Origin of the sequence: Roseovarius litorisediminis (assembly GCF_900172295.1) — a bacterium.
In the GTDB taxonomy this organism is placed as follows: Bacteria; Pseudomonadota; Alphaproteobacteria; order Rhodobacterales; family Rhodobacteraceae; genus Roseovarius; species Roseovarius litorisediminis.
Map to the genome: position 1 here is coordinate 509,955 of NZ_FWFL01000002.1, position 57,671 is coordinate 567,625.

The 57,671-nt window shown below is 57.1% G+C and carries 48 protein-coding genes, 4 tRNA genes, 3 rRNA genes and 1 pseudogene (2 of these 56 cut by a window edge); 35 read left to right on the top strand and 21 right to left on the bottom strand.

The features are described from left to right. The 5 genes from PEL8287_RS05840 to PEL8287_RS05860 all read left to right on the top strand — a co-directional run. Positions 1-420, top strand: the final stretch of a protein-coding gene (locus PEL8287_RS05840) for a branched-chain amino acid ABC transporter permease (protein WP_085891402.1). Its footprint begins 570 nt before the window's first position; 420 of the gene's 990 nt are visible here — the last part of the coding sequence; its start codon lies beyond the left edge, outside the window; its stop codon occupies positions 418-420. Between the two features lie 29 nt (positions 421-449). Further along, entirely contained in the window at positions 450-704 is a 255-nt protein-coding gene (locus PEL8287_RS05845; RefSeq protein ID WP_085891509.1) for a hypothetical protein, read from the top strand. Further along, positions 705-1,781, top strand: a complete 1,077-nt coding sequence (locus PEL8287_RS05850) for a branched-chain amino acid ABC transporter permease (protein WP_085891403.1) — start codon at positions 705-707, stop codon at positions 1,779-1,781. Between the two features lie 77 nt (positions 1,782-1,858). Beyond that, on the top strand, positions 1,859-3,142 hold the full coding sequence (locus tag PEL8287_RS05855) for an ABC transporter substrate-binding protein (protein ID WP_085891404.1): 1,284 nt from the start codon (positions 1,859-1,861) through the stop codon (positions 3,140-3,142). Positions 3,143-3,269: 127 nt separating this feature from the next. Beyond that, positions 3,270-4,094: an ABC transporter ATP-binding protein gene (locus PEL8287_RS05860; protein ID WP_085891405.1), complete on the top strand. Its 825-nt coding sequence runs from the start codon at positions 3,270-3,272 to the stop codon at positions 4,092-4,094. A 4-nt stretch (positions 4,095-4,098) separates the two neighbouring features. On the opposite strand, the gene PEL8287_RS05865 is transcribed toward PEL8287_RS05860, so the two are convergent. Next, positions 4,099-4,947: a hypothetical protein gene (locus PEL8287_RS05865; RefSeq protein WP_085891406.1), complete on the bottom strand. Its 849-nt coding sequence runs from the start codon at positions 4,945-4,947 to the stop codon at positions 4,099-4,101. Between the two features lie 130 nt (positions 4,948-5,077). Between PEL8287_RS05865 and PEL8287_RS05870 the strand changes: the two genes are divergently transcribed. Both PEL8287_RS05870 and PEL8287_RS05875 read left to right on the top strand, forming a co-directional pair. After that, positions 5,078-6,298, top strand: coding sequence for a phenylacetate--CoA ligase family protein (locus PEL8287_RS05870; RefSeq protein ID WP_085891408.1), 1,221 nt, complete (start codon positions 5,078-5,080; stop codon positions 6,296-6,298). Between the two features lie 22 nt (positions 6,299-6,320). Continuing rightward, the gene (locus PEL8287_RS05875; RefSeq protein ID WP_085891409.1) at positions 6,321-7,961 is read left to right on the top strand and encodes a peptidoglycan-binding protein; all 1,641 of its coding nucleotides are present in this window, start codon (positions 6,321-6,323) and stop codon (positions 7,959-7,961) included. Positions 7,962-8,274: 313 nt separating this feature from the next. Here the strand turns inward: PEL8287_RS05875 and ykgO are convergent, their stop codons facing one another. Further along, on the bottom strand, positions 8,275-8,400 hold the full coding sequence (ykgO, locus tag PEL8287_RS05880; RefSeq protein WP_005850168.1) for a type B 50S ribosomal protein L36: 126 nt from the start codon (positions 8,398-8,400) through the stop codon (positions 8,275-8,277). Positions 8,401-8,478: 78 nt separating this feature from the next. Then, a tRNA-Val gene (locus tag PEL8287_RS05885) sits at positions 8,479-8,553 on the bottom strand. Between the two features lie 146 nt (positions 8,554-8,699). Here PEL8287_RS05885 and PEL8287_RS05890 point away from each other — a divergent pair. Then, positions 8,700-9,563 (top strand): N-formylglutamate amidohydrolase, encoded by an 864-nt coding sequence (locus PEL8287_RS05890; protein WP_085891410.1) that lies wholly within the window; start codon positions 8,700-8,702, stop codon positions 9,561-9,563. A gap of 47 nt (positions 9,564-9,610) precedes the next feature. On the opposite strand, the gene PEL8287_RS05895 is transcribed toward PEL8287_RS05890, so the two are convergent. Further along, positions 9,611-10,864 (bottom strand): DNA polymerase IV, encoded by a 1,254-nt coding sequence (locus PEL8287_RS05895; protein ID WP_085891411.1) that lies wholly within the window; start codon positions 10,862-10,864, stop codon positions 9,611-9,613. Positions 10,865-10,969: 105 nt separating this feature from the next. On the opposite strand from PEL8287_RS05895, the gene PEL8287_RS05900 reads away from it, so the two are divergent. Further along, the gene (locus PEL8287_RS05900; RefSeq protein ID WP_085891412.1) at positions 10,970-11,392 is read left to right on the top strand and encodes an NUDIX hydrolase; all 423 of its coding nucleotides are present in this window, start codon (positions 10,970-10,972) and stop codon (positions 11,390-11,392) included. A 7-nt stretch (positions 11,393-11,399) separates the two neighbouring features. Here the strand turns inward: PEL8287_RS05900 and pyrF are convergent, their stop codons facing one another. Beyond that, entirely contained in the window at positions 11,400-12,092 is a 693-nt protein-coding gene (gene pyrF, locus PEL8287_RS05905) for an orotidine-5'-phosphate decarboxylase (protein ID WP_085891413.1), read from the bottom strand. Between the two features lie 74 nt (positions 12,093-12,166). Beyond that, complete coding sequence (locus PEL8287_RS05910) at positions 12,167-12,457, bottom strand: hypothetical protein (protein WP_085891414.1); 291 nt, start codon at positions 12,455-12,457, stop codon at positions 12,167-12,169. 255 nt (positions 12,458-12,712) lie between these two features. Here PEL8287_RS05910 and clpB point away from each other — a divergent pair, with 255 nt between their 5' ends. Next, positions 12,713-15,331, top strand: coding sequence for an ATP-dependent chaperone ClpB (clpB, locus tag PEL8287_RS05915; RefSeq protein ID WP_085891416.1), 2,619 nt, complete (start codon positions 12,713-12,715; stop codon positions 15,329-15,331). Between the two features lie 158 nt (positions 15,332-15,489). Here clpB and PEL8287_RS05920 read toward each other — a convergent pair whose 3' ends face one another. The 12 genes from PEL8287_RS05920 to PEL8287_RS05980 all read right to left on the bottom strand — a co-directional run bounded on the left by PEL8287_RS05920 (position 15,490) and on the right by PEL8287_RS05980 (position 26,115). Then, positions 15,490-15,780: an SCP2 sterol-binding domain-containing protein gene (locus tag PEL8287_RS05920; protein WP_085891418.1), complete on the bottom strand. Its 291-nt coding sequence runs from the start codon at positions 15,778-15,780 to the stop codon at positions 15,490-15,492. 148 nt (positions 15,781-15,928) lie between these two features. Then, complete coding sequence (locus tag PEL8287_RS05925) at positions 15,929-16,372, bottom strand: molybdenum cofactor biosynthesis protein MoaE (RefSeq protein WP_085891419.1); 444 nt, start codon at positions 16,370-16,372, stop codon at positions 15,929-15,931. A gap of 3 nt (positions 16,373-16,375) precedes the next feature. Next, on the bottom strand, positions 16,376-16,621 hold the full coding sequence (gene moaD, locus PEL8287_RS05930) for a molybdopterin converting factor subunit 1 (protein WP_085891420.1): 246 nt from the start codon (positions 16,619-16,621) through the stop codon (positions 16,376-16,378). Then, positions 16,621-17,286, bottom strand: a complete 666-nt coding sequence (pgsA, locus tag PEL8287_RS05935) for a CDP-diacylglycerol--glycerol-3-phosphate 3-phosphatidyltransferase (protein ID WP_085891421.1) — start codon at positions 17,284-17,286, stop codon at positions 16,621-16,623. The genes moaD and pgsA overlap by 1 nt, the downstream gene beginning before the upstream one ends. Before the next feature lie 51 nt (positions 17,287-17,337). Continuing rightward, positions 17,338-18,099: an enoyl-CoA hydratase/isomerase family protein gene (locus PEL8287_RS05940; RefSeq protein WP_085891422.1), complete on the bottom strand. Its 762-nt coding sequence runs from the start codon at positions 18,097-18,099 to the stop codon at positions 17,338-17,340. Then, complete coding sequence (locus PEL8287_RS05945; RefSeq protein ID WP_085891423.1) at positions 18,096-19,397, bottom strand: phenylacetate--CoA ligase family protein; 1,302 nt, start codon at positions 19,395-19,397, stop codon at positions 18,096-18,098. Before PEL8287_RS05945 ends, PEL8287_RS05940 begins: the two co-directional genes overlap by 4 nt. 22 nt (positions 19,398-19,419) lie before the next feature. After that, positions 19,420-21,291: an excinuclease ABC subunit UvrC gene (gene uvrC, locus PEL8287_RS05950; protein ID WP_085891424.1), complete on the bottom strand. Its 1,872-nt coding sequence runs from the start codon at positions 21,289-21,291 to the stop codon at positions 19,420-19,422. 296 nt (positions 21,292-21,587) lie between these two features. After that, entirely contained in the window at positions 21,588-22,367 is a 780-nt protein-coding gene (locus PEL8287_RS05955; protein WP_085891425.1) for an SDR family oxidoreductase, read from the bottom strand. A 13-nt stretch (positions 22,368-22,380) separates the two neighbouring features. After that, positions 22,381-23,349 (bottom strand): calcium/sodium antiporter, encoded by a 969-nt coding sequence (locus tag PEL8287_RS05960; RefSeq protein ID WP_085891426.1) that lies wholly within the window; start codon positions 23,347-23,349, stop codon positions 22,381-22,383. Between the two features lie 168 nt (positions 23,350-23,517). Next, positions 23,518-24,315 carry a S49 family peptidase gene (locus PEL8287_RS05970; RefSeq protein WP_085891428.1) on the bottom strand — a complete coding sequence of 266 codons (798 nt, stop codon included), beginning with the start codon at positions 24,313-24,315 and terminating at the stop codon, positions 23,518-23,520. Between the two features lie 112 nt (positions 24,316-24,427). Beyond that, entirely contained in the window at positions 24,428-25,189 is a 762-nt protein-coding gene (locus PEL8287_RS05975) for an ABC transporter permease (RefSeq protein ID WP_085891429.1), read from the bottom strand. After that, a complete protein-coding gene (locus PEL8287_RS05980) occupies positions 25,186-26,115 on the bottom strand; it encodes an ABC transporter ATP-binding protein (protein ID WP_085891510.1) in 930 nt (309 codons plus the stop codon). Before PEL8287_RS05980 ends, PEL8287_RS05975 begins: the two co-directional genes overlap by 4 nt. A gap of 173 nt (positions 26,116-26,288) precedes the next feature. On the opposite strand from PEL8287_RS05980, the gene PEL8287_RS05985 reads away from it, so the two are divergent. The 9 genes from PEL8287_RS05985 (at position 26,289) to PEL8287_RS20255 (ending at position 36,639) form a co-directional block, all read left to right on the top strand. Then, on the top strand, positions 26,289-27,275 hold the full coding sequence (locus tag PEL8287_RS05985) for a DMT family transporter (RefSeq protein ID WP_085891430.1): 987 nt from the start codon (positions 26,289-26,291) through the stop codon (positions 27,273-27,275). 49 nt (positions 27,276-27,324) lie between these two features. Next, on the top strand, positions 27,325-28,416 hold the full coding sequence (locus PEL8287_RS05990) for a CaiB/BaiF CoA transferase family protein (RefSeq protein WP_085891432.1): 1,092 nt from the start codon (positions 27,325-27,327) through the stop codon (positions 28,414-28,416). 141 nt (positions 28,417-28,557) lie between these two features. Beyond that, entirely contained in the window at positions 28,558-29,034 is a 477-nt protein-coding gene (gene smpB, locus PEL8287_RS05995; protein ID WP_085891433.1) for an SsrA-binding protein SmpB, read from the top strand. Between the two features lie 90 nt (positions 29,035-29,124). Further along, positions 29,125-29,403, top strand: a complete 279-nt coding sequence (locus PEL8287_RS06000) for a hypothetical protein (protein ID WP_176228566.1) — start codon at positions 29,125-29,127, stop codon at positions 29,401-29,403. A gap of 90 nt (positions 29,404-29,493) precedes the next feature. Continuing rightward, complete coding sequence (sseA, locus tag PEL8287_RS06005) at positions 29,494-30,348, top strand: 3-mercaptopyruvate sulfurtransferase (protein ID WP_085891435.1); 855 nt, start codon at positions 29,494-29,496, stop codon at positions 30,346-30,348. Between the two features lie 3 nt (positions 30,349-30,351). Then, a complete protein-coding gene (locus tag PEL8287_RS06010) occupies positions 30,352-31,536 on the top strand; it encodes an amino acid aminotransferase (protein WP_085891436.1) in 1,185 nt (394 codons plus the stop codon). 320 nt (positions 31,537-31,856) lie between these two features. Continuing rightward, the gene (locus tag PEL8287_RS19715; RefSeq protein ID WP_139837707.1) at positions 31,857-33,878 is read left to right on the top strand and encodes a glycosyltransferase family 2 protein; all 2,022 of its coding nucleotides are present in this window, start codon (positions 31,857-31,859) and stop codon (positions 33,876-33,878) included. After that, entirely contained in the window at positions 33,875-34,810 is a 936-nt protein-coding gene (locus PEL8287_RS06020; RefSeq protein ID WP_085891437.1) for a hypothetical protein, read from the top strand. The genes PEL8287_RS19715 and PEL8287_RS06020 overlap by 4 nt, the downstream gene beginning before the upstream one ends. Positions 34,811-35,004: 194 nt before the next feature. Continuing rightward, positions 35,005-36,639 carry a hypothetical protein gene (locus tag PEL8287_RS20255; RefSeq protein WP_235862208.1) on the top strand — a complete coding sequence of 545 codons (1,635 nt, stop codon included), beginning with the start codon at positions 35,005-35,007 and terminating at the stop codon, positions 36,637-36,639. A gap of 10 nt (positions 36,640-36,649) precedes the next feature. On the opposite strand, the gene PEL8287_RS06035 is transcribed toward PEL8287_RS20255, so the two are convergent. After that, positions 36,650-38,230, bottom strand: a complete 1,581-nt coding sequence (locus PEL8287_RS06035; protein WP_085891438.1) for an adenine nucleotide alpha hydrolase family protein — start codon at positions 38,228-38,230, stop codon at positions 36,650-36,652. 192 nt (positions 38,231-38,422) lie between these two features. On the opposite strand from PEL8287_RS06035, the gene PEL8287_RS06040 reads away from it, so the two are divergent. The 12 genes from PEL8287_RS06040 (at position 38,423) to PEL8287_RS06095 (ending at position 49,893) form a co-directional block, all read left to right on the top strand. After that, positions 38,423-39,916, top strand: a complete 1,494-nt coding sequence (locus PEL8287_RS06040; RefSeq protein ID WP_085891439.1) for an FMN-binding glutamate synthase family protein — start codon at positions 38,423-38,425, stop codon at positions 39,914-39,916. Between the two features lie 78 nt (positions 39,917-39,994). Then, entirely contained in the window at positions 39,995-40,897 is a 903-nt protein-coding gene (gene msrP / locus PEL8287_RS06045) for a protein-methionine-sulfoxide reductase catalytic subunit MsrP (RefSeq protein WP_085891440.1), read from the top strand. Next, entirely contained in the window at positions 40,897-41,109 is a 213-nt protein-coding gene (locus PEL8287_RS06050; RefSeq protein ID WP_085891442.1) for a hypothetical protein, read from the top strand. Before msrP ends, PEL8287_RS06050 begins: the two co-directional genes overlap by 1 nt. Continuing rightward, complete coding sequence (locus PEL8287_RS20260; protein WP_085891444.1) at positions 41,106-41,318, top strand: GDCCVxC domain-containing (seleno)protein; 213 nt, start codon at positions 41,106-41,108, stop codon at positions 41,316-41,318. Before PEL8287_RS06050 ends, PEL8287_RS20260 begins: the two co-directional genes overlap by 4 nt. A gap of 1 nt (position 41,319) precedes the next feature. After that, complete coding sequence (msrQ, locus tag PEL8287_RS06060; protein ID WP_085891446.1) at positions 41,320-41,925, top strand: protein-methionine-sulfoxide reductase heme-binding subunit MsrQ; 606 nt, start codon at positions 41,320-41,322, stop codon at positions 41,923-41,925. 815 nt (positions 41,926-42,740) lie between these two features. Then, a 16S ribosomal RNA gene (locus PEL8287_RS06065) occupies positions 42,741-44,208 on the top strand. A 138-nt stretch (positions 44,209-44,346) separates the two neighbouring features. Then, a tRNA-Ile gene (locus tag PEL8287_RS06070) sits at positions 44,347-44,423 on the top strand. A gap of 31 nt (positions 44,424-44,454) precedes the next feature. Further along, positions 44,455-44,530: transfer RNA gene (locus PEL8287_RS06075), tRNA-Ala, on the top strand. A 381-nt stretch (positions 44,531-44,911) separates the two neighbouring features. Continuing rightward, a 23S ribosomal RNA gene (locus PEL8287_RS06080) occupies positions 44,912-48,353 on the top strand. An 88-nt stretch (positions 48,354-48,441) separates the two neighbouring features. Next, positions 48,442-48,556: ribosomal RNA gene (gene rrf, locus PEL8287_RS06085) — 5S ribosomal RNA — on the top strand. Together the 16S, 23S and 5S rRNA genes with 2 tRNA genes alongside form the textbook arrangement of a ribosomal RNA operon. 133 nt (positions 48,557-48,689) lie before the next feature. Beyond that, positions 48,690-49,670, top strand: coding sequence for an arginase family protein (locus PEL8287_RS06090; protein ID WP_085891447.1), 981 nt, complete (start codon positions 48,690-48,692; stop codon positions 49,668-49,670). A 146-nt stretch (positions 49,671-49,816) separates the two neighbouring features. Beyond that, a tRNA-Met gene (locus tag PEL8287_RS06095) sits at positions 49,817-49,893 on the top strand. Here PEL8287_RS06095 and PEL8287_RS06100 read toward each other — a convergent pair. After that, positions 49,850-51,490, bottom strand: a complete 1,641-nt coding sequence (locus PEL8287_RS06100) for a recombinase family protein (protein ID WP_085891514.1) — start codon at positions 51,488-51,490, stop codon at positions 49,850-49,852. The two genes, PEL8287_RS06095 and PEL8287_RS06100, sit on opposite strands and share 44 nt — an antisense overlap. Before the next feature lie 518 nt (positions 51,491-52,008). Between PEL8287_RS06100 and PEL8287_RS06110 the strand changes: the two genes are divergently transcribed. From PEL8287_RS06110 to PEL8287_RS06120, 3 genes and pseudogenes are all read left to right on the top strand, one after another. Further along, positions 52,009-53,409, top strand: coding sequence for a hypothetical protein (locus PEL8287_RS06110; protein WP_235862210.1), 1,401 nt, complete (start codon positions 52,009-52,011; stop codon positions 53,407-53,409). A gap of 615 nt (positions 53,410-54,024) precedes the next feature. Then, positions 54,025-54,984, top strand: a complete 960-nt coding sequence (locus PEL8287_RS06115) for a DUF808 domain-containing protein (protein WP_085891450.1) — start codon at positions 54,025-54,027, stop codon at positions 54,982-54,984. A gap of 243 nt (positions 54,985-55,227) precedes the next feature. After that, positions 55,228-55,431 (top strand): annotated as a pseudogene (locus PEL8287_RS06120) (site-specific integrase); the annotation flags it as partial. An 844-nt stretch (positions 55,432-56,275) separates the two neighbouring features. On the opposite strand, the gene PEL8287_RS06125 reads toward PEL8287_RS06120, so the two are convergent. Further along, a complete protein-coding gene (locus PEL8287_RS06125; protein WP_085891451.1) occupies positions 56,276-57,088 on the bottom strand; it encodes a class I SAM-dependent methyltransferase in 813 nt (270 codons plus the stop codon). Positions 57,089-57,431: 343 nt separating this feature from the next. On the opposite strand from PEL8287_RS06125, the gene PEL8287_RS06130 reads away from it, so the two are divergent. Next, on the top strand, positions 57,432-57,671 hold part of the coding region annotated (locus tag PEL8287_RS06130) for a transposase (protein ID WP_139837708.1) (this coding region is incomplete at its 3' end). 64 nt of the annotated region lie beyond the right edge of the window; 240 of 304 annotated nt are visible.

Consider the following 57,671-nt stretch of genomic DNA (forward strand, 5'->3'; position numbering starts at 1 on the left):
ATCTTTGCGCAATACTCAAAGCAGGGCCGGGCCATGCGTGCGGTGGCCGACGATCATCAGGCGGCGCTGTCGGTCGGCATTTCACTAAGCTTCATCTGGGTGATGGTGTGGTCACTGGCCGGTTTCGTGGCGCTGGTGGCGGGTATCGTGTGGGGCACGAAATCGGGTGTTCAGTTCTCGCTGTCGCTGATCGCGCTCAAGGCGCTGCCGGTGCTGATGCTGGGCGGCTTTACCTCGATCCCCGGCGCCATTGTGGGCGGGCTGATCATTGGGGTGGGCGAGAAGGTTTTCGAATTTGCCATCGGCGCGCCCTATCTGGGTGGTGCGACCGAGATCTGGTTTGCCTATGTCCTGGCGCTGGTCTTTTTGGTTTTCCGGCCGCAGGGATTGTTCGGGGAGAAGATCATTGAGCGGGTTTGACGAAACCATCCAGGCCAGAGGTTGATGATATGCAAAAGCTTATTGCCATCGTGAATGTTATTGCCTGGGCCGGGTTCTGGTCTTTTGGATATCTGGCGCTGTCGGCCAATGTCGAGAACACCGGTCAAATGGTCATAGCGATCATTCTGGCCGCATTAGGCGGCGGGGTGGGTATGCTCGCATATTTCTGGCTGGTGCGGCATTCGGAGAAAACGGGCTATGCCAAACGACCGAATCGCGCGGCAAAGCGCGCAGATGACGAAACTTACGGGAAGGTTCTTTAGATGTTCTATCGCGAAGCAGGTGACTTCAAGACGACCTATACAGAGGACAGTCAGACCTTTCCGATCAAGTTTGATCGTTACAGGTATTATGCAGTGCTGCTGTTTGCCTTTGCCGTGGTGCCGTTTATCATCAACGACTACTGGGTGAACGCGGTTTTCCTGCCGTTCCTGATTTATGCGATTGCGGCGATCGGGCTGAATATTCTGGTGGGCTATTGCGGGCAGGTATCGCTTGGCACCGGCGGGTTCATGGCTGTGGGGGCCTATGCGGTTTACAAGCTGATGACCACTTTTCCCGAGGTCAGCATTTTTCTCCATGTGATCCTTGCGGGCGGCATTACGGCAGGCGTGGGCGTTTTGTTTGGCCTGCCCAGCCTGCGCATCAAAGGGTTTTACCTGGCGGTGGCGACACTGGCAGCACAGTTCTTTCTGGTGTGGCTATTTAACCGGGTGCCGTGGTTTTACAACTATTCGGCATCGGGTCAGATTTCTGCACCCGAGCGGACAGTTTTTGGCGTGCCGGTGACCGGGGCCGAGACCGCACCCTGGGCGGCCTATCTGTTCTGCCTGGTCTTTCTTACGGCCAGCGCGTTCATTGCCCGTAACCTGACGCGGGGCATGGCAGGGCGGAAATGGATGGCGATCCGGGATATGGACATCGCCGCCGAGATTATCGGGGTGAACCCGCTTAAAGCCAAGCTGAGCGCCTTTGCGGTGTCCAGTTTCTTTGTCGGCATCTCCGGGGCGCTGTTCTTTGCGATCTATCTGGGTGCTGTCGAGGTAGGTGAAGCCTTTGGCATCAACAAATCATTCCTGGTGTTGTTCATGGTGATCATTGGCGGGCTGGGATCGATTTTTGGCAGCTTTGCCGGGGCGGCGTTTCTGGTGCTGCTGCCGGTGCTGCTGAAAAATACGCTGGTGGGTGGCCTTGGCTGGCCCACCGATCTGGCGGCGCATCTGGAATTCATCATCGTAGGTGCGATGATCATCATCTTCCTGATTGCCGAACCGCATGGGCTGGCGCAGCTGTGGCGCGTGGCCAAGGAAAAACTGAGACTTTGGCCATTCCCACATTAGGGGCATGGCTTTGGAGTGTGGCGGGGTGACCCCCGCCCTGCGTAACATTGGGAAAAACCAAGGGAGGTACTAAACCAATGAAATTGAAACTAGCAACTGCTGCACTAGCAGCTGTGATCGCTGCGGGGCCGGCGTTGGCGGACCTGACGTTCAGCGCGCTGAGCTACCGGACGGGCCCTTATGCGGCCAACGGTATCCCGTTTGCGGATGGCTATATTGATTACTTCACCCTGCTGAACGAGCGGGATGGCGGGATCAACGGCGAGAAGGTCAACATCGTTGAATGTGAAACCGGCTATAACACCGAAAAAGGCGTGGAATGCTACGAGTCGACCAAAGGCTCGGGCGCACTTGTCTACCAGCCGCTGTCGACCGGTATCACCTATCAGCTGATCCCCAAAGTGACATCGGACAACATCCCGCTGCACTCGATGGGTTACGGACGCACCTCGGCCAAGAACGGTGCGGTGTTCCGCAACATCTTCAACTATCCCGCCAACTACTGGGACGGGGCCAGCCACGCCGTCACGCATATTCTTGACCTCAACGGTGGCGATATCAGCGGCAAGAAAATCGCGCTGGTCTATCACAACTCTGCCTATGGCAAAGAGCCGATCCGCACACTGGAAGAGCTGGCCAAAAAGCACGGTTACGAGCTGACCCTGCTGCCGGTCGACCACCCCGGTCAGGAGCAGAAGTCGCAATGGCTCCAGATCCGTCGCGAAAAGCCCGACTATGTTCTGATGTGGGGCTGGGGCGTGATGAACCAGGTTGCCGTTCAGGAAGCTGCGAACATCCGTTTCCCGATGGAAAACTTCATCGGTATCTGGTGGTCTGGCTCTGAAAACGACGTGCTGCCCGCCGGTGCTGGTGCGGATGGCTATAAGGCGCTGACTTTCCACAACCTGGGCAATGACTACCCGGTTTATGCCGATCTGCAGAAATATGTTGTAGATGCGGGCAAAGCGGCCGGTGCCGGCGATCAGCTGGGCACAGCGCTGTATAACCGGGGCATGTATGCTGCGATGCTGGCGGCTGAAGCGGCCAAGACAGCGCAAGACATTCATGGCACCACGGCGATCACCCCGGCGATGATGCGCGATGGCATGGAAAACCTGGAAATGACCGAAGCAAAGATGGCCGCGCTTGGCCTGCCAAAGTTTGGTCCTGAGTTCAAGGTGAACTGCGAAAACCACGGTGGTAACGGCTATGGTGCCGTGGCGCAGTGGGATGCGACGACGGGTAAGTGGAGCCTGATCACCGACTACTTCCAGTCGGATCAGGAAATTCTGCAGCCGCTGATCGAAGAAGATTCGGCTGCCTATGCCGCCGAAAACGGCATCACGCCGGACTGCAAATGATCAACTGATCACACTCCCGGCTGCGGCAAAAGCGGTGGCCGGGAGATTTAAGTAATTTTTGCAAGATAAACCGGGGCGGCAAGCCCTGGACAGGACGGGTACGACCCGCTGCAATGGAGCTGACACCATGCTGGACGCCGCACAGACAGACGAAACCCTGTTGGAAGTCAACAACATCGAGGTGATCTACAACCACGTGATCCTTGTGCTGAAGGGTGTAAGTCTCAAGGTGCCCAAGGGGGGCATCACCGCCCTGTTAGGCGGTAACGGGGCAGGCAAGACCACAACGCTGAAAGCGGTGTCGAACCTGCTGCGGTCAGAACGTGGTGAGGTGACCAAAGGGTCAATCAGTTACCGCGGTGAGCGCGTACAGGACCTGATGCCGTCAGATCTTGTGAAAAAGGGTGTTATTCAGGTGATGGAAGGACGTCACTGTTTTGAGCACCTGACTGTCGAAGAAAACCTGCTGACCGGCGCCTATACACGCAAAGCATCGCGCGGGGAAATAGATGCCGAACTGAACAAGGTTTACGATTATTTTCCACGCCTGAAAGAGCGGCGCAAATCCCAGGCTGGCTATACCTCGGGCGGGGAGCAACAGATGGTGGCAATCGGCCGCGCGCTGATGAGCCGACCCGAGACGATTCTGCTGGATGAGCCAAGCATGGGATTGGCGCCACAGCTTGTGGAAGAGATTTTCAACATCGTTAAAGATCTGAACGAAAAAGAAGGCGCTACGTTCTTGCTGGCCGAACAGAATACCAACGTGGCGCTGCGGTTCGCGCATTACGGTTATATTCTGGAATCAGGCCGCGTTGTGATGGACGGCCCCGCAAAAGAACTGCGTGAGAACCCTGACGTCAAGGAATTCTACCTGGGCATGTCAGATGAGGGGCGCAAATCCTTCCGCGACGTACGCAGCTATCGCCGCCGTAAGCGGTGGTTGAGCTAAGGGGTCAGCCTTGCTTCAGCACAGCCCTCATTTCCTCAATCAGCTCAAGCGCCTCTTCGCGGCTGTTGCGGATGTTGGGGCGAAATCCCTGTGTTTCGGCGCGCATGCGAATGTCTGCCTCGGTTTCGGCACCCGCAGCATAGCGGACCGATCCCAGAGACGCCGCAATGTTCAGCCGCTTGCCGCGGTGGGCATATTGAACCCAGGCGCCGGGCAGGATCTGGCAACCATTCATGTTGACCAGAAAGAACCATTTGCGGTCGGTCTCGATGATGCGTTTTTCGATAAAGTCGTAAAAATCGTTCACGTCGCGGCTGTGGTGAAAAATGAAGTGGGAAAAATCCACATCCATGATCACCCTGTCTTCGTCAAAAGTAATTCGCCGGACGAAATCTGCCAGCACATAGTTGGGATCGTGGATCAACCGTTTGCGCCGGGTGCTGGGCAGCCCGCTGATACGTACGATAGCCGCGTCACGGTCGGAAAAGAGGTTGGGGTCAAACGCTTCGGTGTTTGCCGCGCGTTCGATCTGGCGACGCGTGACATCCGAAGCGTCGAAACGAACCGAGCCCATGGAATGCGCCTGGTTCAGGGCCTTGCCGCGCCGGGAATAGGCTGTCCAGGCAACCGGGTCGATGCGGGTGCCGTTCAGGTTGACCAGAAAGAACCATTTGTCTTCGCCGGTTTCCGCGATACGTGCCTCAAGCCGGTCGTACATGCGGTTCACCAGTTCCGTACTGTCAAAGTTAAAGTCCGAAAAATTGGCTTCCATTGCCTGAATGTCATCGTGAAAGGTGATCCGGCGATCAAGCTCTGTATCGCTGATAGCGGTCGCGCTGTGCGGGTCGGTCATGATCGTGTCCTTTCGGCAATCACTCAGGGGGCTAATCGGTATACGAAAGTATGCTGTGTGGTGCCCCAACTCTCTTTTCTATTCAACATGACAAGCTGCCGCGCCCCGATCGCTCGGCAAAGGATGGCCTATGTCCCAGTATTTTGATTATCTCGAAACCCGCAGTGCCGAACAGCGTGCGGACGCAATTGCCAGTGTTTTGCCGCAGCAGATTGCCCATGCGCAGGGCCTTGCAGGGTACGGAGAGGCACTGTCCGGAATTGAGTCGGGCCGCATTCGGTCGGTTGCTGATCTTGCCAGGCTGCCAGTGTTGCGCAAATCCGATTTGGGTAAAGCTCAGGCCGCAGGAGCGCCCTTTGGCGGGTTGACCACACGACCTGCCAGTGATTTTGCCCATGTTTTTCAATCGCCCGGCCCAATCTATGAACCCGGCGGTGATGCGCATGACTGGTGGCGGATGGGCCGTTTTCTGAATGCTTGCGGTATTGGCAAGGGTGATATCGTGCAGAATTGCTTTGGTTATCATCTGACACCTGCGGGCATGATTTTTGAAAATGGTGCACGTGCTGTCGGGGCTGCGGTTTTGCCTGCCGGAACCGGGCAGACCGAGCTTCAGGCGCGGGCTGCGGCAGATATCGGCGTGACCGCTTACGCCGGGACGCCCGACTATCTGAAGGTTATTCTGGACAAGGCCGAAACGATGGGGCTTTGCCTGCAGATAACCAAGGCAGCAGTGGGCGGCGGTGCGCTGTTTCCGTCACTACGGCAGGAATATGCCGACCGTGGTATCGCGTGTCTACAGTGCTATGCCACGGCTGATCTGGGCAATATTGCTTACGAATCCGCTGCGCAGGAAGGTCTGATCGTGGACGAGGGGGTGATCGTCGAGATTGTGACCCCCGGTACGGGTGATCCGGTGAAACCTGGTGAAGTTGGCGAAGTTGTTGTGACCACGCTGAACCCCGACTATCCGCTGATACGATTCGCCACTGGCGATTTAAGCGCTGTTATGGAGGGCATAAGCCCCTGTGGCCGCACGAATATTCGCATCAAGGGCTGGATGGGGCGCGCAGATCAGACGACGAAGATCAAAGGCATGTTCGTGCGTCCTGAACAGGTGGCGGCCCTGGTGGCCCGCCACGATGAGATTTCCCGCGCCCGCGTCATCGCCAGCCGTGAAGGGGAACAGGATTTGATGACGGTGCAGATCGAAGCAGACAGCGGCGATGCAGATTGCTTTGCCGGAACGGTGGCCGAGACGCTCAAACTAAAAGGCCGTATCCAGATTGTGGCCAAGGGCAGCCTTCCCAATGATGGCAAAGTGATAGAAGATCAGCGCAGTTACGATTGATATGTAAAGACCGGAGGGTGTCATGCGGGCCCTGAGTTTTGTACTGGGCATGTGGGCCGCCTTGGCCGCATGGGCAACTACAGCGCATTCTGAAGATGTGGCGCTGATTTACGGGCAGCATGGGCAAGCCATTTCGTTATTCAAGGCAGATGGCGCTGACGCCCAGGATTTCGCCGAACCGCTGAGGCAGGCCGGATTTCGCGTCATCGAACCAGGCGATAACAGTGCAGAAGGTATGCGTCTGGCGGCCCAATCCATTGAAGATGCGATTGCCGCTGAACCAGTGGATCGGCTGGTGATCGTGGTTCTGGCGCCAATGGCCAGCACCATGCGCGATAGCTGGGTGATGTCGAATCAGGCCGAAGGGGCCTCGGGGCTTACAATTGGCGCGGTTGGCGTGTCTCTGAACGCCTTGTCTGATCTGGCATCACGCGCGGGTGGCAGGGCGGTCATACTTGTTGCCTCTGACAAAAGGCCTGATGGGCTTGCCGCGGGCCTTGCGCCTGGCTTGGGCGGGTTTGACCGCACCGTTGGGGTGACTTATGCCACAGGCCCCTCGGCGGCATTGGCCGATCTTCTGGAAAACGACTTTCTGGCGCCTGCCAAAACCTTTGCCGACGTTGCCCGCTCCGTGCCCGAAGGCGTCGAGATGTCGGGTTTTTTGTCCGGACGTGTCGGACTGATGGATGACATTGCCCCAACCGCATCGCCAGAGGTGATTGAACAGGGATTTTGGCAAGCCGTTCAGATGATAGATACACTTGAGGCATATGACGCCTATCTGGATGCCTATGCACAAGGCCCGCATCGCGCCGCTGCGCTGGAGCGGATAAAATGGCTGCGTGATGAGCCGGAACGGCAGGCCCGTGATGCCGAAGCCGCCCTTAACCTGACCCGTGACGCGCGTCGTGGGATACAGCGTGATCTGTCTTTGCTGGGCTTTGATCCGCGTGGCATCGATGGTGTTTTCGGGCCGGGCAGCCGTGCTGCGATGGCAGCATGGCAGCGCAAGAACGGGCTTGAGGAAACCGGTTTTGTAACGGGCAATCAGTTGCTGCGCTTGCGTGAACAGGCCAATCTGCGGGCTGCCGAACTGGAGGAAGGGGCGCGACTGCTCCGAGAACAGGAAGAGCGTGCAGATCGGGCTTTTTGGCGTGACACAGGGCGAGAAGGCGATGAGGCCGGCCTGCGCGCCTATCTCAAGCGCTACCCGGACGGGCAATTTGCCGACGTTGCCCAGACCCGTCTGGCTGAGATCGAAGAGGCCCGCCGGGCCGAGACCGCCCGCGAAGAACGCGACGCCTGGGATGCCACGCGTGAACTCAACACCATCCCGGCTTATCAGCAATTCCTTCAGGCCTATCCGAACAGCGGCTTTGCCGATGCAGCCCGCGACAGGCTGTTTGAACTTGAAGAGGAAGGCAAGAACTCTGCCGCGTTCGAGCAAGCCCGCGCCGAGGAACGCAAATTCGCAGGAACGGGTGTGGCGCGTCTGCTGGTCGAGCAACGACTTGCGCAACTCGGCGCGAATCCCGGTGAAATTGACGGAAAATTTGACAAGCAGACTCGTCAGGCGGTTCGACGGTTTCAACGTAGCCGCAAGCTGCCGGTGACTGGATTTGTCTCAAAGGCAACCATGGTCCAGTTGCTGGGAGGCAAGTAAAGCTGCTTGCTGCTGAAACCGGTTCAGATCAAAAAGCGTCGCGCGTTCAATCTCAGATATCAGATAAAGACAAGGCGCGTGCTCTGCCCGGTTGGGGCGCAGCGCGCCGCAGATAGCCGCACTCAGGTTTTTGGCAGGACGTTTTAGTGGGGCAGTTCAAGGTTTGGACGGCGCCCGCTGATCAGATCGGCGATGGACCCGCCGGTCTTGGCTCCCCCGACAGGCGATAGGCTGATGCCCGAACGCTGCACAAAAGAAAACCCCGCCCAAAAAGGCGGGGTTGTGTTCGTCCACCAAACAGGTGGAAGTGCGCTCAGCCCTGACGGGCTTTGAAACGGCGTTGCGTCTTGTTGATGACGTAGACGCGGCCTTTGCGGCGCACGACACGGCAATCGCGGTGCCGGTTCTTGAGCGAACGGAGCGAATTACGAACCTTCATGGTCGTCTCCTCATTTGTCGCGGCGCGGGCCAGCGCCTGGGTTTGCGGACGTTCTGCAGTTGCAGAACAGTGAATTCATGGTGGGCGATACAAGGTTCGAACTTGTGACCCCTTCGATGTCAACGAAGTGCTCTACCACTGAGCTAATCGCCCATGAATGCCGACCCGTCCCCATGCCCCAACAAATTGGGGCGCGGAAATCCGCGCCGGTCTGCTGGTCTATAAAAGGAGTCGGTATAGGGATCAAGGGCTTTTAGAACGCCAATTTCAGTCTATTATGATCCTGAACAGGAGGGTCAATGCCCAAGGTAGCCTATCACCTGCTGCACCCCGAGCGGCGCACCACGTCAGTGGTCTTCGCCTCGCCCCACAGCGGGCGGGACTATTCGGGTTCGTTTCTGCGCCGAACCAACCTGAACGAGCATTCAATTCGCAGTTCGGAAGACGCATTCGTTGACCAGCTGTTCGACTCGGCCCCGAACGCTGGCGCCCCCTTTATAAAGGCAGGTGCACCACGGGCCTATGTCGATCTCAACCGCGGCGCGGATGAACTTGACCCAGCCCTGATTGAAGGTGTCAGTCGCGCGGGGCACAATCCCCGCGTGGCCTCGGGGCTGGGCGTTGTGCCACGGGTGGTGGCCAACGGGCAGGCAATTTATTCCGGCAAGATATCGATGAGCGAAGCCAACAGGCGAATCGATACCTATTGGCGCCCCTACCACGAGGCACTTCAGACCCAGCTGGACCAGGCGCACCTGATGTTCAGGCAGGCAATCCTGATCGACTGCCATTCGATGCCGCACGAGGCAATGGATTCGGTTGTGCGTAGTGGCGCCCGGCGGCCCGAAGTGGTGTTGGGCGATCGGTTCGGCGCCGCTGCTGATGAGGTAATTGTTGATCGGATTGAGGCGGCTTTTGATCGTGCAGGGTTGGTGGTGACGCGGAACACCCCCTTTGCCGGGGCCTATATAACTCAGCATTATGGCCGCCCGACACGTGGACGGCATGCGGTGCAGATTGAAATCGACCGGGCAATCTACATGAACGAGCATCTTATTCGCCCCAATGGCAATTTTCAGGCCTTCCGACGTCTGCTGATGACTGTGATTGCCGAGATTGCCGATATCGGCCGCCCGGTTGAAAAGTCACTTGCGGCGGAATAATCGCGTCGAGCATGGGGCGTGCGTGCCTGCCCTTGGCGGCTGATGCGCTAGCGCAATGCCCTGCCTTTCAAAATCGCCTCGGGGCCATATTTTGCCCGAATCTCATCGGTTGCTTTTTCGGCCCCGATCCGGCGACTGGCTTGGGGGTCCAACAGGTCACCCGAGCGATCTGCGTCTTTTTCGGGTATAAGATCTGACAGGCCGACGCCTATCAGCCTGTAGGCCGCCTGACCGGGCACCTGATCCATCAGACCTCGGGCCGTGCGATAGATTGTATCCGTCAGCTGGCTGGCATCACGCAGCGCCAGGCGCCGACTGATCAGCGAATGATCCGCTCGTTTCAGTTTCAGTGTCACGACCCGGCCAGCAATAGATCGGGCCTTGGCGCGGTCTGACACTTTTTCAGACAGCCGCCACAGATGGCCGTCCAGAATGTCCTGATCACGGGTATCCTCAAAGAAAGTGGTCTCGTTGGATATTGATTTTATGGGAGAGCTTGAGGAAATCCGGCGCTTGTCCTGCCCGCGCGCCAGATGCCAAAGCCGCTCACCCATGGCGCCAAAGCGAGCCACCAGATCGGGTTTTTCCCAACGCAACAGGTCTGAAAAAGTGCGAATGCCCGCCGCTTCAAGCGCGGTGCGGGTGGCTTGCCCCACCCCCCAGATAAGGCCCACGGGTTTGTTGCGCAGAAAATCACCCGTTTCGGCCTTTCCGATCACGGAAAAGCCGTGCGGCTTGTCCAGATCCGAGGCGACTTTTGCCAAAAACTTGTTATGTGACAAGCCGATAGAGCCGGTCAGCCCCAATTCGTCGCGCATGCGTTTGGTCAGTCTGGCCAGCATCACAGCAGGGGGCGCGCCGTGCAGGCGTTCGGTGCCGGTCAGGTCAATAAAGGCCTCGTCCAGAGACAGAGGTTCGATCGCGGGTGTCAGCTCTTCCATCATGGTGCGGATCTGGCGCGAGACCTGAACATAGGCGTCCATACGGGGCCTGATCACCACAGCATCGGGGCAAAGCTCAAGCGCCCTGAACATCGGCATGGCCGAGCGTACACCGCGAATTCTGGCAATATAACAAGCGGTTGAAACAACGCCGCGCCGTCCGCCACCGATAATCAATGGCTTGTCTTTAAGGTCAGGATTGTCGCGTTTCTCGACGCTGGCATAGAAGGCGTCGCAATCCATATGGGCGATCGACAGGCTAAAGAGTTCGTCATGCACCATCACCCGCGGGCTGCGACAGGTAGGGCAGCGCGGGCCGGACTCAAATTGACAAAGGCAATCGCGGCAGAGGGCGGGCATGGCAGAACTGTTGTAAGGTCTGTAAGGTTTGTACGTGGATTTTGTACAAGATACACGGCGCTTCGCACAGAGACCGTAAAAATGTACGCAATATCGGGAAACGCCATGACTGATTCCTCGGTAACAGCCTTTTCCGGCGCCAAGCTGGCGCTTTTTCTGGGGCCTGACCTAGTGGTGATCCGTCGCGACAACAGGCCCGACATTCCCTGGCCGGATTATCTGGATCTGCCTGGCGGTGGCAGAGAAGACGCCGAAACCCCCGAGGCCTGTGTGTTGCGCGAGGTTCACGAGGAATTGGGGCTGCCGTTGAATGTCAGTGACCTGAGCTGGCGACGGTTTTACACCGATGGCCGGACACCTGTCTGGTTTTTCGCGGCGCATCTGTCAGCGGCATGCCAGTACGATATTGTTTTCGGGGACGAAGGACAGGGCTGGTTGCTGATGCCTCCAGACAGGTTTGTCACTCATTCAGATGCCATTCCGCATTTTCGGGATCGCGTAAGGGACTACCTTAACCGGGCAGGTTGATGCCGCTTTAGCGAGGCAAGGCCGACAGGATCGCACGGGCCGACGCAACCGGATCGTCTGCGGCCCAGATCGGGCGGCCGACGACAATGTGGTCCGCACCATCAGCAATGGCTTGTTCGGGTGTCGCCACGCGTTTCTGATCGCCAAGCGCGGCACCGGTCGGGCGCACGCCGGGGGTGACAATAAGGCGGCCCGTGGCATTGGGCAGGGCGCGGATCATCGCCGCCTCTTGTGGTGAAGCGATCACGCCATCGGCGCCGGCGTCAAACGCGCGGGCGGCCCGTTCGGCCACCAGATCGGGGAGGTCGCCGGGTTTGATCAGCCCGGCATCCAGATCGGCACGGTCCAGCGATGTCAGAATGGTCACAGCCAGAATTTTTGTCTGGCGTCCTGCAGCGCCTTCTTTGGCAGCGCGTACCACATGCGGGTCGCCGTGCACGGTAAGGAAATCCAGATCAAAGCTGGCCAGCCCGCGCACGGCGTTTTCGACCGTTGCGCCGATATCAAACAGCTTCATGTCCAGAAATATGCGTTTGCCGTGTTCCTGTTTCAGTTCATTCGCCAACGCCAGCCCGCCACCGGTCAGCATCCCCAACCCGATTTTGTAAAACGACACCGCATCGCCCAGCTTTTCGGCAAGTTGCAGGCCTTCAAGGGCGTTGGGCAGGTCAAGGGCAACGATCAGGCGGTCATCGGACATGGGCGCGGTTCCTTTTGGCTGTTCCGCGCCCTTGTCGTGGCCCTTGACCCAAGCGTCAAGCCTGCTGTTTCAGTTCAGGCGGCGATACCGGCGCGCAGACGCTCGAACCAGGCCATCGGATCGGGCCTTGCGGCCGTCTGAACCGCCTTGCGCAGACGCAGGGCCGGATCGGGGCGTAGGTGGGTCTTGCGGGCCTTTTGGGTCAGGCTGCGGGCGATCATTTTGAAGTCGGCGTTCATAGGCGCCTTGATATGTGTGGGATATGCGTAGCTGCCGGTTTTGTCGCGTATTTCGACCAGGGCTTCGAACCCTTCAAGCTCGGGGTTGTAGCGGACGTCTGCGAGATACAGTTTTTCGATATACATGTGTTTTCGCCTTCTGCTCGGGCCTTATGGTGGCCTGTGGATAACTTTGTAGGTGGGATATGTTTCAGACGTTCCAAGGGGGTTCACAAAAATGTGCCAATTTGACGCAAATCATCGCGCGATGCCCGCGAATCCGTGAAGATGAGACTTGAACAGGTGTGGTGCAAATCCCATCTGCTCTGTTGAGGTTCCCGAACGTCGTATGCCTAACGCTGGGTACGCAAACGGGGTAACGCTTGTAAAAAGGAGAGAACGATGGACTTGAACAAGTTCACCGAGCGGTCGCGCGGTTTCATTCAGGCAGCACAGACGATCGCCATGCGGGAAAGCCACCAGAAGCTGGCGCCCGAGCATATTCTGAAAGCATTGATGGACGACAGCGAAGGGCTGGCCAGCAACCTGATCAAACGGGCTGGCGGCGCGCCGGAACGCGTGGTTCAGGCGCTTGATCTGGCGATGGCCAAGATTCCGCAGGTCAGCGGCGATGTTGGTCAGACCTATATGGATCAGCAGACCGGCAAAGTGCTGGACGAGGCCGAGAAACTGGCAACCAAGGCCAAGGACAGCTTTGTTCCGGTCGAGCGTATTCTGACGGCATTGGCGGTTGTCAAAAGTCCGGCAAAGGATGCGCTGGAGGCCGGTGCGGTGACGGCACAAAAGCTGAACGAAGCGATCAACGATATTCGTAAGGGTCGCACCGCAGATAGTGCGTCAGCCGAGGATACTTATGAAGCATTGGAAAAATATGCGCGTGATCTGACCAAGGCTGCCGAAGAGGGCAAGATCGACCCGATCATCGGTCGTGACGATGAAATTCGCCGCTCGATGCAAATCCTCAGCCGCCGGACCAAGAACAACCCGGTTCTGATTGGTGAACCGGGCGTCGGTAAAACCGCGATTGCCGAGGGGCTTGCCCTGCGGATCGTCAATGGCGACGTGCCCGAGAGCCTGCAGAACAAGCGCCTGCTGTCACTTGACATGGGTGCGCTGATCGCCGGTGCGAAATACCGTGGGGAATTTGAAGAACGTCTGAAGGCCGTGTTGAACGAGGTCACTGCGGCAGCCGGTGAAATCATTCTTTTCATCGACGAGATGCACACGCTGGTTGGTGCCGGTAAGGGTGACGGCGCGATGGATGCCGCCAACCTGATCAAACCGGCCCTGGCGCGCGGCGAATTGCACTGTATCGGCGCCACCACCCTGGATGAATACCGCAAACACGTGGAAAAAGACGCGGCTCTGGCCCGCCGGTTCCAGCCTTTGGTGATTGAAGAGCCGACAGTCGAGGATACGATCAGCATCCTGCGCGGGATCAAGGAAAAGTACGAACTGCACCACGGGGTGCGGATCTCGGACAGCGCCCTTGTAACCGCCGCAACCCTGTCGCACCGTTATATCACCGACCGGTTCCTGCCCGACAAGGCCATCGACCTGATGGACGAGGCCGCCAGCCGTCTGCGCATGGAAGTCGACAGCAAGCCCGAGGAGCTTGATGCGCTGGACCGCGAGATTCTGCAAAAGCAGATTGAGGCCGAAGCGCTGAAGAAAGAGGATGACGCAGCCAGCAAAGACCGGCTTGAAAAGCTGGAAAAGGAACTGGCCGACCTGTTGGAACGCTCGTCCGAGATGACGGCGCAATGGCAGGCCGAACGCGATGTTCTGGCCAGTGCCCGCGATCTCAAGGAACAGCTTGACCGCGCCCGCATCGAGCTGGACCACGCCAAACGCGAGGGCGATCTGGCCAAGGCAGGCGAGCTTTCCTACGGCGTGATTCCGGGGCTGGAAAAGCAACTGTCCGAGGCTGAACAAGCCGAAGACGAAGGCGTGATGGTCGAAGAGGCCGTACGCCCCGAACAGATCGCGCAGGTGGTGGAACGCTGGACCGGCATCCCGACCTCGAAAATGCTGGAGGGCGAACGTGAGAAACTGCTGGGCATGGAAGAGAACCTGCACAAGCGGGTGATCGGCCAGAATGCGGCGGTCAAGGCCGTGGCCAATGCGGTACGCCGGGCCCGTGCGGGGCTGAACGACGAGAACCGCCCGCTTGGCAGCTTCCTGTTCCTTGGGCCCACAGGCGTGGGTAAGACCGAACTGACCAAGGCCGTGGCCGAGTATCTGTTTGATGATGACAACGCCATGGTGCGAATCGACATGTCGGAATTCATGGAGAAACACTCGGTTTCCCGTCTGATCGGCGCGCCTCCGGGTTATGTCGGCTATGACGAAGGCGGTGTTCTGACCGAGGCCGTACGTCGCCGCCCGTATCAGGTGATCCTGTTTGACGAGGTCGAAAAGGCTCATGCCGACGTGTTCAACGTGCTGCTGCAGGTTCTGGACGATGGCGTTCTGACCGATGGTCAGGGGCACCGGGTGGATTTCAAGCAGACGCTGATCATCTTGACCTCCAATCTTGGGGCGCAGGCACTGAGCCAACTGCCCGAGGGTGCAGACGCCAGCGATGCCAAACGCGACGTGATGGATGCGGTGCGGGCCCATTTCCGCCCCGAATTCCTCAACCGTCTGGACGAGACGATCATCTTTGACCGCCTCAGCCGCGACGATATGGGCGCCATTGTGGATATCCAGTTGCGCCTTCTGGCCAAACGTCTGCTGGGTCGCAAAATCACGCTCGATGTGGACGAGGCCGCGCTGAAATGGCTGGCGGATGAAGGATACGATCCGGTCTTTGGCGCGCGCCCCCTGAAACGGGTCATTCAGCGCGCCCTGCAGGATCCGCTGGCCGAGTTGCTGTTGGCCGGTGACGTGCTGGATGGCAGCACAGTATCCGTTACCGCAGGGGCCGATGGTCTGATCATCGGCGACCGGGTCGGCAGCTCCCGGCGCGAGCCGCCCGAAGACGCGGTTGTGCACTAAAGCAATGAACGCCCCTGCATTTGCGGGGGCGTTTTTTTGTGAACGAATGTCTTAAAGATCCCAGAGCGGACGACACCCGTTGCCCGGCACTCGACGGCAGTTCAGCCTTCACTTAAGTCATTGCCCGCTTGTGGATGTGATTTACGTAACGAAGTCGGTCAACTCGTTAGGATCGCACTGACCTTGAGCGCGCGTTGCACATTGCCGTCGACCTTGAGCTTGCCCGACATGAAAGCCATCACCGGGTTCTGATCCCCCGACAGGATATTGCGAAACACCTCGTCACCGGCGATCAGCACCACATCGGCCGGATCGTCGCCCGCACGTGCACCGTGCTCGTCCAGCATCACGCTGCCGTGGCCCTGGATCACCAGTTTCGCCGTGCCCCGGATATGGCCCTGGGCCTTGGGGTGAAGGTCGTCGATATAGGCTTGAAGGACGTCGGTCATCTGGGGGGCTCCGCCGGGTTGTCTGGCTTGCATCCTGCCCGGACTGCTCGCTGGCTCAAGCCCGACCTTACGTCAAAACGTACGCTCATTTGCGAGGACCGGGTCTGGAGCGTACGAAATCTGCGTACGTTTCGTACGATGCGTACATTCACCAGCGGGTCAGCGCGGCCTCGTCTTCGTCCTTGGCTTCCACCCAATCGGCCCCATCGCGGGTCAGTTCCTTTTTCCAGAACGGCGCGCGGGATTTCAGGAAATCCATCAGGAATTCAGCGGCCTGAAACGCATCTGCCCGGTGGCGCGACGCGGTGGCGACCATCATGATCATCTCTTGCGGGTGCAGGCGGCCATAGCGGTGGATGATAAGAATATCGCCCAGATTCCAACGGCTTGAAGCATCTTTAGCGATCTTTTCCAGTGCTTTTTCTGTCATCCCGGGGTAGTGCTCGATCTCCATCGCACTGAGCGAGGCGGTGCCCAGATCGCGTACGATGCCGGTGAAGGTCACGACCGCCCCCATGCCTGCTTGACGGGAGGCAAATGCATTGGCCTCGGATCCAAAGTCAAACGCGGCCTCCTGCACCCGGATATCCATAAGTCAGCCCCCGGTCATCGGCGGGAAGAACGCCACTTCGCGGGCAGTCTTCAGGGACGCGTTGAAATCTGCAAGTTCCTGATCGACCGCAACGCGCAAAGCGCTGAGATCGGCAAAGGCGGCCTGATAGCGCGGTTCGCGGGCGCGAAGGTCTTCGATCAGATCCATAACGGTAGCTGGGTTTGTGTCGACCCTGTCTTTGGCCCGGCCGACACGTTCGCGAACCCAGGCGAAGTAAAGCACATCCATCAGTGATCATCCTTCAGGTGAGGGAGTGATTTCTTGAAATAATCATACCCGGTGATCAGAGTCAGCAGGGCTGCCAGCCACAGCAGCCACATGCCGGCGTGACCAGCCCAGAACATGCCGTTGTATTTCCAGTTCAGGCCGAAAAGGTCTTCTTCGCGGCCTTCGAGGATATCGATCACCAGGGCCCGATCCATGCCGAAAGACGACATGCCAAAGTAATGCTCGAACACGCCTTGCGCAAACAGTACGGCTATTGCGGTCATCTGTGCTGTAGTTTTCCATTTGGCGAGTTTGGTCACTTTGAGTGTCCCGGCGGTATCGCCCAGAAACTCGCGCAGGCCCGAGACAAAAACCTCGCGGAAGAGGATCATGGTTGCGGGCAGTACCAGCCAGGGCGACATGCTGGAATAGCCGACGATGACCATCAGTGCAATCACCACCATTGCCTTGTCGGCAATCGGATCCAACATGGCGCCCAAGCGGGTTTCCTGTTTCCAGCTGCGTGCCAGATACCCGTCGAACCAATCGGTGATGGCGGCGCTGACAAACAGCAATAGGGCAAACCAGTCGGCATAAGGCCTTGTGAAATATAGAAACATCACGGCAACGCCGGGGGCCGCCAGCAGGCGGAGTGTGGTCAGTATATTGGGTATGTTCCACTTCATGATTTAGGTTCTAACCGCTTCGGTCGCCTAGGGAAAGCGCCCTTGTTGCCGTTAGAAAGCACTGAGGCGTTTGGTGGTTTCGGGATCCATGAAGCCAGCCACCGTGGCATCGGTTTCCAAGTGCAGCGCACGGTGCAGATCGGGCAGGGCGGCGGCGTTCAGGACCCGTTTCATCGCGCGGACGGACAGCACTGGCAGGTTAGCCAGGCGGCGAGCGGTTTCTACGGCGGTGTCCATGAGGGCTGCGTCATCGACGACTTTCCAGGCAAGGCCGATTTCGCCCAGTTCTTCGGCGCCGTAGCGATCACCGAAGAACAGCATTTCGCGGGCTTTGTTGAGACCCACCAAGGCAGGCAGGAGAGAGGTGACGGCACCGGTCACAAAAAGGTTCAGCGAAACTTCGGGGAAAAAACCTTGGGCTGATTTGGCCCAGATGGGAAAATCACAGTTGATCGCCCATTCAAACCCACCGCCTACGGCCCAGCCGTTTATGGCGCCCACCACCGGTTTGGTACCAAGGGTGATTGCATGGGTTGCGCGTTGGATGGCCTGCACCAGATCGCGGGCCTGTTCCTCGGTTTCGGGGTGGACGTGCGCGCGGCGGTCATCTCCGGCGCAAAATGCCTTGCCCGCACCGGTCATGATCATGGCGCGGGTGGCCGGATCGGCATTGGCATCCTCGAAGGCGCGCGCGACATCGTCGATCAGCTGCCGGTTCATCGCATTCAGGCAGTCGGGCCGGTTGAGCGTGATTGTCCGCACACCGTGATCGTCCAGCGCACTGAGGACGGTTTCATAGGTAAAATCGGTCATTGGTACCCCCGGATGACGCGTTTGGTTTTGCCTTCGGTCAGTGGAAAACTGCCACTTGGCACAAGGGTGACACGGGCAGTGGCGCCCAGTTTGGACTTGATGGTTTGGGCGATCTTGTCAGCGAGATCAGGCGGCCCAATCTGGCCTCTGGCCAGTTCAACCTGCACCGGCAGGGAGTCATAGGGCGGTGGCTGATCCAGAGTGATGCGGTAGTCGCCTGAAAGCGCGGAAAATTCGTTGATGACGGCGGCCACCATGGTGGGAAACAGATTGAGCCCGCGCACCACGACCATGTCATCCGATCGGCCCACGACGCGGAACCGGAAACCGGTACGCCCACAAGTGCAGGGGGTCGTTTCGTCTACGGCGATGATATCGCCGGAGCGAAAGCGGACCAGTGGCTGGCATTCGCGGGCCAGATGTGTCAGCACCAACTCGCCGGTCTGTCCGGGTTCCAGCGGCACGGGTGCCTCGGTCTCCGGGTCGATCAGTTCGGGATAGAGCACATCAGCGGCCATGAAGTGCAGCCGCGTGTCGTGGTCGCATTGCGCGCCGAAATTGCAGAACACATCCGAGACGCCGTAATTGGCATTGCGTGGCTCCATCCCCCAGACACCACGCAGGCGGGCGCGAAAAGCCGGGTCGTCAAGGCCCGCTTCGCCGCCGAAAAGCCCCAGTTTCAGGCCCAGATCACGCGGCTTTAAACCGGGAAACTTTTCGGCAATCACGTGTTCCAGCACAGAAGGGTAAGAGGGTGTGCAGGAAATCGCGGTGATCCCCACTTCTTTTATCGTGCGCACCAGCAGTTCAGTCGATCCCACTCCAAAGGGTACCACAAGGGCGCCTGTCGCCTGAAGGGTCATATGATCGGTAAGGCCGCCCATCCACATCTGGTAATTCAGGCAATGCACGACGGTGTGATCCGGGGTTAGCCCGGCAGAGGACTGACAGCGCCCGCCAACGGCTTCGGTAATGGCGCAATCGCTGGCCGACAAGGCAAGGTTCATCGCCTGGCCCGTGGTGCCAGAGGTGCGATGCAGGCGTACGGCAGTGCTGCGCGGGGCGGTCATGTAATTGCCAAAGGGCGGATGCGCGGCCTGTGACAGGCGTAGTTGCGCCTTGTCCGACAGCGGCAATTCCGCCAGGTCACGCAGGTCAACAGGGGCGGACTGGCCTTGCCACAGGTCACTATAAAAGGCCGATTTCGCAACATGGCGGCGCTGTACCGCCCATGCTGCCTGCTGGTGCTGCGCCAATTCATCCGGGGCCGCAAACTCGGCGCGGTCCAACAGGTTCACGGGGCGGGTCGCTTATGCATTGTCATCCCTTTTCGTGGAAGAAGTCATAGACCTTTTGTGCCAAGGCTTCGGACACGCCGTCAACTGCTTTGAGGTCCGACAGGTTGGCACGGCTCACCGCCTTGGCCGATCCGAAATGCGCCAGAAGGGCGCGTTTGCGCGCTGCGCCGACGCCCGGCACCTCATCCAGCGGGGTGGCGCCTACGGTTTTGGCGCGTTTCGCACGATGGGTTCCGATGGCAAAGCGGTGTGCCTCGTCACGCAGTCGCTGGATGAAATAAAGCAGCGGATCATTGTGCCTGAGCGCCATGACCCGTTGCCCCACGCGGTGGAATTCCTCTTTACCGTGGTCGCGGTCAACGCCCTTGGCGACGCCGATCATCGGCAGGTTTTCGACCCCCATCTCGCGCATGATCTGTGCCACGGCACTGACCTGCCCGGCACCGCCATCGATCAGCAAAAGATCAGGCCACAGGCCTTTCTCACGCTCGGGGTCTTCTTTCAGCAGACGTTTGAAGCGGCGCAACAGCACCTCTTTCATCATGCCGAAATCATCGCCTGGGGTCAGGTCATCGCCTTTGATGTTAAACTTGCGGTAGTGGTTTTTCATGAAACCTTCGGGGCCTGCGACAATCATTGCACCCACCGCGTGGGCCCCCTGAATGTGGGAGTTGTCGTAAACCTCGATCCGTTGCGGCGGGGCGTCCAGATCAAATGCTTCTGCCAACCCTTTGAGCAGTTTGCCCTGTGTCGCTGTTTCAGCCATTTTACGGGCGAGGCTTTCACGGGCGTTGCGCAGAGCGCCATCAACCAGTTCGGCCTTCTCGCCGCGCAATGGCACGGTGAGTACCACCTTGCTGCCCAGCTTGCTACTGAGCGCATCCTGCATCAGATCCGGGTTTTCAATATTGTGCGACAGGATCAAATGGCGGGGCGGGTCTTTGCTGTCGTAAAACTGACCAATGAAGGCTTCAAGCACTTCGGGTTCTTCCACATCGGCGCCAACACGGGGATAGAAATCACGATTGCCCCAGTTTTGCCCACCACGGATAAAAAAGACCTGCACACAGGCCTGCCCCTTATCTAGGTGCAGGGCAATGAGATCGGCCTCGTCCACGGTGCGCGGATTTATACCCTGATTGGTCTGCACCTGCGTCAGCGCCTTGATCCGGTCGCGCAGGGCGGCAGCGCGTTCAAACTCCATCGCGTCCGAGGCGGCGGACATTTCAGATTTCAGTTTGTCCTGAATCTCGGTCGATTTGCCGGACAGATAACGCTGGGCATCGGAAACGCTGACGGCATAGTCTGACTTGCTGATCTTGCCAACACAAGGCGCGGTGCAGCGTTTGATCTGGTATTGCAGGCAGGGGCGTGTGCGACTCTCGAACACAGTATCGGTGCAATTGCGCAGCTGAAACACGCGTTGCAATTGCGCAAGTGTCCGGTTGACGGCGCCAGCGCTGGCGAAGGGGCCGTAATAAGCGCCCTTTTCCTTTTTGGCTCCCCGATGCTTTTTTATCATCGGGAAGTCATGTGTGTTGGTCACAAGGATGTTGGGAAAGCTTTTGTCGTCCCGCAGCAGCACGTTATAGCGCGGCTTGAGCTGTTTGATCAGGTTCTGTTCAAGCAGCAACGCCTCGGTCTCGGTTGCGGTGGTCAGAAACATCATTGATGCAGTTTCTGAGATCATCCGCGCAATACGGCCGGTGTGCCCCGTGGGTCGCGTATAGTTTGCCACACGCGCACGCAGATTTCGCGCCTTGCCGACGTAAAGCACCCGCGCCTGTGCATCCAGCATGCGGTAGACACCCGGAGACGAATCTAGCGTCTTCAGATAAGACTGGATGACCTTGTGCCCAGTTTGGGGCTGAGTTTCCTGAGATGTGTCCGGCATGGTCTTTCAAATATGATTCTTGGACCGTGCTGCAATGATACAGGTGCCAGAGCAAGAGGAAACCTTTCCACGGATCATGTGGATAACTCTGGTGATAACTTTCCGCGAACCGTTTTTTTTCGTTGTTTTCGGCAGGGTTCTTTGATTTGCTTAATTTTTAGGCAATTTCGCAGGCCGTTGAAATAAAAGGAAAAAAATATAGGAATTTGCCAAAACACTGAAAACATTACAGTTTTTGCAACACTTTTCTTACAATTAATTGAACAGTGCAAAACTTTGGTGCCATTAACGATTGTCTATTCAACGCCCAATACATCCGGAGTACGCCAGCCAAGATGCTGGCCACCGTCCACACAAAGCAACTGACCGGTCACGGCAGGGGCGTGGAGGAAGTAACTCAGCGCGGCGGTGATGTCCTGTTGGTTGGCGCCACGGCCCAGAATGGTGGATTTTCGCTGGAGCTGGAAATTGCTGTCGCTTTGGCGGGGGCTTCGGAGTGTCGGGCCCGGCCCGATGGCATTGACACGCACCCTAGGCGCCAGCGCTTGCGCCGCTGTCTGGGTAAAAGCCCACAGGCCCATTTTGGACAGGGTGTAGCTCATGAATTCGGGGGTCAGTTTGCGTACGCGCTGATCAATCATGTTAATCACCAGCCCCTGGGCCACAGGTTCACCGTTCGCATCGGTCAGCGGCGCGGGCACATCGCGGGCCAGGGCCTGTGTCAGCACAAAGGGCGCGCGCAGATTGCTTTCCATATGCCTGTCCCAGCCTTCACGGGACGCGGTTGCAAGATTGTCATATTCAAAAACCGAAGCATTATTGATCAGGGTCGTCAGGGGTCCGCCAAGGGCGTCAGCAGCCTGAGGTATCAGGTGTTGTACCTGAGACTCATCCAGCAAATCAGCCTGAAGGGTGATTGCGTTGCGGCCAATGTCACGGATGTCGCTTGCCACAGATTCGGCCTCGGCACCGGAAGTTGCGTAATGCACGGCAACGTCATAGCCATGGCGGGCCAGTTCCAGCGCCATGGCATGACCCAGACGTTTGCCAGCACCCGTTACCAACGCCCGCGTCATGCCCAGCCTCCGTTCAGATCAACACAATGGCGATATAGATAAGATAGAGGCTGGTAAGGGCAATACCCCAGGCCCGCCCGATATCCTGTTTGAAAAAGACGAACGGGATCAGCAACAGCGAGGCACCCAGCATCACCCACAGGTCAAATTTCAAAAATTCGGGATCAACGGGGATGCGTCCGATCAGCGAGGTGATGCCGATGATGGCCAGCAGGTTGAACATGTTCGACCCGATGACATTGCCAAGCGCGACGTCCGCCTGTTTGCGCAGGGCTGCCATGACAGTGGTGGCCAGTTCCGGCAGGGACGTGCCTAGGGCCACCAGCGTCAGCCCGATGACTGAATCGCTGACGCCATATTCGCGGGCGATGATCGAGGCATTTTCAACCAGCAGATCCGCGCCAAGAGGCAGGCCGATCAGGCCCAGCACCAGAAAGACAAGGATTTGCCACCAGGGCATATCGGGGTCGGCACCATCGACATCTTCGATCCCGTCCGCCTCGCTCAGAGCCAGGGCTGCGGCCATCCTGCGACGGTGACGGGTTGCATCGCGTAGCGCATCGAAAAGAACATAGGCCAACGCCGCAAGAAGGACGAGGCCAGAGGTGAAATTAAATTCTCCGGTAAAGGCCAGCCCGATAAACAGGAACGATGCGGCAAGCATGAAAAGATAGGTTTTCAAGCATTTACAGCCGCTGGTGTGAAGCACTGACAGGATGGCGGGCACACCGAGAACCATCAGGATATTTGCAGTATTTGACCCTACGACATTGCCAAGTGCCAGGCCGGGTTTGCCTTCCAGCACGGCGTTGACAGAAATCAGAAGTTCCGGCGCCGATGTGCCAAAGGCTACAATGGTCAGGCTAACGATCAGGGCCGGGATGCCCACCCGAAGGCTGAGGTTCACGGCACCTTTGACCAGCGCATCACCTGCCAGCAACAGGATGACCAGCCCCAAACCGGCAAGAGCCCATGGCATCATTTAGGTTTGCCCTTCTGGCATGAACACGGCCCCTTGCCGATCCGGTAGCGCCCGCAAATTTTACATTTGGCCGAGGCCAGGCGTTTCTGTCCCGGAAAGCGCAGCTTGCCGAACATGGCCATGACGCCCATGCCGACCAGAAATAATATGACGACTTTGATTACCACGTCAGAGGCCAAACCGTGCGTAGTCGGCCCGTTCCTCGATAGTAGCGATAGCATCTTGTGCCAGTTCGGCGCCAAAGCGGCGGAGTAACCCGCGTTTGCGGCCATAATTGGCGAAACGCACCTTGTCTCCATAAAGCTCTTTCAGTTTGGGAACCGGGTGGGCAGCGCCATCGACAAGGCCCAGCTCAATCGCGCGGCGGCCCAGCCAGAACTCCCCGGTGAACAGATCCTTTTTGCCACTGAGCTTGTCGCCGCGCCGCGCTGTGACGTGTTCAACAAAGGTGGTGTGCATCTGTTCAAGAATTGATTTAAGGCGGGTTACGTCCTCTTCCTTTTCGGGCAGGAACGGATCGAGCATGCTTTTGGATTTGACCGAGGTATGCACCCGGCGTTCCAGCCCTTGGCGTGCCAAAAAGACCGGCGCACCGAATCCGGCCGAGATGACGCCGATAGACCCCACGACCGAGGCATGATCGACCCAGATATCATCGGCAGCTGTGGCCAGCCAGTAGCCACCCGAGGCGGCGACATCTTCGACAAAGGCATGCACGGGAATTTCTTTTTCGTCAGCCAGCCGACGGATGCGCGCGGCAATCAGCGAGGATTGCACAGGCGATCCACCAGGAGAATTGATGATCAGGGCCACCGCAGCAGGTTTGCCGCGCTTGAACGCCTTTTCTAATAAAGGCTCCATGACCTCATCGCTAAGCTGTGCCCGGCTGCCTGCCCCAATCGAGCCGGAAAGCCTGACGATTGCCACTAAGGGCCCGCGGTTAAGAAAAGGGATCCATTGCTTCATGTAGCCCGATTTAGAACGCGTGGGCACGACAAACAAGGCGCATGACCAAACTGTGTGGCCACAATGCTCAAAAAGACATGTTTGTCGGGCAAATAAGTCACGCGGCCCGAAATCAGCTTTTAATGCGATACCCAGTCCTGAAAATCAGCCAGACAAGCGCAAGGCAGATGCCGAGGAACAGCGCGATGGCCAGCAGGCTATACCCAACTGCAACATCTGCGGTGCCAAAGAACGACCAGCGAAAACCCGAGATGAGGTAGACCACAGGGTTGAACAGCGTCACGGTCTGCCATGCGGGCGGCAGCATCGATATGGAATAGAAGGAACCTCCTAAAAACACCAAAGGCGTGATCACCAGCAGCGGGATCAGTTGCAACTGTTGAAAGTTCTCGGCCCATATTCCGATGATGAAGCCGAAAAGCGCAAATGACACGCAGGTCAGCACCAGAAAGGCCATCATCGCGAAAGGGTGCTGAATATCCAGGTCAACGAAAAACTCTGCCGTGGCCAGAATGATCACCCCGATCAGCAGCGATTTGGTTGCGGCCGCGCCGACATAGCCCAGCACGATTTCCAGAAAATTGATCGGGGCGGATAAAAGTTCGAATATCGTGCCGATGAATTTTGGAAAGTAGATGCCGAAAGATGCATTGCTGATCGATTGGGTCATCACGCTGAGCATGATCAGTCCCGGCACAATGAAGGCGCCATAGCTGACCCCTTCGACCTCATCGATCCGGCTGCCGATGGCGGCGCCGAAGACCACGAAATACAGCGATGTTGATATGACCGGTGACAGCAGGCTTTCCATTACGGTTCGAAAAAATCGTTTCATCTCATAAAGATAAATCGCCCAGATTGCATGCAGGTTCATGCCGCGCCCTCCTTGACCAGGCCTACAAAAATCTCTTCCAGGCTGCTTTGCGTGGTCTGGATGTCGCGCAGCGACAGACCTTCTTTTGAAAGGGCTTGCAGCAGGCGGGTGATGCCGGTGCCATCGCCGCGGGTGTCATAGTGGTAGCTGAGCGTTCGCCCGTCTGCCCCCAGTTCTAGATCATAGTCCGACAAAGAGGCAGGCACGGCCGATACCGGGTCTTTCAGATCTATACGCAGGGTCTTGCGGCCCATCCGCTTCATCAGTGCATCTTTTTCTTCGACCAGCAGAATCTCACCATGGTTGATCACGCCCACGCGGTCGGCGATCGCCTCGGCCTCTTCGATATAATGGGTGGTCAGGATGATGGTGACGCCGTCGGCGCGAAGACCCTCGACAATCTTCCACATGTCGCGACGCAGTTCGACATCGACGCCCGCCGTGGGTTCATCCAGAAACAGAACGCGCGGTTCGTGGCACAGTGCCTTGGCGATCAGCACACGGCGTTTCATCCCACCCGAAAGCTCGCGGATGCGGCTGTGGCGCTTGTCCCAAAGCGACAGTTGCCGAAGGATTCGTTCTATCAGCGCATCATCGCGGTTTTTACCAAAAAGCCCACGCGAAAACCTTACCGTATTTATCACCCTTTCAAAGGGTTCCAGCGCCACTTCTTGCGGGACCAATCCAATCAGGCTGCGGGCCTGCCGGTAGCTGGTTATGATGTCGTGGCCGTCCACGGTGGCGGTGCCGCCCGTGGGCGAGGTGATGCCGCACAGAATTGAGATCAGGGTTGTCTTGCCCGCCCCGTTTGGCCCGAGCAGGGCCAGAATCTCGCCCTGCTCTATGCTTATGGAAACGCTTTTCAGGGCCTCGAACCCGCCTTGGTAGACCTTGCTCAGGTCGTTGACTTTGACAATGGTCGCCATCGCGTTTCTCCGCTGGTTTTCCGGCAACCTAATCAAATGGTCGCCAAGTGCAATTGTCAGGGTGCGCAGGGTCGTCTGTGCGAAGGTGCAGAAAGGCCGGGACAGAAAAGCACAAACAGGCATGACGTTGCCGACGCGGACGTGTTAGAGGCCAGCTTGAAAGGACTCGCCCTATGACCCGTCAGACCACCAGCCACAACTCTGCTGCGGGCATTGGTATCATCCTAATTGCCATGCTGGCTATTTCGTTCAACGACATGCTGATCAAGTTTTTGTCGGGTGGTTATCCGTTGCATCAGATGGTCTTTACCCGCTCGGCCATCGGTATCTGCTTTAGCCTGATTCTGGTGCAGTTCGAGGGCGGTTGGGGTATCCTGAAAACGAAGACGCCCGGCCTGCATCTGCTGCGTGGGGTGATGATTGTGGTTGCGAACATGTCCTTTTTCGCAGCATTGGCGGCGTTGCCGTTGGCCGAAACCACTGCGATCTTTTTTGTGGCGCCACTGATGATTACCCTGCTGAGCATCCCTGTACTGGGCGAGAAAGTTGGCCCGCTGCGGATTGGAGCGGTCATTGTCGGCTTTGTCGGTGTGGTCATCATGACGCGGCCCTGGCACAGCGGATCAGAGAGGGAAGCACCGTTATATGTCTATTTGCTACCCATTCTGAGCGCATTTACCTATGCGGCCAATCAGGTCCTGACCCGCAAGCTGGGCATGGTGTCAAAGGCATCGGCGCTGGCAGTTTATGTGCAGGCGGTTTTCATCCTTGTCAGTTTGGGATTTTGGGCCGTGGCCGGTGACGGGCGTTTTGTAGATGGCATGGATAACCCTAGTCTGATTTTCCTGTTGCGGGCCTGGGTCTGGCCACAGGGCAATGATATATATCTATTTCTGGGACTTGGATTAAATTCGGCCATTATTGGCTACACGCTGGCACAGGCATATCGGATGGCCGACGCGGCCACGGTGGCGCCCTTTGAATATGCCGGTCTGCCTCTGGCGATATTCTGGGGTTGGTTGATCTGGGGCAACCTGCCAAGTCCGGTTGTTTTTGCAGGGATTTCGTTAATCCTGGGGTCCGGCTTGTTTGTTTTTCTGCGCGAACGTCAGCGCAACCGGCCCCTTGTCAGCCGGAAACGGGTGCATCGCCGCTATTGACCTTGCGGCCCCTGTGCGTTGCTTTGGGGCAGGCAGAGGGAGTTGCGAAATGTTGCAGGGTATTCGCGTGGTCGAGTTTGAGGGGCTGGGGCCCGGGCCGTTTGCCGCTATGATGCTGGCCGATCTTGGGGCCGAGGTGATTGTGATCCATCGCCCCGGCGCAGGCAATCCGGTGGCGGGCGGGACCAATCTTCTGGACCGGGGGAAGAAATCCATTGTGCTGAATCTGAAGCTGCCCGCTGACCTGACAATAGCCAAGGCGCTGATTTCCACAGCGGATGCGCTGATTGAAGGGTTCAGGCCGGGGGTGATGGAACGTTTGGGACTGGGGCCGGACGAGATGCAGCACGAAAACCCCAAGCTGGTTTACGGCCGCATGACGGGATGGGGGCAGGATGGGCCCAAGTCACGGATGGCAGGGCATGATCTGAACTATCTCGCCACATCCGGGGCGCTTTGGTATGCCTCGGAAGCCGCATCGCCACCGCTCACACCGCCAACACTGTTGGGGGATGTGGGGGGCGGCGCGCTTTATCTGGTGGCGGGAATCCTGGCGGGCCTGCTGAAGGCGGCGAGAACCGGAGTGGGCACGGTGGTGGATGCGGCGATTGTGGATGGCTCAGCCCATATGATGGCTTTGCTGATGTCAATGGCGCCAAGTGGCAACCTGTTGAAAGAACGCGGGAAAAGCCTGCTGGACGGGCCACACTGGTCGCGCACCTACGCCTGTGCCTGTGGCGGGTATCTGAGTGTGCAATGCCTTGAACCTAGGTTTTACGCCGAGTTTCTGCACCGTCTGAACCTGGGTGAAGATCCGGTATTCGCCTCGCAGAATGACCCGGCGCAATGGCCTGAACAGACCCGCGCACTGGCGGAAATTCTGGCCGCAGAACCTTTGGTATATTGGGCGGAAATATTTGAAAATTCAGACGCTTGTGCCGCACCTGTGCTGGCTCCGCAAGAGGCCGGGAGAGATCCGCACATGGCCGCGCGCAAGGTCTGGTCCACCAAAGATGGCCTGTTGCAGCCCGCTCCGGCGCCGCGATTTGACGGACACGACCAAAGCCCCGGACCGGTCCCGGAGCGGGGGCAACATGGTGATGATCTGCGCGCGGGACTGGCCCGCATGGCGCTAATCTGACAAGGGGCAGTAACCCGAAGGGCCGGACAGCTTTTTGGCGGGTCGGAGGTGATACCAAACCGATCCCTTGGCGCGGGCCGATTAAATGACTATCTAGTCGCTTCGCTGGACAGTCACCGCCGCCGCCGATAGGACACACCAATGGCCAAGCCGAAGGAAAATCCGAACTACAAAGTCATCGCCGAGAACCGGCGTGCCCGGTATGATTACGCGATCGAGGATGACATCGAATGCGGTATTATACTTGAAGGCTCGGAAGTGAAATCACTGCGGCAGGGCGGCGCGAACATTGCCGAAAGCTATGCCACCGTAGATAACGGTGAGTTGTGGCTGGTGAACAGCTATATCGCACCTTACGAGCAGGCCAAAACATTCACCCATGAGGAAAAGCGCCGCCGCAAGCTGCTGGTATCCCGCAAAGAGATGGCGCGGCTGTGGAGTGAAACGCAGCGCAAGGGCATGACGCTGGTGCCGCTGGTATTGTATTTCAACCATCGCGGTCTGGCCAAGTTAAAGATCGGTATCGCCAAGGGTAAACAGAACCACGACAAGCGCGAGACCGAAGCCAAGCGTGACTGGAACCGGCAAAAACAGCGCTTGTTGAAGGATCACGGTTGAGAGCAGGGGATTTACCCAAGGGTTTTTCCTCTTAGGACAGGGTTTGTTACTCTGGTGGGTTTCAGTCAGTGAAACCGAGTGAGTGTGTTTGTGGAACTTCTTATCAGTCTTATTTCAGGTGCGGTTGGCGGCAATGTCGCCGGAGACCTGATGAAGAATTTCAACCTTGGAGTGCTGGGAAATTCGATTGCCGGGATCGTCGGTGGTGTTCTGGGCGGGCAGATTCTGGCGTCCTTGGGGGCAGGTGGCCTGGCGGCCTCCGGTGGGATGGATGCCGGTGCGATCGGCGGTCAGGTGGCGTCGGGTGGTGTTGGTGGCGGGGTCGCCATGGTGATCGTCGGGCTGGTCAAGAAACTGCTGGTAAAATGACGCAGGATTAAAAGGCATCAGAGCATGGCTTGGCCTTGCTCTTTGGACCTGTAGAAGGTACGCAGGGCGCGTCTTGAACCGGGGGCGCCCATGGCACTTGATGATCCGAAAACACTTGTTTCCACTGACTGGCTGCAAAGCCACCTGAAAGACCCTGATCTTAGGGTGCTGGATGGCACGTGGTTCATGCCGTCCGACGGGCGCGATGCGAAGGCGGAATATCACGCTGCGCATATCCCCGGCGCGCGGTTTTTCGATATAGATGACATCAGCGACAGCCGGTCGGACCTGCCGCATATGGCACCTCCGGTTGAAAAGTTCATGTCGCGTCTGCGCGCCCTGGGTGTCGGCGACGGGCATCAGGTGGTGGTCTATGACGCCCATGGCCTGTTTTCTGCCGCGCGCGTGTGGTGGCTGTTCAAGCTGATGGGCCAGGACAATATCGCCGTACTGGACGGCGGGCTGCCCAAATGGCAGGCCGAAGGCCGCGAGATTGAGGATCTGCCCCCCGTTGTGCGCGACAGGCACATGACGGTGCGGCGGCAGAATCATCTGGTCAAGGATGTCACCCAGGTGTCGGCGGCCTCGAAGCTGGGGGATTACGAAATTCTGGATGCACGATCCGCCGGGCGGTTCCGGGGCGAGACACCCGAGCCGCGCGACGGACTGCGCAGCGGGCATATTCCGGGGTCAAAGAATGTTCCCTATACCGCGTTGCTGTCCGAGGACGGCACGATGAAAGACCCAGACGCACTGCGCGCGGTCTTTGACGCGGTGGGCCTGGATGCCGCCAAGCCGGTGATCACCACCTGTGGGTCGGGTGTGACGGCAGCGATCATCAACCTTGCACTGGCGCGGATCGGTAGAACCGACCACGCGCTTTATGACGGATCCTGGACGGAATGGGGGGCCTTTCCCACCCTACCCGTCGCCACCGGAGAATAAGCAATGTTTTCCAATCTCAAACAGCAGCCCGCCGACAAGATACTGGCGCTTATTCAGGCCTTTCGTGAAGATCCGCGGGAGAACAAGATTGATCTGGGTGTGGGCGTCTACAAAAACGCCCAGGGCCAGACCCCGATCATGCGCGCCGTCAAGGCGGCCGAGCGCAAACTTTGGGAAGAAGAGACCACAAAAACCTATGTCACGCTGGCCGGGGACGCGGCGTTTTCTGATACGATGATTTCGCTGGTGCTGGGCGATGCTGTGGCCCGTGATCGGGTGGCGGCAGTGGCCACGCCCGGAGGGACAGGGGCCGTGCGTCAGGCGTTTGAGCTTGTGCAGATGGCCAACCCGGACGCGCGGGTTTTTGTGTCGGACCCGACCTGGCCCAACCATCTGAGCATTTTAAAGCATCTCGGCATTGAAACCGTGACCTACAGGTATTTCGACACCGAGACCTGTGGTGTGGATTTCGGTGCCATGATGGCCGATCTGGATCAGGTGAAAGCGGGCGATCTGGTGCTGTTGCATGGCTGTTGCCACAACCCGACGGGCGCCAACCTCAACCTGATGCAGTGGCAGCAGGTTGTTGATCTGTTGAATGCCAAAGGCGCTGTCCCGATGATCGACATTGCCTATCAGGGTTTCGGCGATGGTCTGGACAAGGACGCTGCCGCCACCCGGTTGGTGGCGGCCAATTGCCCCGAGGCACTGATTGCGGCAAGCTGTTCAAAGAATTTCGGTATCTACCGCGAGCGGACCGGCCTGTTGATGGCCGTTGCACAGGAAAAGGGCCTGCATGGCGTGATGCAGGGCAATCTGGCCTATCTCAGCCGGCAGAATTATTCCTTCCCGCCTGATCACGGTGGCAAGCTTGTAAGCATCGTACTGAGCGACGATGTGTTGCGTGCCGACTGGCAGGTCGAACTGGAAGAGGTGCGGCAGGGCATGCTGGCACTGCGCGAGCAGTTGGCGGACGAATTGCGGCGGCTTTCGGGATCGGACAGGTTTGGTTTTCTGGCGCAGCATCGCGGCATGTTTTCACGACTGGGGGCGTCGCCCGACAAGGTGGAAAGGTTACGCGCCGAGCACGGGATTTACATGGTCGGCGACAGTCGGATGAACATTGCCGGGCTGAATTCCCGGACGGTACCGGTGCTGGCGCAGGCGATCATTGACGTTGGTATCTGAGCGGGCAGACCTTTCACGACCCGGTCATGCGGTGCAAGAGAACGCCAGCCTGATCCGAATAAGCGCGCTTATCGCGCGCGCCTGATCCCTCGTCAGACTTGCCTGACTCAGTGTAAATGGCAGCGTGACGCACAAATGCGGATTTAGCGCGTGTTGCGGATCTTGACCCGAGTATTTCCTGCTATGCCCATGAGAGTGGTAAAGTGACACATCTGTTGCGAGATTGCGCCTTGGGCGCGTATAATATGTGGGTTGAATTGTGTGGCAGGGAGTTACGCCCTACACCGGCAGGCAGATAAAAACAGAACAAAGATTGCGCCATGGCAGAGCAGGATACTGCAACAGCAGAAGAGCAGCCGCACCCTCGTTGGCTGGAGGATCTGCGTCCTGGCGGGATGGGGCAGGGATTTCTGGAAAAGCGCCTGCGCCATAGTCTGATGTTCGTCAGGCGGCCGGTGGATCGGCTGTTGGTCACCTTTGATAACCTTTCAAATGTCAACGACACGTCGATTGGGCGCGAACCCTGGGCGTTCAAGTTTGCCCGTGACGCCAATATCTCACATCTGGGGATCATGGCGCATGCCAGCGACTGGTACCGCGATCCCGAACTGATCGAACGCCTGCAGAAGCTGGCCGATGAGGGATTTTTCGACGGCTATGCAAGGGTGGTTTTTGCGGGTGTATCGATGGGCGGTTTTGCGGCCATTGCCTTTGGCTCGCTGGTGCCGGGGGCGCATGTGGTGTCAGTCAATCCGCAAAGCACGCTGAATCCCGATTTGGTGCCGTGGGAGACGCGGTATGAAAGCGGCCGGCGACAGGACTGGACCTTGCCGCTTTCGGACGCGGCGGCGCTGACCCGCGGGTTGGGCCGGGTCAACATCTTTTACGACCCCTATCATGAACTGGACCAGCAACATATCGACCGCTTCAGCGGCGACAATATCCGGATTTTCAATTGCCGGTATTCCAACCACAAGACGGCCGTGTTCCTGCGTAAGATAGATGCGCTGAAACCGGTGATGCATCATGCGATTTTTGACGAGCTGACGGAACCGGAATTTTACAGGCTATATCGCGGGCGGCGCAATTTGCCGTGGTTTCGCGGCTCGCTGGCGGGTTATTTCAACGAGCTGGGCCGGTACGAGATGGCGGAATGGGCCACAAAAGCGTTCCGCAACCGCCTGCAGAGGATCAAGCGCGAAGCGCTGGTGGCAGACGAGACTGAAGAGTCCGAGGACGACGACGGGGAGGATGTCGAGGCCAGAACAGCAGTTACCAAACCGGCCGAGGCGGCATCGGTGCCCTCAGACCGGTCACGGCGAAATGAGCGCTGCGCGATCATAACGACGATGAAAAACGAAGGCCCGTTCATGCTGGAATGGGTGGCCTATAACCGCGCGATCGGATTCAGCGATTTTCTGATTTACACCAACCATTGCGATGACGGCACCGATGCGATTGCCATGCGGCTGGATGAGTTGGGGCTGGCTAGACATGTGGACAACAAGTTCAAAAAAGGCGCCAGCCCGCAACGGGTGGCCTTGCGGCGGGCGCTGAAGGAAGAGGTTTACCAGAACGCCGACTGGGTGATCTGCGCTGATTGTGACGAATTTCTGAACGTGCGTGCAGGCGATGGTACGCTGACGGCCTTGTTTGAGGCAGTAGGGGATGCTGATGCGATCTCGCTTTGCTGGAAGCTGTTTGGTTGTGGCGACCGGGTGGATTACGAAGACCGGTTCGTGACCGAGCAGTTCGTCTGGTCCGCGCCTGAGGAATTTACATCGAAGTACCGGGCTCTGGGGCTGAAAACCCTGTTCCGCCCATCCGACGACATTCGCAAATTTGGCGTGCACCGGCCAAAATTTGACGGGCGGCCCGAGGGGTACGTGTGGAAGGATGCCGGCGGGCAGTTGATGCCCGAGAAGTATTTCACCGCCGGCTGGTCTGCCCATCGTGGATTTCATCACGACCATGCGCGGCTGCATCACTATGCAGTGCGATCGGTAGACAGTTTTCTGGTAAAACGCGACCGGGGCCGCACCAACCATATCGACCGTGATCAGGGGGTGGCCTATTGGGCGGACATGAACCTGAATATCGCCGAAGACCGGTCAATGCTGTCGATGGTCGAACGCGCGAGGGTTGAGTTTGACAAGCTGATGGCCGACCCCGAGCTGGCGCGCCTGCACAACGCGGCCTGCACATGGCACCGCGGCAAGGTCGAAGCGCTTAAAAAGACCGAAGAATGGTCGGCGTTGCATGACTTGTTGCAGGTGATCAACCGACCTGGTCAGATGCCGGTGAACCGCGACCAGCTGATGCAGGATCTGGCTGCAGAATGACGCGTCCCGATCTGGTATTGCATGGTGGGTTTCACAAGACCGCAACCAGCCATATCCAGTCAATTCTGGCGCGTAATTCTAAGTTTCTAAAGCGCGAGGGTGTTCTTTATGTGCATCATCGCGACGCGCGCAAGCGGCTGACGGTGCCGGTTCAATGCAACGCCTACAACGCCATTGGGATGGATTGGGACCCCAAAATTTCGGATGAAGAGTTGAGGCGGTTGACGTCCGGATTTTTCGACGAGTTGCTGGACACCGGTGCCGAGCGGATCATCCTTTCGGACGAAAACATGGCCGGGCATTGCGGCCACTGCGTGAAACGTGGGATGCTGTACCGATGGCGCCGCAAGCTGATCGAAGTATTTGCCGCCCAATTTCCCTACGCCGTATCAGAGGTGCATCTTGGCGTGCGTAACTATGCCGATTTCTTTGCCTCGGCTTATGTTGAATACCTGCGTTCAGTTCAGGGGCAATGGTTTGTGGACGAACCACAGATGCGCAAGCAGGTGCTGGAAGTCATGCCAAGCTGGCACAACATCCTGAAATCGGTGGTTACGTTTTTCCCCGGCGCAAAGATCTACGTCTGGAAATACGAGGATTTTCGGCGGATCGACCAAAAGGTCCTGGCCAATCTGTGTGGACCAAAGGTTGACGTGGCCCAGTTGAAAGAGCCCAAGGACAAAAATAAACGCCCCACCGCATCAGGGCGGGCGGTGGCCGAGTTGTTGCATATGATTCACAAGGACGGGGCCAAATACGCCCTGGAGCAGCGGGTTGCCCTGCAAGAGAAATACCCGCGAGGGCCCGAGTTTGGCAGTTATGACCCCTGGCTGCCCAACGAGCGCGCCCATCTGATCCGTATTTACGAGCGCGATATCGAAGACATCCGCGCCAATCCGGATCTTCATCTGTTGAGTGTCGGAGACGGCTGAACCGTGTTTGGCGCGGTCGGGCTGTGGCGCTTGGGTGGCAGCGGTCGGGGAAATGATCGTCCGGGCAGGATAGTGTTGCACCAATCCGGACTGGCCCATAGAAAAAGATCCAACAAAAACGAGGTTTCAGGGCTGGCCCCGGACCCGTTGCCAAAACCCCGGTTGTGGGGTGGCGGCAATAAACGAGGATCGATATGAGCAGAGACTACACAATCGGCATGCTGTGGGTCGAGGGCCCGCTGAGCTATGTTGAAACGCTATGCGCAAAATCTTTTCTGGATGCCGGCCATCAGGTGAAGCTTTATCACTACAAGGACGTGCAGAATGTGCCCGATGGCATTGAACTCGTGCATGGTGATACGGTGTTGAAGATCGACCGTTTTATCCAGCATGGTCGCACGGGAAGTTTTGCGCTTTTTTCGGACGTATTCCGTTATCATCTTCTGCAACAGAATGCCGGCATGATCTGGGCTGATCTGGATGCCTATTGCGTCAAGAAGTTCGAATCCGAAACCGGGCATTTCTTTGGTTGGGAGTCGGCCAAACATATCAATGGGGGTGTCCTGGGCCTGCCGCCAGACAGTGATGCACTGGGCCAGTTGCTGGAAATGACCGAGGATGAATACGGCGTACCCGAATGGTTTACGCAGGCCGAAAAGGACCGGCTGCAAAAGCTGAAAGACGCGGGCAAGCCAGTCCATGTCAGCGAAATGGTCTGGGGTGTCTGGGGCCCGCATGCGGTCACCCATTACCTGAAGAAGACCGGCGAGGCGAAATATGCTCTGCCGATTGAGGGGCTGTATCCGGTGGGCTTTCGCAACCGGCGTCAGCTGATGCGTGGCGGCATGAAGCAAAAGGTCGAGGCGGTACTGACACCCGACACCTACTCCATCCATTTCTATGGGCGCCGCGTGCGCGAGTTTCTGTCCAATATAGGCGGGTTGCCCGAGCCTGACAGCTATATGGAAGAACTGCTGGTCAAACATAACATCGACACCGACACCGCTCCCGTCCTGTCGAGAGAGGAGAAGGCCGCGATGAAATCGAAGAAAGCAGAAAAGCCCACCACCGAAAAACCCGCGAAAGCCCCGGCAAAACCGGCTGCGGCGAAAATATCTGCCGGGCCGGTGCCGCAGTTGCCCATTGGAAAGGGCGGCGAGAATCTGACCGATCTGGCCGATCGCTATGGATCAGACAAGGGATCGACCAAGCACAGGTATACGGAACTTTACCACATGCTGTTTCATCCCTACCGGGGCCGCAAGATCAATTTCCTGGAAATGGGTCTGCTGATCGGCGGGCCCGAGCACGGAATCGACAAGGATCGCGAAACCACCGATGTGCCTTCTATCCGGATGTGGCTGGAATACTTTCCCAAGGCGCATATTCACGGGCTGGACGTGTCCGATTTCAGCTGGTTCAAGAATGAGCGATTTACCTTTCATCGCTGCGACATGGACAACCGGGCCGAGATCACCCGGGCCATCGAAGAAATTACCCCTGCGCCGACGATTGTTGTGGATGATGCAAGCCACGCAAGCCACCACCAGCAGAATGCGTTTCTTGAGATTTTCCCACGGCTGGAATCAGGTGGGCTTTACGTGATCGAGGATCTTCGCTGGCAGCCCGAAACCTATGAAAAACCGGGTATCACCAAAACAGCGGCTTTGTTCCGCAGTTGGCTGGACCACCGCGAGTTCCAGCATTCCGACCCCGCCATCGCAGCTGAATTCAACGCGTTGGCGCCGGAAATATCCGGCTGTATTGTCGAGCCGGTGCGCTATCAGAAAAAGCGCCGTGATCAGGTGGCGGTGATCCACAAACGCTGAATTCTGCGGATCATTTTTTGGCATTCTCGTCTTTTTGGATCGATGCAAGTTCGCGGGATGTTGGAATGCCAGCCAGCGCAGGTTGTGTCTGCGCAATGATTTCAGAGTAGAACTTTCCACGCCGCCGCGCCGGATAGGGCAGGGCCATGCACAACTCAAAAATGGCCCGATCGCATGCGGGTGGCAGATAAAAGCAGTGGTTTACGCTTTGAAACCCGGACTGCGTATAGGGAAGGGTGTTTTCGATATAGTTGAAATCATGCATCACGTCGGCTGCACATGGCGGTAGCTGGTCAATCCAGCTTTGCATGGCTAGCCTGCGGGAGGAAACCTGTTCGTCTGTCACCGCTGCGACCTGACAGCGGTAAACCGCGTGTTCCAGCGGGTCGGTTGTGTCGGATAGTCTCAAGCGCGGCCACCAGACGGCTGAAACAAGCTCGAGCATATTACCACGCACCAGAATGTCGTTTTTAGGAATCCAGTCCAAAACGCCGCGCTGGATTTGTTTGTTGAGTGGCGCCACAAAACCAGACGAAACATCGTGGTGCAGCATGGCCCGGTTTTGTGCGTATTGGCCTTTGAACCCGCCGTTGCGGTAATTGCCGTCCGGCTGCACGATCTTAATGTCACGCTGGAAATGGTGCGCCAACATACTGGCCACCTGTGTATCCATATAAGACGACCATGACATCGCGTGGCTATACAGGTGCATATTGGGCCCGAACCCATCGACCGCTGCGGCCAGTACCATCCGCGAATCCAGCCCGCCCGACAGCGCAAACCAGGCTTGATTGTCGCCCACAAGCGCATTGCAAAGTTGCCCCAGCCGTTGCGCCAGAAATTGAGCGGCGTCGCGCAGATCGGTGATTCCACTGGCAAATTCGTACCCCTGTGCGGGCCAGAACCGCGTTTCGGTAAATTGGGACAGCGAAAGCCGATGGTTTGGGCTCAGGCGTTTGACATCGCGGTCAGCCGTGTGGCCGAATGAAAAGCCACCTTTGGTGACTGTTCGAGGTGCCTTGTGGCGCAGCTCATTGGGATTTTCCAAACCGACGACCGATCCAATATCAAACTCGGGGTTTTGAATGATCTCGCGCTCAAGGGTCAAAAGCAAAGACGACGCCACAATGCCAGCGTCCGGGTGATAGACCACTGAAAGTGATCCCGCTGGATCACAATAGACATAGATGTCATCCGGCGTGGACAGAAACACAACATACCGCCCACCAAGCCCGGTGATCAGCTCCTGTGCTGTGGTGAAGAAATCATCAGCGTCAAAAGCGCGGGGAAGTGCGTACTCCGCTGTTAGTTTTTCACCATCGGCGGTTGCGGCAAGGCCAAGGCAATAGCCAGCGGTTTTGCCATTCGCAGCTTTCAGAACCGTGACCGGAAGATCGGGGCAATGTTGCAGCGCCCACGTGCCAAGGATATTTGAGATAAAGCCAGGCAGAGGTGGCTTGCGCGCAGGGGCCAGTCGGAATTGCAGGCGGAAGGTTTCGTTGAAATCCAGTTCAAGCCGGGCGCAGGTTGTCTCGGCCAGGCAGGGTGCTGCGGGCGCGTTGGATTGCAAGACTTGACTGGTTTTGGGCATGGGGCTGCTCAATATTTATGTGCTGCAACTTTGCGGGAGTGCCTTGGGGCATCTGCTGTTTTGTGTCACGTTAGCTTACCGCAAAAACAAAGGAAACTTTTACGTCGCCCCTTTGTTCACAGCGAGGTATGTCGCAGGGTGGTGGCATTTATAAGCTGTCCCCGAAACCGAACGGCAGAACGGAGAAATGTTATGAATTTTATGCTGAATTTCCTTCAGTTGCTTGCGCTTCTATTTGTTTTGGTAATTGGCGTCTTTGTCGTTCTGGTCATTCTGTTTTTCATCATCGACAAAACCCAGACCGGCGATGCGATACGACGCAATTATCCTGTGATCGGGCGGTTCCGGCATTTATTCACATCACTGGGCGAATTCTTTCGTCAGTATTTCTTTGCCATGGACCGCGAAGAGATGCCGTTTAATCGGGCGCAGCGGGACTGGGTGGCGCACGCTTCAAAGGGGGGAGACAATACAATTGCTTTTGGGTCAACCCGGAACCTTGGCCTGGCGGGCACGCCGATTTTCGTCAACGCGGCCTTTCCGCCGCTGGATGATCAGTTTGCCACGACCGCGCCGATGATCATCGGGCCGACGGCGGCGATCCCCTATAGCGCCAAGTCGATCTTTAACATTTCCGGCATGAGCTATGGCGCGATCTCCAAGCCTGCGGTCGAGGCGCTGAGCCGGGGGGCGGCCAAGGCGGGTGTCTGGCTGAATACCGGCGAGGGCGGGCTGAGCCCGTTTCACCTGACCGGGGGCTGCGATATTGTCTATCAGATAGGGACCGCCAAGTACGGCGTACGCGATGAGCATGGCAACCTGAGCGACGAGAAGCTGAGAGCGATGTCGGAGAACCCGCATATAAAAATGTTCGAGCTGAAACTGGCGCAGGGGGCCAAGCCGGGCAAGGGGGGCATTCTGCCTGGCAGCAAGGTGAATGCCGAGATTGCCGAGATACGCGGGATCAAAGAGGGAGAGGACAGCATTTCACCCAACCGGCACCGCGACATCAATGACTTTGCCCAATTGCTGGATGTGATCGGCCATATCCGCGAGGTGACGGGTCGGCCGGTCGGTTTCAAGACCGTCATCGGATCAACCACACCCTGGGTTGAGCTGTTTCAGCTGATCCTGGCGCGAGGTCCGGATAGCGCACCGGATTTCATAACGCTGGACGGTGGCGAGGGCGGCACCGGGGCAGCCCCGATGCCCCTGATGGATCTGGTGGGCATGCCGATCCGAGATGCCCTGCCGCGGATTGTCGATCTGCGCGATGAATACGGGCTGAAGGAACGCATCCGCATTATTGCAGCCGGTAAACTGGTCAACCCGGGTGATGTGGCTTGGGCGATTTGTGCAGGCGCCGATTTTGTCACCTCGGCGCGAGGGTTCATGTTCAGCCTTGGCTGCATTCAGGCACTCAAGTGCAATAAGAACACCTGTCCCACGGGTATCACTACGCATGACCGGCGCTTGCAGGCCGGGCTGGTGGTCGAGGACAAATACAACAAGGTCGCTAATTACGCCAAATCGGTTATCAAAGAGGTCGAGACAATCGCCCATTCGGTGGGTGTGGCCGAGCCGCGCCAGATGCGCCGACGTCATGTCCGCATGGTGCAGGCCGATGGCACGTCCATTCCCTTCAATAAGATTCGTCCAAGTTACAATCTGGGCACACCTTTGTGAGGGGGATTGTTTTGCTGCGTGGCTGAGGTGACATTAAGGGCGCTTATATATCTGCGCGCTCAAGGACAGGAACCTCGAATGGCCAACCGCTGGAAAAACGATCTGAAAGACTGTGATGTGACACCCGAGGCGGCATTTCTAAACCGCCGTCAACTGATGGCGGGGGCGGCGGCCGGAATCGGACTGGCAGGCATCGGCAGCACCGCCAGGGCCGAAACGCTGGAGCCGAACGACTGGGAGGATATCACCAGCTACAACAATTATTATGAGTTCGGCACCGGCAAGGATGACCCGGCGCGCTATGCCCATACGCTTGTGACCAAGCCATGGACCGTCAAGATTGACGGGATGGTGGATCATCCCGGTGACTATGCATTTGATGATATCATGGCGATGATGACGGTCGAAGAGCGCCTTTACCGGTTCCGCTGTGTCGAGGCATGGTCGATGGTGGTGCCATGGAACGGGTTTGAGCTGGCTGATCTGCTGGCGATGGCAGGTGTGCAATCGGGTGCCAAATATATCGCCTTTGAAACTGCCAACCGCCCGGATGAAATGCCAGGCGTGCGGTATCCCGTGCTGGACTGGCCCTATGTCGAAGGTCTGCGCATCGACGAGGCCATGCATCCGCTGACGATCATGGCGACGGGGATTTATGGCAAGGACATCCCAAACCAGAACGGCGCGCCGCTGCGTCTGGTGGTGCCGTGGAAATATGGCTTCAAATCGATCAAGTCGATTGTGCGGATCACTGCAACAGATAAACAGCCGCCGACCAGCTGGAACAAGGCCAATGCCAGCGAATACGGCTTTTATAGTAATGTGAATCCAAAGGTGGATCACCGCCGCTGGAGCCAGGCAACCGAGCGGCGCATTGGAGGCGGTCTTTTTACAAAGCGGCAGGATACACTGATGTTCAACGGCTACGCCAATGAAGTGGCGGGGATTTATGCCGGAATGGACCTGCGGAAAAACTTCTGATGCTGGCGCGCGTGATGACATGGGTTGGCGGTCTGGGGGCGGTAACGGCGCTGTTGTGTTGTTTCACAGGGTTGCTGCCGATGATCATCGGCGCATTTGGGCTGACCTCGCTTTTGCCAATTCTTTATAAGGACTCGGTGTTGTTCCCGGTGGCCGGGGGCTTTCTGGTTCTGTTGGCGGTTGGGGTCTACCTGCAGCGGGGGCGGGCATGATCCTGATATCCGAGTTGACCTGTCCCGACTGCGGGCACAAACGCGCCGAGACGATGCCAACCGATGCCTGTCAGTTCTTTTATGAATGCCGTGGTTGCGGGGCCGTGTTGCGGCCCAAGCCAGGCGACTGCTGTGTCTATTGTTCCTATGGCACGGTGCCATGCCCGCCGATTCAGAACGGCGATAGCTGTTGCGGGCATAGGGCCTGAGATGGGGCCGATCGACGGCGTCAATGCGGCTGCACGGCGGATGCCTGCGTGGCCCCTGTATATAATAGGTGTGTTACCTGCGATCTGGCTGGTGTGGCTGGGCGCGACCGGAGGCCTGGGTGCAGAACCAATCAAGGCACTGGAGCGGGGTCTGGGCGAAAAGGCGTTGCAGCTTTTGGTGCTGGTTCTGGCAATTACGCCGCTGCGCCGATTTGTGGGGCTGAACCTGTTGAAGTTCCGTCGTGCTATCGGGTTGCTGGTCTTTATATATGCCGCGCTGCATCTGCTGGTCTGGCTGGTGCTGGATGTGCAGATACCGGCGCAGATCTGGGCCGACATCGTCAAGCGCCCCTATGTGACCATCGGCTTTACCGGGTTTCTGCTTTTGGTTCCGCTGGCAATGACCTCGAATAACTGGTCGGTGCGCAGGCTGGGGCCGAAATGGCGACAACTGCACAGGCTGACATATGTGGCCGCAGCTTTGGGGGGGGTGCATTATATATGGCTGGTCAAAGGTATTCAGATTGAGCCGCTGGCCTACATGGCCGTGATTCTGGGGCTTTTGGCCCTGCGCAAACGTGGCGCGCCCAGAAAACAGGCAGGCTGACGCGGTAAATGTCACCTGCAGGGCAAGAAAAGAATGGCGACTCACTGGAAATTTCACCGGGTAGCGCGAAAAATCCGCTTTTTGGCGGGATTACCTGGAGAAAATTCAGCGAGCGAGTCGGTTTTTTCGAGTCGGGCAGGGTGGAATCGGGTGGAATGCGGGCGATTCACCGGCAAAATCGACATGAGTCTCTATGTGAGTCTTGCTTCACTTGGGGGTAGGCTTGTGGATAACGCTATATCTTGCGTCTGCAGACGCTGCGTCGCAGCAATAATATTGCGTGAAACCCCCGAATATTGAAATCTAGTGGGCGTAAGTATCTAAAAACATGGAGAAATACAGAAACTTGAAAAAAAGATGACGATTGATGAAAAAAGGGGTTGCGGGTCTGCGCATCAAACCGTAGAACCCCCCTCACCGGCGGCGCAGAGATGCACCAACGGGGCGCCAGACGGACCAGACGGGCAGCAGCCAAGACGGGAAGCGAGGCACAACTAACTGAGGTAAATGAAGCGGGTTGCGCAAAAGAGATTAAGCGCTTCCGGTAGATTTTGTCTCAACGCTCTTTGAAATCGCAAGTATCTGAAGAGATATGTGGGCGGTTTGGTTCAGTTCGATGGATCAACCTCTTCATATCAACTACCTAGGGCTTCGGCCCGATGATGGATAGTCAGCTTCACTGTTTGAACGGCTTTCGGTTTTCTTATGAAAACCAGAAGCACATCAGACAGATAAAGACGCCATTAGGTTTCAGTAAGGCCTGATGGTGGATGTGCAGAGGTTCGAACGTCAAGGTTAAGCAAGCAATTGCTTTTCAACTTGAGAGTTTGATCCTGGCTCAGAACGAACGCTGGCGGCAGGCCTAACACATGCAAGTCGAGCGCACCTTCGGGTGAGCGGCGGACGGGTTAGTAACGCGTGGGAACGTGCCCTTCTCTAAGGAATAGCCACTGGAAACGGTGAGTAATACCTTATACGCCCTTCGGGGGAAAGATTTATCGGAGAAGGATCGGCCCGCGTTAGATTAGATAGTTGGTGGGGTAATGGCCTACCAAGTCTACGATCTATAGCTGGTTTTAGAGGATGATCAGCAACACTGGGACTGAGACACGGCCCAGACTCCTACGGGAGGCAGCAGTGGGGAATCTTAGACAATGGGCGAAAGCCTGATCTAGCCATGCCGCGTGAGTGACGAAGGCCTTAGGGTCGTAAAGCTCTTTCGCCAGGGATGATAATGACAGTACCTGGTAAAGAAACCCCGGCTAACTCCGTGCCAGCAGCCGCGGTAATACGGAGGGGGTTAGCGTTGTTCGGAATTACTGGGCGTAAAGCGTACGTAGGCGGATTGGAAAGTATGGGGTGAAATCCCAGGGCTCAACCCTGGAACTGCCTCATAAACTATCAGTCTAGAGTTCGAGAGAGGTGAGTGGAATTCCGAGTGTAGAGGTGAAATTCGTAGATATTCGGAGGAACACCAGTGGCGAAGGCGGCTCACTGGCTCGATACTGACGCTGAGGTACGAAAGTGTGGGGAGCAAACAGGATTAGATACCCTGGTAGTCCACACCGTAAACGATGAATGCCAGTCGTCGGGTTGCATGCAATTCGGTGACACACCTAACGGATTAAGCATTCCGCCTGGGGAGTACGGTCGCAAGATTAAAACTCAAAGGAATTGACGGGGGCCCGCACAAGCGGTGGAGCATGTGGTTTAATTCGAAGCAACGCGCAGAACCTTACCAACCCTTGACATACTCGTCGTAGTTTCCAGAGATGGATTCGTCAGTTCGGCTGGACGAGATACAGGTGCTGCATGGCTGTCGTCAGCTCGTGTCGTGAGATGTTCGGTTAAGTCCGGCAACGAGCGCAACCCACATCCCTAGTTGCCAGCAGGTTAAGCTGGGCACTCTATGGAAACTGCCCGTGATAAGCGGGAGGAAGGTGTGGATGACGTCAAGTCCTCATGGCCCTTACGGGTTGGGCTACACACGTGCTACAATGGCAGTGACAATGGGTTAATCCCAAAAAACTGTCTCAGTTCGGATTGGGGTCTGCAACTCGACCCCATGAAGTCGGAATCGCTAGTAATCGCGTAACAGCATGACGCGGTGAATACGTTCCCGGGCCTTGTACACACCGCCCGTCACACCATGGGAGTTGGGTTTACCCGAAGGCCGTGCGCCAACCTTTTAGGAGGGGGCAGCGGACCACGGTGAGCTCAGCGACTGGGGTGAAGTCGTAACAAGGTAGCCGTAGGGGAACCTGCGGCTGGATCACCTCCTTTCTAAGGATTTTCCTAGCATCTTGAGCTTGCTCTTGATCGTGGAAAACTTAGCAAGATCAGCAAACAAAGCTGGTCATATTTAGAACCGGACCGTCCTCATATCTCTTCAGACAAGTTTTCAGGCCTACCGGCCTGTCTGGGTCGGTAGCTCAGGTGGTTAGAGCGCACGCCTGATAAGCGTGAGGTCGGAGGTTCAAGTCCTCCTCGACCCACCATGTCTTTTTCGCTGCGCGAAATTGACCTTTTGGGGCCTTAGCTCAGCTGGGAGAGCGCCTGATTTGCATTCAGGAGGTCAGCGGTTCGATCCCGCTAGGCTCCACCATAAATCGATTTGACCGCTAAGCACTGTATCAAGTGTTTAGCCGTCCAATCGGACGAATTGACATCGTATAGAGAGATACAAATATCAACACTGTTTGGTAATCGCGAGTAAGCGATTTACCTCAGTTTGGTGCTTGAAGCCTTCGGGCCGATAGCAAGCATTTGACGCGATTGCTTCCTCGATCGCCCTTATGTGTGCCAGCTGAAACGAACAGAGTTGTCCAAGTCAAGTACACTAACCCGAGCAATCCAAAAGGGTTGCTCATTGTCTGGTTCCGCACGGAACCAGGCGGGAAAAGTATGACTTTTGTTCCAGAATAAGGGCAGCGGTTTCTTACCAGCTTCCGTTGTCGCGCAAGCTAGTCTTGCTTTTTCTGGATCAAATCAAGCGCGAAAAGGGCGTTTGGTGAATGCCTTGGCAGTAAGAGGCGATGAAAGACGTGATACTCTGCGATAAGCCATGAGGAGCTGAGAATAAGCTTTGATCCATGGATTTCTGAATGGGGCAACCCACCTGACAGTTTGTTATAATAGCCTTCGGGCTGCTTATAACTTGCTGAAACAGGTACTTAAGGACTGAATACATAGGTCTTTAAGAGCAAACCCGGAGAACTGAAACATCTAAGTACCCGGAGGAAAGGACATCAATTGATACTCCCCTAGTAGCGGCGAGCGAACGGGGACCAGCCGAGCCATGATTGTGAATAGAACGTGTTGGGAAGCACGGCCATAGTGGGTGATAGCCCCGTATATGAAGCATGATTGGACGTATTAAGTAGGGCGGAACACGTGAAATTCTGTCTGAAGATCGGAGGACCACCTTCGAAGGCTAAGTACTCCTTACTGACCGATAGTGAACCAGTACCGTGAGGGAAAGGTGAAAAGCACCCCGACGAGGGGAGTGAAACAGTACCTGAAACCGAACGCCTACAATCAGTCGGAGCTTGACTGGACTCTAATGACAATCTGCTTCATCAACATGACTGAAAAGTCTTGGAGAGAATAAGCATGTCGGATCTTGCATTTATAACGGATGGTACCTTTGCAGTAATTGGCCTGGTTGCCGGTTTAATCGACATGGGCATTAATCATTGCCCCAACGATGGCTGCCTGACCAAAAACAAGGTACAGTCTTATGCAAGCCTCTCGGTTGGCGACACGGTGTTCCAAAAGGACACAGTCGGCGAAGAGATATACTTCCGCAGAGATACAAGTATAGCGAATGGGCCGTTCCAATTGGCCTACGGACTTTCAGCCTCCAGCGATGGAGAGCTATGGGCCGGAATTGGCCATGTTTATACTCTCAGCAATCGGAAGAAAAACATGTTCCTGCAGCTACACGCTATGACCGGCCTTTACGAAGAGGGCGACGGCGTGGATCTGGGCGGACCGATCGAATTTCGTTCGGGCATCGAATTCGGATATCAGAACAAATCTGGTGTGCGGATGAGTGTCGGGGCCGATCACCGCTCGAATGCAGGGCTTTACAGCGGAAACCCTGGTCTGGAAACGGTACACTTTCGGGTGTCCATACCAACCAAATGATTGTTATTAGTGTCCAGTCTTGTGACGGCGTACCTTTTGTATAATGGGTCATCGACTTGGTCTATCTAGCAAGCTTAAGCCGTTAGGTGTAGGCGCAGCGAAAGCGAGTCTTAATAGGGCGAATGAGTTAGATGGATCAGACCCGAAACCGAGTGATCTAGGCATGACCAGGATGAAGGTAAGGTAACACTTACTGGAGGTCCGAACCCACACCTGTTGAAAAAGGTCGGGATGAGTTGTGCCTAGGGGTGAAAGGCCAATCAAACTCGGAGATAGCTGGTTCTCTGCGAAATCTATTTAGGTAGAGCGTCATCCGAATACCATCGGGGGTAGAGCACTGGATGGGTAATGGGGCCCCACAGGCTTACTGATCCTAACCAAACTCCGAATACCGATGAGTACTAGATGGCAGACAGACTGCGAATGCTAACGTCCGTAGTCGAGAGGGAAACAACCCTGACCTACAGCTAAGGCCCCCAATTCATGGCTAAGTGGGAAAGCAGGTGGGACGACCAAAACAACCAGGAGGTTGGCTTAGAAGCAGCCATCCTTTAAAGATAGCGTAACAGCTCACTGGTCTAAATAAGTTGTCCTGCGGCGAAGATGTAACGGGGCTCAAGCCATGAGCCGAAGCTTAGGATGCCGTAAGGCATGGTAGCAGAGCGTAGTGTGACATAGTTCCATTCCTCCTTAGCACCGTTCGCGGTGCATTGGAGGACCGGAGCTTTCGATGAAGCCGGGGCGTGAGCCATCCGGTGGAGAGATCACTAGTGAGAATGATGACATGAGTAGCGACAAACAGTGTGAGAGACACTGTCGCCGAAAGTCCAAGGGTTCCTGCTTAAAGCTAATCTGAGCAGGGTAAGCCGACCCCTAAGGCGAGGCCGAAAGGCGTAGTCGATGGGAACCAGGTTAATATTCCTGGGCCAGGAAGTAGTGACGGATCTCGAGGGTAGTTCATCCTAATCGGATTGAATGGGCTGCTTAGAGGTTCCTGGAAATAGCTCTTCCGCTAGATCGTACCCTAAACCAACACAGGTGGACTGGTAGAGAATACCAAGGCGCTTGAGAGAACCACATTTAAGGAACTCGGCAAAATACCTCCGTAAGTTCGCGAGAAGGAGGCCCGATTGAAACGCAAGTTTTGGTCGGGGGCACAAACCAGGGGGTGGCGACTGTTTACTAAAAACACAGGGCTCTGCGAAGTCGCAAGACGACGTATAGGGTCTGACGCCTGCCCGGTGCCTGAAGGTTAAAAGGAGAGGTGAGAGCCTTGAATTGAAGCCCAGGTAAACGGCGGCCGTAACTATAACGGTCCTAAGGTAGCGAAATTCCTTGTCGGGTAAGTTCCGACCTGCACGAATGGCGTAACGACTTCCCCGCTGTCTCAAATGTGGACTCAGCGAAATTGAATTGCCTGTCAAGATGCAGGCTTCCCGCGGTTAGACGGAAAGACCCCGTGCACCTTTACTACAGCTTCACACTGGCATTAGGCCGAACATGTGCAGGATAGGTGGTGGGCTTTGAAGCAGGAACGCTAGTTTCTGTGGAGCCTCCCTTGAGATACCACCCTTGTTCTGCTTGATGTCTAACCGCGGTCCGTTATCCGGATCCGGGACCCTGTGTGGCGGGTAGTTTGACTGGGGCGGTCGCCTCCTAAAGCGTAACGGAGGCGCGCGAAGGTTGGCTCAGAGCGGTCGGAAATCGCTCGTTGAGTGCAATGGCAGAAGCCAGCCTGACTGCGAGACTGACAAGTCGAGCAGAGTCGAAAGACGGCCATAGTGATCCGGTGGTCCCGAGTGGAAGGGCCATCGCTCAACGGATAAAAGGTACGCCGGGGATAACAGGCTGATACTGCCCAAGAGTCCATATCGACGGCAGTGTTTGGCACCTCGATGTCGGCTCATCTCATCCTGGGGCTGGAGCAGGTCCCAAGGGTACGGCTGTTCGCCGTTTAAAGAGGTACGTGAGCTGGGTTTAGAACGTCGTGAGACAGTTCGGTCCCTATCTGCCGTGGGTGTAGGATACTTGAGAGGAGTTGCCCCTAGTACGAGAGGACCGGGGTGAACGAACCACTGGTGGACCTGTTGTGGCGCCAGCCGCAGTGCAGGGTAGCTATGTTCGGACAGGATAACCGCTGAAGGCATCTAAGCGGGAAGCCCCCCTCAAAACAAGGTATCCCTGAGGACCGTGGTAGACCACCACGTCGATAGGCCGGAGATGTAAGCGCAGCAATGCGTTCAGTTGACCGGTACTAATTGTCCGATAGGCTTGATTTGATCCAGTAAAAGCCAGACTTTTACGGATAATCAAAAGCATACACACCATAATCAGCGTACGTGACTTGGATTTAAGGATTTTTCTCGGTTTGGTGGTCATAGCACAAGCGAAACACCCGGTCCCATCCCGAACCCGGCCGTTAAGCGCTGTAGCGCCGATGGTACTGCATCTTAAGATGTGGGAGAGTAGGTCACCGCCAAACCTAGTAAAATCCTTAAGTTGTATCTCTCTGTCGATGAATTTGCAAATTTCGCACTACATGTTGCCCCGCACCTTGCGCGGTTTTTCTTTTTGCCCCACCGTCTGTGTGAACCGCAGAGGGATACGAGGGTAAAATGGCCAAAGAACATGACGCAAGCATGATGCAGAACCTCTATTGGTGGGGCATCCCGACATTGTTCCGTTGCCCGAACGAGCCTGCCGAAGGCAAGGATATCGTGCTGGCCGGTGTGCCGCATTCGACTGGAAACGGCACAACCGAGCGCGACCAGCATCTAGGGCCACGCGCGGTGCGGAATGTATCCTGCCTGCAGCGGCGCGTGCATGGGGAGATCGGGATAAACCCGTGGGAAAAAGCGAAAATTTCCGATATAGGTGACGTTCCGTTTCCACGTGCGAACGATAATGAACATTGTATTCAGCAGATCACCGACTTCTATAAAGACGTTGATGCTGCAGGCGCCCGACCCGTGTCGATTGGGGGCGATCATTCGATCACCGGGGGTATCCTGCAAGCTCTTGGGGGTGGAAATCTCTCCAACGGAGAGGCTGTCTCCCTGCTGCATCTGGATGCCCATACGGATGTGTTTACGAAAGTTGATCATTTTCTAGGCGCTGAAAAATCGGCCGCCCATTGGGGCGCGTATCTTGCCGATCAGGGTCAGGTGGATCCCAGTACCTCCATGCAGATCGGTCTGCGGGGGCACCCGAGGACATTGGATTGGCTGCAACCCAGTTATGACTATGGCTATAACGTTGTGACCATGAAAGAATATCGCTCTCGCGGGGCGTTGGATGTGATCCAGCAAATCAAAACAGTGCTGGATGGCAGACCGGTTTACATCACCTTCGATCTGGATTGCCTTGATGCCGCTGTCGCCCCGGCCGTTTCGAACATCGAACCAGGCGTGACCGGGTTTTCGATGGATGAGGCGATAGAGTTGCTGCATGCAGTGCGGGGAATGAACATCGTGGGCGGGGATGTCGTCTGCCTGATGCCGACCAAGGACAGCCCAAACCAGATCACCGCCATGGTCGCTGCGGCGGTTATGTTCGAAATGGTGTCGATGATTGCGGAAAGCATGCCGATGGCATAATTGATCTGGCACCCGACAGCCTTGTCTTCCTGCAAAACACATTGAGTTTTTTGGAGTTTTCCCCGATGGCTTGTTTTTTGTAAAAAAAACGCCATTTTGCCATTGCAGAGCTTGGCATGGGGTACTAGATAGACCATCTAGATTGGCGCGGGATGGAGCAGCCCGGTAGCTCGTCAGGCTCATAACCTGAAGGTCGTAGGTTCAAATCCTACTCCCGCAACCACTTTTACCGATCTACCACCAAGAAACGCCTCAGCATCTGGCTGGGCCAGCCCAACAAGGGCTGTTATGGCGCCTTGGAGGTCGATCTGGACGCCGCCCTCCGTCTCGTAGATCGTCACAGACTGGATCAGGCCGCGAATCGTATCCAGCGCCACAGGACGAATCTCCGGATCAGCCAAAGTCTCGGACAATTCCTCCACCTTCCGACGATAAATCTCGCTCAGGTGAGGATGCAGCCGCACCGGCGATGGGGGCGGCGCTGCCAGCTTTGCATCAACCTCGGCCAGTTGTGCTTCCATGTCTTCCAGCTTGGTCTTCAAGCCTGCGGTGCGCAGGCCATCGGCGATGGCGTCGTAAAGTCCGTCGAGGCGGCGCGTGATCTGATTACGTTCAGATGTAAGCCGTGCGCGGGCGGCGGTTTCTTCGGCACGTCCTGCATTCATCTCGCGGCTGACAGATGCCACGAAGGCGGCGACCGCCTCTGGACGCATCAATCGGTCCCGCAGCAGGTTCAGCACCACACTTTCCAGTTCCTTGCGTTTGAAAGAGCGTTTCTGCGTGCAGGTAGCCTGTTTGCGCGCGGCCGAGCAGGCAAGGTAATCCTTGCCGACAGCGGCAAAGCCACCCCCGCAGCCGCCGCAACGCAACAGCCCTGTCAGCAGATGGACCTTACGCTTCTTCTCCCAGAACCGAGTCTCTCTGATCGCTTGCACGCGCGGTGTGGCGTCGATCTCGCCCTGCCGCTGCTTGACGCTCGCCCAAAGCGTATCGTCAACGATCCGCATCTCTGGCACATCGGTGATGATCCACTCCTCACGCGGATTGAGCCGTGAAACCCGGCGTCCTGTTTCCGGGTCCTTGATATAGCGCAGCCGGTTCCAGATCAGCCGTCCGATATAAAGCTCATTGTTCAGCAGGCCGGTTCCCCGGATGCGGTGGCCGCGAATCGCAGTGTCGCGCCAGGCTTTGCCTCTCGGGCCGGGGATATGCTCCCCATTTAGGCGCTTGGCGATGGACTTGGGCGACAGAGCGTCGCTGAACTCTGCAAAAATCCGGCGGATCAGGGCCGCCTCGGTGTCGTTGATCGTGCGCTCGCCAGTCACAGGCATGCCGTCTGCTCCAAGGCGACGCACCACATCATAGCCGTAGCTGTTGCCCCCTCCCGAAAGACCGACCTCAACCCGGCCGCGCAGCCCGCGGCGGGTCTTGGCGGCGAGATCTTTCAGGAAGAGCTGGTTCATCGTGCCTTTGAGGCCGACATGCAACTCGCTGATCTCGCCCTCTGACAGGGTGACAATCTTCACCCCGTGAAAACTTAACCGCTTGAATAGTGTCGCCACATCCGCCTGGTCGCGGCTCAAGCGGTCCAGAGCCTCGGCAAGAATGACGTCGAAGTTGCCACGGCTGGCCTCGTCCATCAGGCGCTGAACCCCGGGACGCAGCATGCTGGCTCCGGAAACCGCCATGTCAGAGAAGACTTCTGTGACAGCCCAACCTTCGCGCGCGGCGCGTTCCCGGCAGATCCGCAACTGGTCCTCGATCGAGGCTTCGCTCTGCATCTGCGAGGAAAATCGGGCGTAAATCGCTACTCTGGTCATTATCGCTCTCCCTTATCAAATCACCCTATTTGGACCCATAAGCGCTGACGTCAGACAACTTACGCTGCCAGCGGACACCCGTCGCTGCAGATAGCCTCAAGCGGGCCGCAGCTGCGCGCCCGCTTAACCCTTCTTCAAGATATTCTTGAAAACGCGCTCGGAGTTCTGACCGTAGTGCTGCTGACATGAAATATCCTCCCAAACAGGATGAATCACAAATTACAACAATTGGGAATCCCCCGATTCAGGGTTCAAGCTCGCCGCTTTAAGGGAGTTATTTCAAGTGCGCTTTATCCACACGACCGACATCCACCTTGCAAAGCCGTTTGGACGGTTCGATGAAGATACTCGTGCCGCTCTTAGTGCCGCCCGGCTTCCCTGGAGCTTCTACAAGCATTTGCACTTTCGACAACGGCCCCCGATCCGCCGATTCACGCCTCGAAGTTTCGTCAGGGCGAGCCCTTGCCGCCCGACACGTCAGCACGCATAAGAACGCTTCAACCAGCGGGAGCTTGCAATTGTTCAGCGAAATGCGCAATCGGGTCGATCTCATGACAGGCATGCTGCTGGTCGCAATCACCTGCCTTGTCATTTTTCACGAATGGCACATTGCGGCGTGGATGGCCCCGGCGAAACCCGTGCTCGTGCTGTTGCTCGTGGCCACTCTGGCGGCGCAGGTCCGGGTTTCGCGCAAGGCCTTTGTCGCGGTGGCGCTCGGCCTTACAGTGGCGCTTGCATGCAGCGCGCCGGGCTGGCGGGTGGTGACCCTGGACGGGTTGCGCTCGGCGGCCTTCATCGCCGCCTTCTTCTCGGCGCTCTCGACGCTGCGCAATGTCGCGCAGACCTCGGCGGCAGTGCAGGCAGCGGGCGGGTTTCTCTCGGGCCAGCGGCCCGGTCGACGCTATGCGGCGCTGACGGTAGGCGGTCAGGGCTTTGCGCTGCTGCTCAATTACGGGGCGATCCAGCTTCTGGGCGCCTTGGCGCTGGCCAATGCCGAGACAGAGCCCGATGCCGAGGTGCGCGGTCACCGTATCCGGCGGATGCTGCTGGCTATCCAGCGGGCCTTCGTATCAACGCTGCCATGGTCGCCCCTGTCCTTCGCCATGGCGATCTCGGTCAGTGTCGTGCCGGGGACAAGCTGGGCACAGGCGATGGTGCCGGGTCTGGTCTCCTCGGCGCTGCTGGCCGGGATCGGCTGGGGGCTCGACACGGCCTTCAAACCACGGCTGAGCGTGACGCCTAGACGCCAGGAGCCGGAAGGGTCCTGGGCCCTCATGCTGCCGCTGCTGGCGCTGCTCGGGGTGCTGGTGATCAGCGTGATCAGCCTGTCGGCTATCACGGATGTGCGGATCGTCGGGTTGGTAGTGGTCATCGTGCCGGTGATTGCGCTGGTGTGGATGCTGATTCAGCATTGGACGCAGGCGCCAGTGCGGTCTGTCGCGTGGCGATTCGGCGACTACGTGACCAAGGAATTGCCGGGCTACCGCGAGGAGCTCACGCTGCTTATGATGGCCGGGTATATCGGCACCGTCGGCTCGGCCCTGCTCGGGCCGCTGATGCAGCGCGCCGGGCTCGATCTGGCGGTGTTTCCGCCTTGGCTTCTCCTCGTGAGTTTCGTCTGGCTCATTCCGCTGGCGGGGCAGCTCGGGATGAACCCGATCCTCGCGGTGACGCTGCTCGCGCCGCTCATTCCCGGTGCCGAGAGCCTTGGCGTGACGCCGACCGCCATCGTCGTGGCACTCACCTCCGGCTGGGCGCTTAGCGGGACCAGTTCGCCCTTCACGGCGACTACACTGCTGATCGGGTCCTTCGGAGGCATCAGCGCGCTGCGTGTCGGCTGGGCGTGGAACGGCGTCTACACTATGCTCTGCGGGATCATGCTGTCGCTCTGGGTGGTGATTTACGCCTTCGCCTTTTGACGTTCCGAGGACGCGGGCCACGACCGTTTCATTCGAAACCTCCCACATGGACCTACGTCAGCTTTCAGCATCTCAACCGAGCATGAAGTCGGCCCAGCTGTCCATCATCTCACGCCGCCGCTCCAGCATGTCACTGCGTCGATACGCGCGCTCCACGTCGCCGCCCACCGTGTGTGCGAGCCCCATCTCGGCAATGTCACGGGGATAACTTGTAGGTTCTACCTGCTAGCATCCCATACAGGAACAACCAGGACTTTGGTAAGTTCTTATCCTCGGGCGAGGAATGGCCGAACATCTCGGGACCCACCGACGAAGATTTCTATGAACTGAGCGAAGTCCTAGGAAAATTGCACGGATGCGATGGGGATGCATTCTGGCGCCGCGACTGTCCGGGCATTCAAAGCTCCCATACCTCCGCAATTAAACTTTAATGTCACCTCAACTGATCACCTAAAGCGGCCGGTTGTGCAGCGATAGCATTCTGGAACACCCCGAGGTCCGTTGCGCACGTCCTAGCGCCTTGATCGGGGTAAAAAACTCCGACATCATGGAACGGTAGGCGTTTTTCCTGAGGAATGTCGGCTATTCTTAAGGCAACCCAAAGGAAAGATTTCCATGAGCGGATTACTGGCCCTTTTGGACGACGTGGCAGCAATCGCCAAGCTGGCGGCGGCGCAGCTTGATGATGTCGCTGCGCAGGCAAGCAAAGCCGGAACGAAAGCTGCCGGCGTTGTCATCGATGACGCGGCCGTGACGCCAAAATATGTGACTGGGTTGCCAGCGGCACGCGAATTGCCCATCGTGTGGAAAATCGCGCGCGCGTCGTTTTTCAACAAGCTGGTGATCCTGTTGCCCGTGGCATTGCTGTTGAATGCATTCCTGCCTTGGCTTTTGACGCCGCTTTTGATGATCGGCGGGGCGTATCTGTGTTTTGAGGGGGCAGAAAAGGTCTGGCACCTGATCGTCCCGCACAAGGAACACGGCCCCCAGCAAGCAGAGACGCTGGATGCTGCGCACCTTGAAGAGCAGCGGGTGAAAGGCGCAATCAAGACCGATTTCATCCTGTCGGCGGAGATAATGACAATCTCTCTCTCACAGATCGATATTGACACCTTGTGGATACAGGGGACGGCACTGGCTGCGGTTGCCATTGGGATTACCGCGCTGGTCTATGGAGCCGTGGCCTTGTTGGTGAAAGCCGATGATTTCGGCATTTTGCTCAGCGCGAAAGGGCGGCTTGCCACAACTAAGGCGATCGGGCGCAGAATTGTCAAAGCGATGCCCGGCGTGATGGTGGTAATCGCGACCGTTGGCACGGTGGCCATGCTCTGGGTCGGTGGCAGTATCATCGTGCACGGGTTGCACGATTTGGGCTGGCATCTGCCTTATGAGCAGATCAAGCACGCGGCGAAGGTCGCATCGGCGGCAGTTGGCTCGACCGAAGGCTTTGTGAGATGGCTGGTGACGGCCGGGCTGGACGGCATTGTCGGGCTGGCGACCGGGTTTGTGCTGATCCCGATTGTCACCCGTGCGGTGGTGCCGATCACGGGGTGGCTCTTTCCTGAAAAAGCCTGATGCGGCTCTGTCTGCACAAATGGATCTTGCGTTCCTCTGCTGCGTGGTTTGTTGCATAGTCACTTTAATGACCTGAGACCCGGTTATGGCCAGCTGCTGCTCAATTTGGGGGCTGAGCAGGCGATACATGTCTCTCAATCACCATCACTCAAAATGATGTAGCCGCCCGGAATGTGACCGAAGCCGTGGTCTGGTCGTCGGTGGCTTTTTGCCCTGTCCAAGCATGTCGTGGTCGGCGGTGGATGGGTGTCCGGGATCGGTCTCGAACCGAGCAGTTACGGCACGCATTCGTTGCGACGCACCAAGGCGGCGCAGATTTACCGCAAGACCGGGAACCTGCGTGCGGTCCAGCTTCTGCTGGGTCTCACCAAGGTTGACAGCACGGTGCGATATCTCGGCGTAGAGTTAGAGGACGCACTAAGTATCGCTGAGAAGATCGACATCTAAAAGCCTGACGAACGGCATGACCTGCCGTTCGTCCCCCAAGACCGGCCACAAGTTGAAGCAGCCGCGAGTGACTGCTTTGAGCCCATGGCGGAAGTGCTCCCGTGCTGAAGCTCGCTCACGCAGCAATCTGTAAGCCAAAATTGTTAGCTGCGCCGCAGAGAAGAAAGCCGCCATTCATTCACAGCGCAGCGAGATTTGGCATGTCTAGTTCCGCTGTGCGGACAAAGCCGCCTGATGCAAGCGCAGCGAATATCTCCAAGATTGCGCGGCCGAGACGGCAACCATATCGCGGTGGCGCAGGACATCTTCCCCAAAGCGGTCGTTCAATGCAGGTTGATAGATTGAAATTCAAACCGGTCGTTCGCCGCGCCTGTGTCAAATGTCTCAGTTGCGGGACAAAACGCACTGATGCGGGTGCAACGAACTTCGTAATAATACACCGGTCGAGATGGTAAGCGTCCCATTGCACCTTTCCTTTGACATAACGTAGATTCCACCACAGGGTGAGCCTATCCCTTTGTGAGTGGGATTGGGTAGTGACCAGAGTAGGTAAGATACCTCTTCTCCCAAGCTTTGGTCACTACCAGAACCCTTCAGTTTTCGGTTGAATCACTGGAGTTCGGCGAGGCATCTGGGCTCGAGGCCGCCGTTCCCCCTCAAGCTGACCAACGACCGCTTCAGACTGTTGAATGTCCAACTATCAATACAACCTGCTGAAACGGGTGAATTATCTGCGCCTCAGGAATGTCTGTTTCCGGAACGCAGTCCACACTCGACCCGCTGCATCGCCGCAAGGCAGCTCCGAGCCCGGGACAGACGTCGCGAGGTGGCGCAAATCCCGTGATTACGACATTCGGCAATCAAACGTTGTTGCGGACAGTGGCATTGTCATTCCACTCGATCCGAATGTCGCCTTAAGTACAGATTGCATCTCCGAAACAACTTCTTTTGGGTCAACCCCGCCACGTTCTCTGATTTCGTCGATAAGCGGGTTGCCATAAACAAGCGCAGTTGCAAATTCTTCTGGATTGGCGATGGTTTTGTTAATTTGAATAGTCTCATACTCCACATCGGACCACCCGCCCGCTGCCAAATCAGCTTGAACCTCTTCCGGGTCCGCATAGTGAAAGGGGACTTTATAAAATCCGGGCGGGTTGTCTGGAAAAAATTGTGTTGCGACATCCTGTGCCATTATTGAGAACGGATTTTCCGACATTGCACTCCATACATTGAATAAATAACGTCCGTCGGGCTTCAGAACGCGAGCCGCTTCCTGATATGACGCTGGTTTATCGGGAAAAAACATGACACCGAATTGACAGACCATGAGGTCAAATACGTCGTCGCCGAAAGGCAAGTCCATTGCATTTGCTACGCGAAATTCAACGTTTTCCCCTTCGGAAAACTTTCCCTTAGCGACATCCAGCATTGGTTGGTTCAGGTCTGTAACCATTAACTTGGAATCAGTGGACAGTTTACCCCTTAATTTCCGGCTCAAAATTCCCGTCCCGGCTGCGAGTTCAATAACATTTTTTGCATCGCTCTTGCAGCAGAGGTTTGAGAGCCTGTCGGCGTAGTCCACGAAGATGTTGGGGCCAAGGCCGTGATCATAATGCCCCGGGATATCGCCTACGAAACTGGAAGAATTGTTAGACATTGAGAGGGTCCTGTCTGCTACGTCACTGGCTGAATGGTCGAATAATATCTGAAATCGTTAGCTTTGGCGAATGTGGCTGCGTCCAAGCTAATCCTTGCTGACTTCGGCTTTGTCCGCAACTCGGTCATAGACCCTCCAAGCTTTGCTGCGCCCACAACGAATGGCCGCTTTTAAGGCTGCGTTGCAGCGTGGCGCTTGGATCAATCAAGGCAACTTTTTTGCTGCATGAGCGAAGGGCGCGATTTCAATCCGGCGGTTCTGGGCTTATTTTGTTGAAAAACTCTTCCTTGATCGAAGTCTGAACTGCTGATTCAATTCCTGTAATCGAGGGGGAGGACCGGCGATGATGGGACCGATGCAGGAAGTGCAACCGGCGCTGTTCTACGAGTTCTCGCTTGAGGATCATGTCCCACAGGATCACCTGCTGCGCTCCATCGACCGGTTCGTCGATCTTGGCGGCATCCGCACACATCTTGCGGAGTTCTACAGCCACACGGGCCGCCCCTCCGTCGATCCCGAGCTGCTGATCCGCATGCTGTTGGTCGGCTATTGCTTCGGTATCCGATCCGAGCGACGACTTTGT

What these genes read in the sequence shown, in the direction of transcription:
- pyrF (WP_085891413.1), bottom strand. Translation starts at nt 12,092, where the DNA reads ATGTCCGATGACCGCCTGATCGTTGCCCTTGACCTGCCCAACGCCCTT.
- PEL8287_RS05875 (WP_085891409.1), top strand. Translation starts at nt 6,321, where the DNA reads ATGCGGGCCCTGAGTTTTGTACTGGGCATGTGGGCCGCCTTGGCCGCA.
- PEL8287_RS05870 (WP_085891408.1), top strand. Translation starts at nt 5,078, where the DNA reads ATGTCCCAGTATTTTGATTATCTCGAAACCCGCAGTGCCGAACAGCGT.
- msrP (WP_085891440.1), top strand. Translation starts at nt 39,995, where the DNA reads ATGGCCAACCGCTGGAAAAACGATCTGAAAGACTGTGATGTGACACCC.
- PEL8287_RS06100 (WP_085891514.1), bottom strand. Translation starts at nt 51,490, where the DNA reads ATGACCAGAGTAGCGATTTACGCCCGATTTTCCTCGCAGATGCAGAGC.
- PEL8287_RS06115 (WP_085891450.1), top strand. Translation starts at nt 54,025, where the DNA reads ATGAGCGGATTACTGGCCCTTTTGGACGACGTGGCAGCAATCGCCAAG.
- PEL8287_RS05980 (WP_085891510.1), bottom strand. Translation starts at nt 26,115, where the DNA reads ATGGCGACCATTGTCAAAGTCAACGACCTGAGCAAGGTCTACCAAGGC.
- pgsA (WP_085891421.1), bottom strand. Translation starts at nt 17,286, where the DNA reads ATGAAGTGGAACATACCCAATATACTGACCACACTCCGCCTGCTGGCG.
- PEL8287_RS05970 (WP_085891428.1), bottom strand. Translation starts at nt 24,315, where the DNA reads ATGAAGCAATGGATCCCTTTTCTTAACCGCGGGCCCTTAGTGGCAATC.
- PEL8287_RS05895 (WP_085891411.1), bottom strand. Translation starts at nt 10,864, where the DNA reads ATGCCCGCCCTCTGCCGCGATTGCCTTTGTCAATTTGAGTCCGGCCCG.
- PEL8287_RS06020 (WP_085891437.1), top strand. Translation starts at nt 33,875, where the DNA reads ATGACGCGTCCCGATCTGGTATTGCATGGTGGGTTTCACAAGACCGCA.
- PEL8287_RS05955 (WP_085891425.1), bottom strand. Translation starts at nt 22,367, where the DNA reads ATGACGCGGGCGTTGGTAACGGGTGCTGGCAAACGTCTGGGTCATGCC.
- PEL8287_RS05860 (WP_085891405.1), top strand. Translation starts at nt 3,270, where the DNA reads ATGCTGGACGCCGCACAGACAGACGAAACCCTGTTGGAAGTCAACAAC.
- PEL8287_RS05925 (WP_085891419.1), bottom strand. Translation starts at nt 16,372, where the DNA reads ATGGATATCCGGGTGCAGGAGGCCGCGTTTGACTTTGGATCCGAGGCC.
- PEL8287_RS06090 (WP_085891447.1), top strand. Translation starts at nt 48,690, where the DNA reads ATGGCCAAAGAACATGACGCAAGCATGATGCAGAACCTCTATTGGTGG.
- PEL8287_RS05850 (WP_085891403.1), top strand. Translation starts at nt 705, where the DNA reads ATGTTCTATCGCGAAGCAGGTGACTTCAAGACGACCTATACAGAGGAC.
- smpB (WP_085891433.1), top strand. Translation starts at nt 28,558, where the DNA reads ATGGCCAAGCCGAAGGAAAATCCGAACTACAAAGTCATCGCCGAGAAC.
- PEL8287_RS05890 (WP_085891410.1), top strand. Translation starts at nt 8,700, where the DNA reads ATGCCCAAGGTAGCCTATCACCTGCTGCACCCCGAGCGGCGCACCACG.
- sseA (WP_085891435.1), top strand. Translation starts at nt 29,494, where the DNA reads ATGGCACTTGATGATCCGAAAACACTTGTTTCCACTGACTGGCTGCAA.
- PEL8287_RS05865 (WP_085891406.1), bottom strand. Translation starts at nt 4,947, where the DNA reads ATGACCGACCCGCACAGCGCGACCGCTATCAGCGATACAGAGCTTGAT.
- PEL8287_RS19715 (WP_139837707.1), top strand. Translation starts at nt 31,857, where the DNA reads ATGGCAGAGCAGGATACTGCAACAGCAGAAGAGCAGCCGCACCCTCGT.
- clpB (WP_085891416.1), top strand. Translation starts at nt 12,713, where the DNA reads ATGGACTTGAACAAGTTCACCGAGCGGTCGCGCGGTTTCATTCAGGCA.
- PEL8287_RS05920 (WP_085891418.1), bottom strand. Translation starts at nt 15,780, where the DNA reads ATGACCGACGTCCTTCAAGCCTATATCGACGACCTTCACCCCAAGGCC.
- PEL8287_RS06040 (WP_085891439.1), top strand. Translation starts at nt 38,423, where the DNA reads ATGAATTTTATGCTGAATTTCCTTCAGTTGCTTGCGCTTCTATTTGTT.
- PEL8287_RS06050 (WP_085891442.1), top strand. Translation starts at nt 40,897, where the DNA reads ATGCTGGCGCGCGTGATGACATGGGTTGGCGGTCTGGGGGCGGTAACG.
- PEL8287_RS05855 (WP_085891404.1), top strand. Translation starts at nt 1,859, where the DNA reads ATGAAATTGAAACTAGCAACTGCTGCACTAGCAGCTGTGATCGCTGCG.
- PEL8287_RS05845 (WP_085891509.1), top strand. Translation starts at nt 450, where the DNA reads ATGCAAAAGCTTATTGCCATCGTGAATGTTATTGCCTGGGCCGGGTTC.
- PEL8287_RS05910 (WP_085891414.1), bottom strand. Translation starts at nt 12,457, where the DNA reads ATGTATATCGAAAAACTGTATCTCGCAGACGTCCGCTACAACCCCGAG.
- msrQ (WP_085891446.1), top strand. Translation starts at nt 41,320, where the DNA reads ATGGGGCCGATCGACGGCGTCAATGCGGCTGCACGGCGGATGCCTGCG.
- PEL8287_RS05990 (WP_085891432.1), top strand. Translation starts at nt 27,325, where the DNA reads ATGTTGCAGGGTATTCGCGTGGTCGAGTTTGAGGGGCTGGGGCCCGGG.
- PEL8287_RS05960 (WP_085891426.1), bottom strand. Translation starts at nt 23,349, where the DNA reads ATGATGCCATGGGCTCTTGCCGGTTTGGGGCTGGTCATCCTGTTGCTG.
- ykgO (WP_005850168.1), bottom strand. Translation starts at nt 8,400, where the DNA reads ATGAAGGTTCGTAATTCGCTCCGTTCGCTCAAGAACCGGCACCGCGAT.
- PEL8287_RS06035 (WP_085891438.1), bottom strand. Translation starts at nt 38,230, where the DNA reads ATGCCCAAAACCAGTCAAGTCTTGCAATCCAACGCGCCCGCAGCACCC.
- PEL8287_RS06125 (WP_085891451.1), bottom strand. Translation starts at nt 57,088, where the DNA reads ATGTCTAACAATTCTTCCAGTTTCGTAGGCGATATCCCGGGGCATTAT.
- PEL8287_RS05975 (WP_085891429.1), bottom strand. Translation starts at nt 25,189, where the DNA reads ATGAACCTGCATGCAATCTGGGCGATTTATCTTTATGAGATGAAACGA.
- PEL8287_RS05940 (WP_085891422.1), bottom strand. Translation starts at nt 18,099, where the DNA reads ATGACCGATTTTACCTATGAAACCGTCCTCAGTGCGCTGGACGATCAC.
- PEL8287_RS06010 (WP_085891436.1), top strand. Translation starts at nt 30,352, where the DNA reads ATGTTTTCCAATCTCAAACAGCAGCCCGCCGACAAGATACTGGCGCTT.
- moaD (WP_085891420.1), bottom strand. Translation starts at nt 16,621, where the DNA reads ATGGATGTGCTTTACTTCGCCTGGGTTCGCGAACGTGTCGGCCGGGCC.
- PEL8287_RS20255 (WP_235862208.1), top strand. Translation starts at nt 35,005, where the DNA reads ATGAGCAGAGACTACACAATCGGCATGCTGTGGGTCGAGGGCCCGCTG.
- uvrC (WP_085891424.1), bottom strand. Translation starts at nt 21,291, where the DNA reads ATGCCGGACACATCTCAGGAAACTCAGCCCCAAACTGGGCACAAGGTC.
- PEL8287_RS05985 (WP_085891430.1), top strand. Translation starts at nt 26,289, where the DNA reads ATGACCCGTCAGACCACCAGCCACAACTCTGCTGCGGGCATTGGTATC.
- PEL8287_RS20260 (WP_085891444.1), top strand. Translation starts at nt 41,106, where the DNA reads ATGATCCTGATATCCGAGTTGACCTGTCCCGACTGCGGGCACAAACGC.
- PEL8287_RS05900 (WP_085891412.1), top strand. Translation starts at nt 10,970, where the DNA reads ATGACTGATTCCTCGGTAACAGCCTTTTCCGGCGCCAAGCTGGCGCTT.